Annotated in this window: 51 protein-coding genes and 4 pseudogenes (2 of these 55 only partly in view); 26 read left to right on the top strand and 29 right to left on the bottom strand. The window is 70.5% G+C overall.

The features are described from left to right. The 3 genes from AB0D12_RS02560 to AB0D12_RS02550 form a co-directional block, all read left to right on the top strand. Positions 1 to 314: the 3' end of an NAD(P)/FAD-dependent oxidoreductase gene (locus tag AB0D12_RS02560; RefSeq protein WP_362676261.1), read on the top strand. Its footprint begins 1,051 nt before the window's first position; only the last 314 of its 1,365 coding nucleotides appear in the window; its start codon lies off the left edge, out of view; the stop codon is at positions 312 to 314. Positions 315 to 410: 96 nt separating this feature from the next. After that, positions 411 to 1,895: a cytochrome ubiquinol oxidase subunit I gene (locus tag AB0D12_RS02555; RefSeq protein ID WP_362676259.1), complete on the top strand. Its 1,485-nt coding sequence runs from the start codon at positions 411 to 413 to the stop codon at positions 1,893 to 1,895. Further along, the gene (locus tag AB0D12_RS02550) at positions 1,892 to 2,935 is read left to right on the top strand and encodes a cytochrome d ubiquinol oxidase subunit II (RefSeq protein WP_362676257.1); all 1,044 of its coding nucleotides are present in this window, start codon (positions 1,892 to 1,894) and stop codon (positions 2,933 to 2,935) included. The genes AB0D12_RS02555 and AB0D12_RS02550 overlap by 4 nt, the downstream gene beginning before the upstream one ends. A gap of 53 nt (positions 2,936 to 2,988) precedes the next feature. Here AB0D12_RS02550 and AB0D12_RS02545 read toward each other — a convergent pair. Beyond that, positions 2,989 to 3,162: pseudogene (locus AB0D12_RS02545) on the bottom strand (GMC oxidoreductase); the annotation flags it as partial. Positions 3,163 to 3,387: 225 nt separating this feature from the next. Here AB0D12_RS02545 and AB0D12_RS02540 point away from each other — a divergent pair. Next, on the top strand, positions 3,388 to 4,350 hold the full coding sequence (locus AB0D12_RS02540) for a 2-hydroxyacid dehydrogenase (protein ID WP_362676255.1): 963 nt from the start codon (positions 3,388 to 3,390) through the stop codon (positions 4,348 to 4,350). 2 nt (positions 4,351 to 4,352) lie between these two features. On the opposite strand, the pseudogene AB0D12_RS02535 reads toward AB0D12_RS02540, so the two are convergent. Beyond that, positions 4,353 to 4,472: pseudogene (locus AB0D12_RS02535) on the bottom strand (cyclase family protein); the annotation flags it as partial. 781 nt (positions 4,473 to 5,253) lie between these two features. Here AB0D12_RS02535 and AB0D12_RS02530 point away from each other — a divergent pair. Then, complete coding sequence (locus AB0D12_RS02530) at positions 5,254 to 5,895, top strand: peptidoglycan-binding domain-containing protein (RefSeq protein ID WP_362676253.1); 642 nt, start codon at positions 5,254 to 5,256, stop codon at positions 5,893 to 5,895. Between the two features lie 265 nt (positions 5,896 to 6,160). On the opposite strand, the gene AB0D12_RS02525 is transcribed toward AB0D12_RS02530, so the two are convergent. After that, positions 6,161 to 6,790, bottom strand: a complete 630-nt coding sequence (locus AB0D12_RS02525) for a TetR/AcrR family transcriptional regulator (RefSeq protein WP_362676251.1) — start codon at positions 6,788 to 6,790, stop codon at positions 6,161 to 6,163. A 66-nt stretch (positions 6,791 to 6,856) separates the two neighbouring features. Between AB0D12_RS02525 and AB0D12_RS02520 the strand changes: the two genes are divergently transcribed. After that, positions 6,857 to 7,513, top strand: coding sequence for a class I SAM-dependent methyltransferase (locus AB0D12_RS02520; RefSeq protein WP_362676249.1), 657 nt, complete (start codon positions 6,857 to 6,859; stop codon positions 7,511 to 7,513). A gap of 1,702 nt (positions 7,514 to 9,215) precedes the next feature. On the opposite strand, the gene AB0D12_RS02515 is transcribed toward AB0D12_RS02520, so the two are convergent. Beyond that, complete coding sequence (locus AB0D12_RS02515) at positions 9,216 to 9,635, bottom strand: TOBE domain-containing protein (RefSeq protein WP_362676247.1); 420 nt, start codon at positions 9,633 to 9,635, stop codon at positions 9,216 to 9,218. A gap of 135 nt (positions 9,636 to 9,770) precedes the next feature. Here AB0D12_RS02515 and AB0D12_RS02510 point away from each other — a divergent pair, with 135 nt between their 5' ends. From AB0D12_RS02510 to AB0D12_RS02495, 4 genes are all read left to right on the top strand, one after another. Further along, the gene (locus AB0D12_RS02510; protein ID WP_362676245.1) at positions 9,771 to 10,166 is read left to right on the top strand and encodes a helix-turn-helix transcriptional regulator; all 396 of its coding nucleotides are present in this window, start codon (positions 9,771 to 9,773) and stop codon (positions 10,164 to 10,166) included. 84 nt (positions 10,167 to 10,250) lie between these two features. After that, positions 10,251 to 11,057 (top strand): molybdate ABC transporter substrate-binding protein, encoded by an 807-nt coding sequence (modA, locus tag AB0D12_RS02505; protein WP_362676243.1) that lies wholly within the window; start codon positions 10,251 to 10,253, stop codon positions 11,055 to 11,057. Between the two features lie 108 nt (positions 11,058 to 11,165). After that, positions 11,166 to 13,094: an ABC transporter permease gene (locus AB0D12_RS02500; RefSeq protein ID WP_362676241.1), complete on the top strand. Its 1,929-nt coding sequence runs from the start codon at positions 11,166 to 11,168 to the stop codon at positions 13,092 to 13,094. 512 nt (positions 13,095 to 13,606) lie between these two features. Continuing rightward, complete coding sequence (locus AB0D12_RS02495; RefSeq protein ID WP_362676239.1) at positions 13,607 to 15,595, top strand: RICIN domain-containing protein; 1,989 nt, start codon at positions 13,607 to 13,609, stop codon at positions 15,593 to 15,595. Between the two features lie 59 nt (positions 15,596 to 15,654). Here AB0D12_RS02495 and AB0D12_RS02490 read toward each other — a convergent pair whose 3' ends face one another. Further along, positions 15,655 to 16,443, bottom strand: coding sequence for a VOC family protein (locus AB0D12_RS02490; RefSeq protein WP_362676237.1), 789 nt, complete (start codon positions 16,441 to 16,443; stop codon positions 15,655 to 15,657). A 120-nt stretch (positions 16,444 to 16,563) separates the two neighbouring features. Beyond that, positions 16,564 to 16,773 carry a hypothetical protein gene (locus tag AB0D12_RS02485; RefSeq protein ID WP_362676235.1) on the bottom strand — a complete coding sequence of 70 codons (210 nt, stop codon included), beginning with the start codon at positions 16,771 to 16,773 and terminating at the stop codon, positions 16,564 to 16,566. A gap of 366 nt (positions 16,774 to 17,139) precedes the next feature. Here AB0D12_RS02485 and AB0D12_RS02480 point away from each other — a divergent pair, with 366 nt between their 5' ends. After that, a complete protein-coding gene (locus tag AB0D12_RS02480; RefSeq protein ID WP_362676233.1) occupies positions 17,140 to 18,393 on the top strand; it encodes an MFS transporter in 1,254 nt (417 codons plus the stop codon). 7 nt (positions 18,394 to 18,400) lie between these two features. Here the strand turns inward: AB0D12_RS02480 and AB0D12_RS02475 are convergent, their stop codons facing one another. Next, entirely contained in the window at positions 18,401 to 18,688 is a 288-nt protein-coding gene (locus tag AB0D12_RS02475) for a hypothetical protein (protein ID WP_362676231.1), read from the bottom strand. 6 nt (positions 18,689 to 18,694) lie between these two features. On the opposite strand from AB0D12_RS02475, the gene AB0D12_RS02470 reads away from it, so the two are divergent. Then, positions 18,695 to 18,949, top strand: coding sequence for a hypothetical protein (locus AB0D12_RS02470; protein ID WP_362676229.1), 255 nt, complete (start codon positions 18,695 to 18,697; stop codon positions 18,947 to 18,949). Here the strand turns inward: AB0D12_RS02470 and AB0D12_RS02465 are convergent. The 3 genes from AB0D12_RS02465 to AB0D12_RS02455 form a co-directional block, all read right to left on the bottom strand. After that, positions 18,900 to 20,525: a carboxyl transferase domain-containing protein gene (locus AB0D12_RS02465; protein WP_362676227.1), complete on the bottom strand. Its 1,626-nt coding sequence runs from the start codon at positions 20,523 to 20,525 to the stop codon at positions 18,900 to 18,902. The genes AB0D12_RS02470 and AB0D12_RS02465 overlap by 50 nt on opposite strands. Further along, a complete protein-coding gene (locus AB0D12_RS02460; RefSeq protein ID WP_362676225.1) occupies positions 20,518 to 21,927 on the bottom strand; it encodes an acyl-CoA synthetase in 1,410 nt (469 codons plus the stop codon). Before AB0D12_RS02460 ends, AB0D12_RS02465 begins: the two co-directional genes overlap by 8 nt. A 165-nt stretch (positions 21,928 to 22,092) precedes the next feature. Further along, complete coding sequence (locus AB0D12_RS02455) at positions 22,093 to 22,716, bottom strand: LysE family transporter (RefSeq protein WP_362676223.1); 624 nt, start codon at positions 22,714 to 22,716, stop codon at positions 22,093 to 22,095. A 70-nt stretch (positions 22,717 to 22,786) separates the two neighbouring features. Between AB0D12_RS02455 and AB0D12_RS02450 the strand changes: the two genes are divergently transcribed. Then, positions 22,787 to 23,212, top strand: a complete 426-nt coding sequence (locus AB0D12_RS02450; RefSeq protein ID WP_362676221.1) for an Lrp/AsnC family transcriptional regulator — start codon at positions 22,787 to 22,789, stop codon at positions 23,210 to 23,212. A 177-nt stretch (positions 23,213 to 23,389) separates the two neighbouring features. Here AB0D12_RS02450 and AB0D12_RS02445 read toward each other — a convergent pair whose 3' ends face one another. Together AB0D12_RS02445 and AB0D12_RS02440 are read right to left on the bottom strand one after the other, a co-directional pair. Then, positions 23,390 to 24,433 carry a rod shape-determining protein gene (locus tag AB0D12_RS02445; protein WP_362676219.1) on the bottom strand — a complete coding sequence of 348 codons (1,044 nt, stop codon included), beginning with the start codon at positions 24,431 to 24,433 and terminating at the stop codon, positions 23,390 to 23,392. Positions 24,434 to 24,557: 124 nt separating this feature from the next. Then, positions 24,558 to 25,130, bottom strand: coding sequence for a hypothetical protein (locus AB0D12_RS02440; RefSeq protein WP_362676217.1), 573 nt, complete (start codon positions 25,128 to 25,130; stop codon positions 24,558 to 24,560). 233 nt (positions 25,131 to 25,363) lie between these two features. Here AB0D12_RS02440 and AB0D12_RS02435 point away from each other — a divergent pair, with 233 nt between their 5' ends. Further along, positions 25,364 to 25,987 (top strand): hypothetical protein, encoded by a 624-nt coding sequence (locus AB0D12_RS02435; RefSeq protein WP_362676215.1) that lies wholly within the window; start codon positions 25,364 to 25,366, stop codon positions 25,985 to 25,987. A 40-nt stretch (positions 25,988 to 26,027) separates the two neighbouring features. On the opposite strand, the gene AB0D12_RS02430 is transcribed toward AB0D12_RS02435, so the two are convergent. After that, the gene (locus AB0D12_RS02430; RefSeq protein WP_362676213.1) at positions 26,028 to 26,453 is read right to left on the bottom strand and encodes a MarR family transcriptional regulator; all 426 of its coding nucleotides are present in this window, start codon (positions 26,451 to 26,453) and stop codon (positions 26,028 to 26,030) included. A gap of 91 nt (positions 26,454 to 26,544) precedes the next feature. Between AB0D12_RS02430 and AB0D12_RS02425 the strand changes: the two genes are divergently transcribed. After that, positions 26,545 to 27,564: an NADP-dependent oxidoreductase gene (locus AB0D12_RS02425; protein ID WP_362676211.1), complete on the top strand. Its 1,020-nt coding sequence runs from the start codon at positions 26,545 to 26,547 to the stop codon at positions 27,562 to 27,564. A gap of 67 nt (positions 27,565 to 27,631) precedes the next feature. After that, positions 27,632 to 28,060 (top strand): organic hydroperoxide resistance protein, encoded by a 429-nt coding sequence (locus tag AB0D12_RS02420; protein ID WP_362676209.1) that lies wholly within the window; start codon positions 27,632 to 27,634, stop codon positions 28,058 to 28,060. Positions 28,061 to 28,141: 81 nt separating this feature from the next. Here AB0D12_RS02420 and AB0D12_RS02415 read toward each other — a convergent pair whose 3' ends face one another. Then, positions 28,142 to 30,682 (bottom strand): M14 family zinc carboxypeptidase, encoded by a 2,541-nt coding sequence (locus tag AB0D12_RS02415; RefSeq protein ID WP_362676207.1) that lies wholly within the window; start codon positions 30,680 to 30,682, stop codon positions 28,142 to 28,144. Between the two features lie 234 nt (positions 30,683 to 30,916). Here AB0D12_RS02415 and AB0D12_RS02410 point away from each other — a divergent pair, with 234 nt between their 5' ends. Continuing rightward, a complete protein-coding gene (locus AB0D12_RS02410; protein ID WP_362676205.1) occupies positions 30,917 to 31,720 on the top strand; it encodes an EI24 domain-containing protein in 804 nt (267 codons plus the stop codon). On the opposite strand, the gene AB0D12_RS02405 is transcribed toward AB0D12_RS02410, so the two are convergent. Further along, a complete protein-coding gene (locus AB0D12_RS02405; RefSeq protein WP_362676383.1) occupies positions 31,707 to 32,471 on the bottom strand; it encodes a carbon-nitrogen hydrolase family protein in 765 nt (254 codons plus the stop codon). The genes AB0D12_RS02410 and AB0D12_RS02405 overlap by 14 nt on opposite strands. Before the next feature lie 74 nt (positions 32,472 to 32,545). On the opposite strand from AB0D12_RS02405, the gene AB0D12_RS02400 reads away from it, so the two are divergent. After that, complete coding sequence (locus AB0D12_RS02400) at positions 32,546 to 33,154, top strand: LysE family transporter (RefSeq protein WP_362676203.1); 609 nt, start codon at positions 32,546 to 32,548, stop codon at positions 33,152 to 33,154. 74 nt (positions 33,155 to 33,228) lie between these two features. Here AB0D12_RS02400 and AB0D12_RS02395 read toward each other — a convergent pair whose 3' ends face one another. Then, positions 33,229 to 34,686: a hydrolase gene (locus AB0D12_RS02395; protein WP_362676201.1), complete on the bottom strand. Its 1,458-nt coding sequence runs from the start codon at positions 34,684 to 34,686 to the stop codon at positions 33,229 to 33,231. Positions 34,687 to 35,473: 787 nt separating this feature from the next. Then, positions 35,474 to 36,739, bottom strand: a complete 1,266-nt coding sequence (locus AB0D12_RS02390; protein WP_362676199.1) for a pyroglutamyl peptidase — start codon at positions 36,737 to 36,739, stop codon at positions 35,474 to 35,476. A 279-nt stretch (positions 36,740 to 37,018) separates the two neighbouring features. Here AB0D12_RS02390 and AB0D12_RS02385 point away from each other — a divergent pair, with 279 nt between their 5' ends. Then, on the top strand, positions 37,019 to 37,945 hold the full coding sequence (locus tag AB0D12_RS02385) for a hypothetical protein (RefSeq protein ID WP_362676197.1): 927 nt from the start codon (positions 37,019 to 37,021) through the stop codon (positions 37,943 to 37,945). Between the two features lie 22 nt (positions 37,946 to 37,967). Here the strand turns inward: AB0D12_RS02385 and AB0D12_RS02380 are convergent, their stop codons facing one another. Further along, a complete protein-coding gene (locus tag AB0D12_RS02380; RefSeq protein ID WP_362676195.1) occupies positions 37,968 to 38,888 on the bottom strand; it encodes an SGNH/GDSL hydrolase family protein in 921 nt (306 codons plus the stop codon). Positions 38,889 to 39,149: 261 nt separating this feature from the next. Here AB0D12_RS02380 and AB0D12_RS02375 point away from each other — a divergent pair, with 261 nt between their 5' ends. Beyond that, positions 39,150 to 39,644 (top strand): DUF3145 domain-containing protein, encoded by a 495-nt coding sequence (locus AB0D12_RS02375; RefSeq protein ID WP_327323367.1) that lies wholly within the window; start codon positions 39,150 to 39,152, stop codon positions 39,642 to 39,644. Positions 39,645 to 39,728: 84 nt separating this feature from the next. Here the strand turns inward: AB0D12_RS02375 and fabF are convergent, their stop codons facing one another. From fabF to AB0D12_RS02350, 5 genes are all read right to left on the bottom strand, one after another. Next, positions 39,729 to 40,991 carry a beta-ketoacyl-ACP synthase II gene (fabF, locus tag AB0D12_RS02370; RefSeq protein WP_327323366.1) on the bottom strand — a complete coding sequence of 421 codons (1,263 nt, stop codon included), beginning with the start codon at positions 40,989 to 40,991 and terminating at the stop codon, positions 39,729 to 39,731. 78 nt (positions 40,992 to 41,069) lie between these two features. Further along, positions 41,070 to 41,318: an acyl carrier protein gene (locus tag AB0D12_RS02365; RefSeq protein WP_078077492.1), complete on the bottom strand. Its 249-nt coding sequence runs from the start codon at positions 41,316 to 41,318 to the stop codon at positions 41,070 to 41,072. Positions 41,319 to 41,373: 55 nt separating this feature from the next. Continuing rightward, on the bottom strand, positions 41,374 to 42,375 hold the full coding sequence (locus AB0D12_RS02360) for a ketoacyl-ACP synthase III (protein ID WP_362676192.1): 1,002 nt from the start codon (positions 42,373 to 42,375) through the stop codon (positions 41,374 to 41,376). 16 nt (positions 42,376 to 42,391) lie between these two features. After that, positions 42,392 to 43,303, bottom strand: coding sequence for an ACP S-malonyltransferase (locus tag AB0D12_RS02355; RefSeq protein WP_362676190.1), 912 nt, complete (start codon positions 43,301 to 43,303; stop codon positions 42,392 to 42,394). Between the two features lie 89 nt (positions 43,304 to 43,392). Further along, positions 43,393 to 44,577, bottom strand: coding sequence for a helix-turn-helix domain-containing protein (locus AB0D12_RS02350; RefSeq protein WP_362676188.1), 1,185 nt, complete (start codon positions 44,575 to 44,577; stop codon positions 43,393 to 43,395). A 93-nt stretch (positions 44,578 to 44,670) separates the two neighbouring features. On the opposite strand from AB0D12_RS02350, the gene AB0D12_RS02345 reads away from it, so the two are divergent. Then, the gene (locus AB0D12_RS02345; RefSeq protein WP_362676186.1) at positions 44,671 to 45,351 is read left to right on the top strand and encodes a pirin family protein; all 681 of its coding nucleotides are present in this window, start codon (positions 44,671 to 44,673) and stop codon (positions 45,349 to 45,351) included. Positions 45,352 to 45,378: 27 nt separating this feature from the next. Here the strand turns inward: AB0D12_RS02345 and AB0D12_RS02340 are convergent, their stop codons facing one another. After that, the gene (locus tag AB0D12_RS02340) at positions 45,379 to 46,197 is read right to left on the bottom strand and encodes a serine hydrolase domain-containing protein (RefSeq protein ID WP_362676184.1); all 819 of its coding nucleotides are present in this window, start codon (positions 46,195 to 46,197) and stop codon (positions 45,379 to 45,381) included. 10 nt (positions 46,198 to 46,207) lie between these two features. Further along, positions 46,208 to 46,700 (bottom strand): annotated as a pseudogene (locus AB0D12_RS02335) (GNAT family N-acetyltransferase). Positions 46,701 to 46,786: 86 nt separating this feature from the next. Between AB0D12_RS02335 and AB0D12_RS02330 the strand changes: the two are divergent. Further along, positions 46,787 to 47,242 carry a MerR family transcriptional regulator gene (locus AB0D12_RS02330; protein ID WP_362676182.1) on the top strand — a complete coding sequence of 152 codons (456 nt, stop codon included), beginning with the start codon at positions 46,787 to 46,789 and terminating at the stop codon, positions 47,240 to 47,242. Positions 47,243 to 47,248: 6 nt separating this feature from the next. After that, entirely contained in the window at positions 47,249 to 48,265 is a 1,017-nt protein-coding gene (locus AB0D12_RS02325; RefSeq protein ID WP_362676180.1) for an aldo/keto reductase, read from the top strand. A 177-nt stretch (positions 48,266 to 48,442) separates the two neighbouring features. Here AB0D12_RS02325 and AB0D12_RS02320 read toward each other — a convergent pair whose 3' ends face one another. Both AB0D12_RS02320 and AB0D12_RS02315 read right to left on the bottom strand, forming a co-directional pair. Then, positions 48,443 to 49,312 carry a DUF4429 domain-containing protein gene (locus AB0D12_RS02320; protein ID WP_362676178.1) on the bottom strand — a complete coding sequence of 290 codons (870 nt, stop codon included), beginning with the start codon at positions 49,310 to 49,312 and terminating at the stop codon, positions 48,443 to 48,445. Positions 49,313 to 49,387: 75 nt separating this feature from the next. Continuing rightward, positions 49,388 to 50,599 carry an alpha/beta hydrolase gene (locus tag AB0D12_RS02315; RefSeq protein WP_362676176.1) on the bottom strand — a complete coding sequence of 404 codons (1,212 nt, stop codon included), beginning with the start codon at positions 50,597 to 50,599 and terminating at the stop codon, positions 49,388 to 49,390. 227 nt (positions 50,600 to 50,826) lie between these two features. On the opposite strand from AB0D12_RS02315, the pseudogene AB0D12_RS02310 reads away from it, so the two are divergent. From AB0D12_RS02310 to AB0D12_RS02300, 3 genes and pseudogenes are all read left to right on the top strand, one after another. Then, positions 50,827 to 51,441: pseudogene (locus tag AB0D12_RS02310) on the top strand (MFS transporter); the annotation flags it as partial. 161 nt (positions 51,442 to 51,602) lie between these two features. Then, positions 51,603 to 51,974, top strand: coding sequence for a peptidase inhibitor family I36 protein (locus AB0D12_RS02305; RefSeq protein WP_362676381.1), 372 nt, complete (start codon positions 51,603 to 51,605; stop codon positions 51,972 to 51,974). Between the two features lie 48 nt (positions 51,975 to 52,022). After that, positions 52,023 to 52,331, top strand: coding sequence for a small hydrophobic protein (locus AB0D12_RS02300; protein WP_362676379.1), 309 nt, complete (start codon positions 52,023 to 52,025; stop codon positions 52,329 to 52,331). 87 nt (positions 52,332 to 52,418) lie between these two features. On the opposite strand, the gene AB0D12_RS02295 is transcribed toward AB0D12_RS02300, so the two are convergent. Then, on the bottom strand, positions 52,419 to 53,312 hold the full coding sequence (locus tag AB0D12_RS02295) for a potassium channel family protein (RefSeq protein ID WP_362676174.1): 894 nt from the start codon (positions 53,310 to 53,312) through the stop codon (positions 52,419 to 52,421). Between the two features lie 72 nt (positions 53,313 to 53,384). Further along, positions 53,385 to 55,193: the 3' portion of a pyruvate dehydrogenase (acetyl-transferring), homodimeric type gene (aceE, locus tag AB0D12_RS02290; RefSeq protein WP_362676172.1), read on the bottom strand. The gene runs 924 nt beyond the window's last position; the window shows 1,809 of its 2,733 coding nt (coding positions 925-2,733); its start codon lies beyond the right edge, outside the window — the gene reads right to left on this strand; its stop codon occupies positions 53,385 to 53,387.

Raw genomic sequence — 55,193 nt, 5'->3', positions numbered from 1 at the left:
AGCAGAAGCCCTTCAGGTACCTGGACCTCGGCAGCGCCGCCTACATCTCCCGCGGCCGGGCCGTCGTCAAGGCCGGCCCGCTGCACCTGTCGGGCGCGATCGGCTGGCTCGCCTGGCTCTTCATCCACCTGGCCTTCCTCACCGGATTCCGGAGCAGGCTGGGAGCGGTGCTCAGCTGGTCCGTCGCCTTCGCCACCAGCTCGCGACGCGAGCGCGCCTTCACCTCGTCCGACGCCGACGCCGACGCCGACGCCGACGCCGACGCGCCGGCCGGCCGTGCGCCCGGGCAGAAGGCGCCCCCGCCGCCTCCCTGACCGTGGCGCCCGGCCGACACGTCCCGGCCGCCACCCCTTACGCACCCTGTCGTTCCTCACCCCCCGCGCCCCGCGGGGCAGACCATCGAGGCGCACATGCTCAGCACAGCGGCCCTTCTGGCGGACACCCCGCCCCAACTCCTGCCGGCTCGGGAGCTGATGGCCTTCACCTTGGCCTCGCACATCCTGCTGGTCCCGTTCGGTGTGGCGCTGCCGTTCATCACGGTGCTGATGCACCACCGGGCGCTGCGCCGCAACGACGCCGTCGCCCTTCAGCTCGCGCGGCGCTGGTCGGCGGTGATGGCCGTGCAGTTCGCCATCGGCGTCGTCACCGGCACTGTGCTGTCCTTCGAGCTCGGACTGCTGTGGCCCGGCATGATGGGCCGCTGGGGCGACGTCTTCGGCCTCGGGTTCGGCGTTGAGGCATGGGCGTTCTTCCTGGAGGCCGTCCTGATCGCGATCTACCTCTACGGCTGGCGTCGACTCAAGCCCTGGACGCACTTCTGGCTGGCCGTACCGCTGCCGCTGGCCGCCCTGATGGGGGCGTTCGGCATCATCGCGGCCAACTCCTGGATGAACACCCCGCAGGGGTTCCGCCTCGACGCCCAGGACAATCCCGTCGACGTCAACGTGCGGCAGGCGGTCTTCACACCGATGTTCGGCCCGGAGTACTGGCACTTCGTGGTCGCGATGTTCCTGACCGCCGGTTACGTGGTCGCCGGCGTGTACGCGGTCGGCTGGCTGCGCGGGCGCCGCGACCGATACCACCGGCTCGGCTTCACGCTGCCGTTCACCGTTGCCGCAATCCTCACGCCGGTCCAGTTCATGCTCGGCGACTCCGCTGCCCGGGCCGTCTTCCACAAGCAGCCGATCAAGTTCGCCGCCACGGAGATCGTCTGGAAGACAGACACCCACGTGCCCGAGTACATGTTCGGACGGTTGAACAGCGATGGGACGATCTCGGGCGGACTCAGGATCCCCCAGCTGGACTCGATCCTCGCCGGCTTCAAGCCCAGCACCCAGGTGACCGGGCTGACGTCGGTGCCGGCCGCCGACCGCCCCACCACCGTCCAGGCCACCATCGCCCACTGGGCCTTCGACATCATGGTCACCATCGGCAGCCTGCTGATCCTGCTCGCGCTCTGGTACGCGTGGTCCTGGCTGCGACACCGGGACCTCCCTCGCAGCCGCTGGTTCTTCCGCTGCGCCGCAATCGCAGGAGCCGCCTGCCTGGTCACCGTGGAGTGCGGCTGGATCACCACGGAGGTCGGCCGCCAGCCCTGGATCGTCTACAACCACATGAGGGTCTCGGAGGCGGTGACCGCCACCCGCGCCGGATCGCTGTGGGCGATGCTCGGCATCGTCATGGCCGTGTACGTGGCCGTTTTCGGCGCGTTCCTCGCGATCGTCCTGAAGATGCGAACTCGGTGGCGCATCGCCGACGAGGGCTCGGCCGCCGCGCGCGCCGCACTGGCCCCTGAGACCGACACCCCCTACGGGCCCAGAAGCGAGCCCGAACCCACAGCCACCGGGGCCCCGCCTGGTGGCGGCTCCGGCCGCACCCCGGGCGGTGCGTCATGATGGCCGATCTCATCGCCTGGGTCATGGTGCTCGCGATCGCCGCCTACGCCTGCGCCGGGGGCACCGACTACGGCGCCGGCTTCTGGGACCTCCTGGCCGGAGGGGCGGAGCGGGGCCAGCGGCCCCGCTGGCTCATCGACCACGCCATGGCACCGGTCTGGGAGGCCAACAACGTCTGGTTGATCTTCGTCTTCGTTGTCATGTGGACCGGCTTTCCGACGATGTTCCAGGCCGTCTTCGAGGCAATGTGGCTGCCGCTCGCCCTCGCGGCCGTCGGCCTGGTGCTCCGCGGCGCCGGGTTCGCCCTGCGCAAGCCCTCCCGCCGAGTGGTCCAACGACGGCTCTACGGCGCGGCGTTCGCCATCTCGTCGCTGCTCACGCCGTTCTTCCTCGGGGCAGTGCTCGGCGGTATTGCTGCCGGTCGGGTCGTGGTCGGGACGACTGCCTCCGCGGACGCCTGGGCCAACGCGACCTCAGTCCTGACAGGTCTGCTGGCCATTGCCGCCACCGCGTTTCTCGGGGCGGTGTTCCTCTGCTCCGACGCCCGACGGTTCGGCGCGGAAGACCTCGTCGACTACTTCCGTCTGCGGGCGTTCCTCGCTTTCGCCGCAATCGTCATCCTCGCGCTCATCGCCCTGCCTGTCACCCACGACGATGCCCGGCACGTCTGGGAGGGCCTCACCGGAGGCCTGGGACTGCTGCTGATCGTCCTGGCAGGAGTCTGCGGTCTGGCCACGGTGCTGCTTCTGGTATGTCGGTCCTACGGCTGGACCCGCTACACCTCGGTGGCGAGCGTCGCCCTGACCGTCGGCGCCTGGGGCTTCGCACAGCGGCCCTACGTGCTGCCCACCTCGCTGACGGTGGCCCAGGCGGCCGGCGCCGCTCACACCCTGCGCTGGCTGGCGCTCGTCACGGTCATCGCGATCGTGCTGGTCGGCCCGGCGCTGGTGCTGCTCTACCGGCTCGACACAATGGGTGAGCTGGAGCCGCTCACCGACACCGACACCGGGGCCGCCAGAACACCCGGGGACAACCTGTAGCGGCGCTCCGCCGGTTCGCGCAACGGACGTGCGACATCCCCGTCGGCGCAGCCGTCGGCGATGCGATCGCCGACCCGCAGGGCGTTGGCGATGGCGGTCAGTGACGGGTTCACCGCGCCGATGCCGGGGAAGAAGCTGGTGTCCACGACGTAGAGGTTGTCGAGGTCGTGGGCCTTGCAATCGATGTCGAGGGCCGAACTCATCGGGTCGTCGCCGAACCGTATGGTGTCGGCGTCGTCCGCCTCCCAAAGGGCACCATGAGCCGCTGCGAGAGCAGTCCACCCACGGTGGACTTCCCCGATCCTCCAGCCGGCAGTACGTGACCTGAACGAGCCCCGGCAGGCTCCAGACCCGTGTGTGACGACGGACCTGAACACCCTCTCGGTCGTACTTTAGGTGAAGTCAGACGACGAGATCAGGGGAACCCGCTGGTCAAACGCTAGATTCGGCCCATGAGCCCCATGGAGCGTCCCGCCGATGCGAGCGCCGCCCGGTTCCTGCTCCCGTACCCCGCTTCGCGGGTCGGCGGCCTGCCCGAGGGTCTGCCCGTCGCGGTGTGGGACGGTACCGGCGGTCCGCCCGGCGTCGAGAGCCTGGCGGCGGTGGAGTTCTTCGTCATCCCCTACGCCTTTGCGGATGCTGCCGTAGCGGTGCTCCCGCGCCTGCCGCGACTGCGAGTCGTCCAGTCCCTGTCCGCCGGTGTCGACGACGTCGTGAAGTACGTCCCCAGCGGTGCCGTGCTCTGCAACGCCAGGAAAGTTCACGACGCCAGCACCGCCGAGCTGGGCGTGTCACTCGCCCTCGCGTCGCTCCGCGGCATCCCCGACTTCGTCCGCGCCCAGGACGCCGAGGAGTGGCGGACCGGCTTCCGCCCGGCGCTGGCCGACCGTACCGTCCTGCTCGTGGGCTACGGCTCCATCGCCGCTGCCGTCGAGGACCGGCTCACCCCCTTCGAGTGCGGGGTCCTGCGAGTCGCCCGGACCGCCCGCACCACTGCACGCGGGGCCGTCCACGCCCTCATCGATCTGCCCGAGCTCCTGCCCCGCGCCGACATCGTGATGCTCACCGTCCCGCTCACCCAGGACACCCGTGGCCTGGTCGACGCGGGCTTCCTCGCCCTGATGCAGGACGGCGCCCTGCTGGTGAACGTCTCCAGGGGCGCGGTGGTGGACACCGACGCGCTGCTCGCCGAGCTCAGGACGGGCCGGCTCAGCGCGGCCCTCGACGTCACCGACCCCGAGCCGCTCCCGGCCGGGCATCCGCTCTGGCACGCGCCCAACACGCTGATCAGCCCTCATGTCGGAGGCAACAGCTCGGCTTTTCTGCCCCGGGCGCTGCGGCTGATCCGCACCCAGCTGCTGCGCTACCTGGCCGGGGAGCCGCTGGAGAACATCGTGCTGCCCCGCAAGCCCTGACCTTGATGCCTCGCGGGCTCCGGATTGTCCGGACCGGGCAACGTCCCCACCGGCGCGGCCGGCGTGACCGTCCGGCCGGTCCGCACCTCGCGGGTTGCTGCCGGCACCCGGGCAGGAGTGAGTGCGTCCGTCAGCGCCCGTGCTCCGCGTCGAGCGCCTTGAGTCGGCGCTCGGCGGGCTGCAGCAGGCGTCAACACCTCGAGGAATCGACGAGATGTGGGCCACATCCCGGAAGGCAGGTTGAGACATGGCCGCACGGGCTGCGTATCGCCTCACAACGAAACAGCGAAGCCCGACCCGTGCCGCCCGGCTCTCCATCACAGGCCCACCCCTGCGACCACCATCCGACGTTTTGATGCGTATCCGCCCATGAAAGACATCGCTGGCCTGTCCGTGACAAGACATTCCAGGGACGTTGGTTGAGGAGGACTGCCGGTGGGATTCAACGAGACCGAACCTCAGCGAGCTCACAGTCCAGGTCCTGATCTCCCGCAGGAGATACGGGACTCCTTCCAGGCCGTGCTGGACGCCTTGGACGCCGCACGCGCCGACCTCTACGCGGTCGACGAGCAGGAGGGCTGGCCCGAGTCCCCACCGCCGACCTGGCAACAACCCAGCGAACCGACCGGGGACGCAGGCTTCACTCATCCGCCCCCGTCCTTGCCCCCGGCTCCACCCCCACCCCGACGGACACAGCCGGTGGGGCCTGGGCCCGAGTGCCTGGATCCGGATCCTCCGCACGCCGTCGAGCCGTACGTGGTGGAGCCGCCGCGGACCGGTGGCGAACGGCCGGTCGACGCTCCGAAGGATGTCGTGGTGGAGCCGCTGTGGTTGCGCGCCACGAATCTGGAGCCTGTTCCGCCCCCGTCATTAGGAACGCCACCGCCGGTGGGAAGGCCGCCGATGGAGAGTGGCGCAGGCTCGACGTACGCTGCACCGCCGCTGACCTTCCCCCTCGCGCAGGAGGGCGCGCGCGGCCGGACCGGCCCGCGCTCGTACGCCAACTGGTCGGCTAACCCCGGGCGCCCGGCCCCGCCCTCGGACCAACTCCTCGCCCCGTCCTCGGAGGTGCCACCGCCACCGCCACCCGTCCGCGCGCATGCGAGGAACAGAGGCCGAGGATGGCGGCGCTTCACCGACCGGCGGGACACTCGTGTCGCCGGGGTCTTCGGACTGGGCGCCCTGAGCGGACTGATCCTCGCCTCTTCGCTGCTGGTCCGCGACAACCCCGCACCGCCGGTCCCGTCCGCGCCCTCCGAGCAGCTGGCCCGGCCGCCGCTGCCCGACAACCCCGCTCCCACGCTCCCCGAGATCCCGGGCACGGGCCTGCTGCGCCAGGGCGACAGCGGTCATGGGGTGTACGAGCTGCAGGTCCGTCTGCTCCAGGTCCCGAACATGTACGACGGCGGCGCGATCGATGGTCGCTACGACAAGGAGGTCCGAGCGGCCGTGGCCAGATTCCAGCAGTGGTACGGCGTCCGCGGTGACGAGACGGGCGTCTACGGCGACAACACGCGCCTCGCCCTCATGCTGCGAACCAAGTAGTGAAGGACGTCGCTCAGGCGGCGGCGGTGGGGAGTTGGGCGCCGGTGCCGGTGACTTCGGCTGTGAAAGCCCACAGCGTGCGGGCGGTTGCGAACAGCCGGCTCGCGCCACGAGCGCCGCCGCGAGCACTCTGGGGGTCGCACCGCATGCCGTGGCCTTCGCCGGTGTTGAGACCAGCGGTCAGTGGGGTCCGACTCCACCGCTTCTGCCCGCGGTGCGCCGGCGTCCTCCGGTGTCCGTGAGGTTCGGGCGGCGTCGAGTGTGGTCAGCGCATGCGGCGGAGGAAGGCATCGACAAGTCGGTCGGTGAAGTCCTGGTCGATCGGCTCGTTCGTTACCAGGACGCGGTAGTAGAGGGGGCCCACGAGCTGGTCGGTCTCGGCCGCCATGTCGAGGTCGGCGGGCAGTTGGCCCCGTCGTGCGGCCCGTTCCAGTGGCAGGCGGTCGCGGCGGCGCTGCTCGTCGAGGTACCTGGCCCGGAAGTCCTCGGCGAATGCCGGATCGTGCTGTGTCTGTGCGATCAGGGCCTTGAAGACGGCTCCGGCGTCGGACTGGCTGAGGAAATGGCCCAGTTGGCGCAGATAGGCGCGTAGATCGAGGGCGATGTCGCCGTGATCGGGCGGGGTCAGCTCCTCGGCCAGGTCCTGCAGGAAGGCGTCCACGAGGACGTCGGTCTTGGAGTTCCACCAGCGGTAGATGGTCTGTTTGGCGACTCCGGCTCTCGCCGCGATGCCCTCCATCGTGACGCCCGCGAAGCCCTTCTCGGCGAGCAGGTCGTCGGCCGCCTCCAGGACCGCCTGCCGGGCCTTTTCGCTGCGCCCGTGGCGGTTGCCGTGGTGACGCCGCCCTGTTCGGCCCGTGGCGCTTTCCTCAGCGGCTCCTGTTGCAGGTCCCATGTCGCCTCCCTTGCCTCAGGGTAGTCACCCTGGATTCAACGCAACGTTGCGTCTACTCTAGCTCGTATGACAGTCACTCACACGCTCGCCGACCCCCGGGTCGAAGCCGCCCTCAGCCGGATGTTCGCGCATGCCGCCCACGACGAAGCCACCGCAGCCCGCGTCAGGGCGGAGCGGCCCGGCGACTTCGGAACACCGCAGGAGCACGCCGATGCCGCGGCGGAGATCTACATGCCGATTTCCGCCGCGGGCGGGCAGTTGCTCTACAACCTCATTCGGGCTGTTCGACCGGCCACCGTCATCGAGTTCGGCACATCCTTCGGGATCTCCACGCTGCACCTGGCCGCCGCCGTACGGGACAACGGCACCGGACGCGTCATCACCACGGAACTGAACAAGCACAAGATCGCCGCAGCCCGCCGCACCTTCAACGAGACCGGCCTGGACGACGTGATCACCGTGCTGGAGGGAGACGCCCGTGAGACCCTCAGCGGGATCGACGGCTCCGCGGACTTCGTCCTGCTCGACGGCTGGAAGGACCTGTGCCTACCCGTACTGCGCCTGCTCGAACCGCGCATGGAGCCCGGCACCCTCGTCGTGGCCGACGACGTCGACCTGAGCAGTCTGCAGCCCTATCTCGACTACGTACGCGCCCCTGCGAACGGCTATCAGAGTGTGACCTTCCCCGTCGAGGACGGCATGGAGATCAGCTGCCGACTCTGACGGCGAACGAGGGCGTTACGGGCCACAGACAGGGGGATTGGCTCGGCGATGGCATCGGTCACCTTCCGGTGATCGTGCCACCGACCGCCCCGCTTCGGCGTCGCTCAGGCAGCAACGGCTCCGTCCGTTCCCCATGTACATCGGTCAATGGCACACCCGTGGTGCTCGGCGCGGGACTGCTCGTGGGCGAGGTGCTGGCACTGCCGGTAGGACTTGCGGAAGGGGGCGCCGTCGGCGAGGCCGAGTGGCCGGGGCGGCCACTGGAGGGGCGGGGCGTCGGCCGGGCTTTCACGGGTGGACTGGTGGGGGCTGCGGGAGTGCGGGAAGCCGGTGATTGAGTGGCCGTCGCGCGAGGGCGCCGAGTCGCACCACCGTTGCGGTCCCGGACGCTTCCTCTGGCCGGGTGCGTGGCCGGACGCTCCGGTGGACGTGAGGCCCTGGGTGATTCGGTGACGGGGACATAGGGCTCGTCGGGGGATGCCTGTTCCGGGCTCGGCGCTGCTTGTGGGGTGCCGGCGGACTGCTGGGGCAGCAGCGATGCAGCGGCCAGGCCGCCGAGCATGGCCAAGGTGGCTGCGGCAAGAGTCCGACCGCCGTACTTCTTCAGTCGCGGCGGACAGCGGCGCCGGGCTGCGGGCGCATCGGCTGAGGGAGTGGGGGACCAGGCAACGTCGGGGGACTCGAAGGTGCCCGGTCCCTCGATGACGAGGGCATCCAGCACCGCCAGGTCGGCTGCCCGAGCACCGCCGCTACGATCGCTCGGCGGTGCCATGTCGGAGTCGTATGCCCCGCACTCCGGGCACGTCACGGCGCCGTTGAGGGCACGGCGGCAGGGGGAGCAATAGTCCATGGGTTCGACCGCTCAGTGCGTGAGTCGCTGGAAGGAACCGTGGTCGGCCGACCAGGCTGGGCGGCAGCCGGCGGCCGGAAGGCGCCGCTCGGTGTCTTTCGGAAGGATCCTTGGCATGTGCGAACCTCACTTACTCGCCGGTCTGGGCGGGGCACCGGTTACCGAGGTCAACGGGCCGGAGCGAGGCAGTGTTCAATCAGCGGCTGAAACGTGGGGCACGCAACTCCCTTGGAGGTAGCGGCTGGTCACACCAGCGCCACCCGCTTCGGCGTCCGAGCCGACAGCCACGGCTCACCCCGAGTCAACGGCGTTTACCCCGTAGCGCTGAACGTCCTCTTCGGTGCGGTGATTCTCTTCGCCCCTGTGATGTACTCGCCCTCCTGCTCGTCGGGTGTGGTGAGCCACCCGCCCCTGAGGGCACCTCGAACAGGGTGCCGCTCCGGCGATCCGGCGGGTCTCGAAGGAAGGGTGTTTCAGCCGGCGGGGGCGAAGCGACGCTCTGCGCCCGGCGGAGGCCTGGACAGCCAATTCCCTGACCCGGGCAGTGGCTTGGGCGACGCTGTCCACCGTGATAGTTGCCTCGACCTGCCGAGGGGGAGCCGGCGGACGCCGACAGAGCGTCAGGCGCTGAGACCCGCAGCTCGACGAACGCCGCGACCCGGCACATCGGCTCGAGTCACCGCGATGGACGGCAGCGCCTCGACGAGGCGGCCGGCCTGCCGGTGGGGCCGTTCGACCGTGCCGTTCGACCGTGCCGTTCGGCCGGTGCGGGGCGCTCTGCATCAGCGCGATCACCAGCGTCCGGGTGGGAGCCTGCGCTGTCCCCGCGGAGCCGGCGCTCCAGAGTCGACCTCAGACGCTCGCGAGGGAGATCTCGGTCGACTTGATCAGGGCGATGACGGAGGACCCGGCGGCGAGACCCAGGTCGGTGACCGCGTCCTTGGTGATCGCGGCCGTCAGCTCGCCGCCGGCGACGGTCACCTTGACGCCTGCCATGGCGCCGCCGGTGGTGACCTCGGTGATGGTGCCGGGGATCCGGTTGCGGATGCTCAGGCCCTCGATCGCGCCGGTGGCCAGAGCGACCTCGGTGGACTTGATCAGGGTGCGTACGGAGGAGCCCGCGGCGAGGCCCAGCTCCTTGACGGCCTCCAGCGTGATCGCGGCTGTGATCTCCTGGCCGCCGTAGAGCCGGACCTTGACGGTCGCCATCACCTCGCCGGGCGTGACGGAGACGACCGTGCCGGGGATCTGATTGCGGATGCTCAGGCTCATGAATCCACCGTAGCCACGGGACCGGGCAGCGGTCGGGCGCCGCGCTTGGGGTTTCCTCCAGCCGCTCTGGCATTTGCTACGGAGTGGAACATGATGGCTTGTAAATGCTGGCTGATGCTGCCTACCGTGTCGCATATGCAGTCCTACACAATCGGCCAGGCGGCGCGTCTGCTGGGCGTCAGCCCCGACACCGCGCGCCGCTGGGCCGATGCCGGGCGGGTCGCGACCCACCGCGACGAAGGCGGCCGACGGCTCATCGACGGCCGTGACCTGGCCGCCTTCTCCATCGAGGTCGCCCAGAGCGGCACCGGTGAGGAGGACGCCTCGTACACCTCGGCCCGTAACGCATTCCCCGGCATCGTCACCGCGGTCAAGCTCGGCGATGTCGCCGCACAGGTCGAGATCCAGGCCGGCCCGCACCGACTCGTCTCCCTGCTGACCCGGGAAGCCGTCGAGGAGCTGGGGCTGGAAGTCGGAATGCAGGCCACCGCCCGCGTGAAGTCGACCAGCGTGCACATCGACCGCGCCTGAACCACCCTCCGTATCCAGCCCTTGCAGCGGCGTCGCCCGTCCCCGACGCGGCCTGTTCCCACCGCTTCACCAAGGAGACCCGCCATGTCGTACGCCTTCAACGGGCGCCGTACCGCCGCCGCCGTACTCACCGCGGCCCTGCTCGTGCCGCTCGCCGCCTGCGGCAGCGACGACAGCAAGAAGGACAGCGCGGGCGGTTCGAAGAACAGCGCGAGCTCCGCTCCCCAGGCTGACCTGACCGTGCTGGCCGCCTCTTCGCTGACCAACGTCTTCAAGACGGCCGGCGCCGCGTACGAGAAGTCGCACCCGGGCACCAAGGTGAAGTTCTCCTTCGCCGGGTCCCAGGAACTGGCCGCACAGGTCAAGCAGGGCGCCCCGGCCGACGCGCTGGTCACTGCCGACACCAAGACCATGGACGGTCTGAAGTCCGACACGGGCACGCCGACGGTCATCGCCAAGAACCGTCTGGTCATCGCCACCGTCGAGGGCAACCCGAAGAAGGTCGACGAGCTGAAGGACCTCGCCGACACCAAGCTGAAGGTCGTACTCGCCGCGCCCGAGGTCCCGGTCGGCCGCTACAGCAAGAAGATCCTGGACGCGCAGAAGATCGTCGTGAAGCCGGTCTCGCAGGAGCCCAACGTCCGCGCCGTGCTCAGCAAGGTCGAGCTCGGTGAAGCCGATGCCGGTCTCGTCTACAAGACGGACGCCGCCACGGCCACCGACAAGGTCGACGCCGTCGAGATCCCCGACGCGCAGAACGCCGTCGCCCAGTACCCGGCCGCGACCCTGAAGACGTCCAAGAACAGTGAGGCCGCCGCCGCGTTCGTGGCGTGGCTTTCCACGCCCGAGGCGCAGAAGATCCTCCAGGACGCGGGCTTCCAGCAGCCGTAACCGCCGTGCGCGGGCTGCCCGGTACGGGAGACCGGGCAGCCCACGACCGTCACTCGAGCCCAGGAACCCCCGATACCCCAGGAACCCCCGATACCCCAGGAACACCCGATGAGACGCCTCCGCACCCGCGGCAACCGCCCCCCTGTCGCGCTCGCCGTGCCCGCGCTCCTCGCGATCGCGTTCCTGTTGATGCCGCTGATCGGCATCCTCGCCCGTACGTCATGGGGCGACCTCGGCAGTCATCTGACCAGTCCCGGCGTCACCGAGGCCCTGCGGCTGTCGCTGCTCGTCTCCTTCTGGGCGCTCGGCTTTTCGCTGCTGCTCGGGGTGCCGCTGGCCTGGCTGCTGGCCCGCGTCGAATTTCCCGGCAAGGTACTCGTACGCTCCCTCGTACTTCTGCCCATGGTGCTGCCGCCCACCGTCGGAGGCGTCGCGCTCCTCCTCGGGTTCGGCCGCCGTGGCCTGCTCGGCCCCTGGCTGGAAAACACCTTCGGCATCACCCTGCCCTTCCACACCTCGGGCGCCGTCGTCGCCGCGACGTTCGTGGCGATGCCGTTCCTCGTCATCAGCCTCGAAGGCGCACTGGCAGGGCTGCGGCCGCGCTACGAGGAGACCGCGGCCTCCCTCGGAGCCTCGCCGGTACGGGTGTTCTTCACCGTCACCCTGCCCATGGTGGCCCCCGGACTCATCGCCGGAGCCGCCCTCACCTGGGCGCGGGCGCTCGGCGAGTTCGGCGCGACCATCACCTTCGCCGGCAATCTGCCCGGCACGACGCAGACCCTGCCGCTCCAGGTGTACTTGCTCCTCCAGGACCAGCCGGAAGCGGCGACCTCCGTCTCCCTGCTGCTGCTCGCCATCGCCATGATGGTGCTCATCGCCCTGCGCGGCCGCTGGACCGGAACGCCGAGCGACCGTTCACGCAAGCCCGCACCTCCGGCGGACGACGCAGAACCGCCACCGGCGGTGACCCCCGAAGACCTCAAGTCACCTACCTCGCAGGAGCATTGGTCGCTGCACGCCGAGGTCACCGGCTTCAACCGGCTCACCCTGGACGCCGAACCGGGCACCACCATCGCCGTCGTCGGACCCAACGGCGCGGGCAAGACCACCCTGCTGCGCGCGCTCCTCGGCCTCACGCCCCGCGCGCACGCAGCCCTGCGCCTCGGCGACGCCGACGTCACCGAACTGCCCCCGCACCGCCGCGGGGTGGCCTGGGTCCCGCAGGACGGCGCGCTCTTCCCACACCTCACAGCCCTCGCCAACACCGCGTACGGGCTGCGCGCCCATGGCGTCCCGCGCACCGAGGCCCGCCGCGCCGCCCAGCAGTGGCTCGACCGGCTCGGTGTCGGAAACCTCGCACACCGCAAACCTGCCCAGGTCTCCGGCGGCCAGGCCCAACGCGTCGCCCTGGCACGGGCCTTGGCCGCCCGGCCCCGCCTGCTGCTCCTGGACGAACCCCTGGCCGCACTCGATCAGACCACCCGCGCCCAGGTGCGCCACACCTTGCGCACCCACCTCGACGGCTTCGGCGGCGTCTGCCTGATCGTCACCCACGACCCCGTGGAAGCTGTGTCGCTGGCCGACCGGGTTCTTGTACTCGACGAGGGCCGCGCCCTGCAGGACGCGCCGCCCACCGAGGTCACCCGGCATCCCCGCTCCCCGTGGGTCGCCCGGATGCTCGGCCGCAACGCCTGGCCCGGGATCGCGACGGCGGACGGTCTCGCGCTCTCCGGCGGCGGGCTGCTCGTCGCCGCGGATCCGCTGCCCGCGGGCACCGAGGCCCTCGCGATCATCGCTCCGGAAGCGGTGTCCGTACACCGCGACAGGCCTGGCGGCAGCCCGCGCAACGTCTGGCCGGGCACCGTCGGAGAAATCACCGCCACCGGCAGTCGGCTGCGCATCCTGGTCACCTCGGATCAGGCACCGGACCTCGTCGCCGAGATCACTCCGCAGGCCGCCGCCGAACTGGGCCTCGCCGACGGGACTTCCGTATGGACCAGCGTCAAGGCGACGGAGGTCGTCACCGTGACGCTGTGATTGCGCAGTCGCAGCCCGGCCCGGTCGCAGTCCGAGCCCGGGCCGCAGCCCCAGTTGTGGCTGTTTCCGACGAGCTGGAACGAGCCGTGTTGCCACGTCAGTGGGAGTACCTCGTCGCGGTCTGTACTCCACACTCGACAGCCAAAAGCGCTCAATTCTGATCAAGGGCGGGCGCGGAACCGGATGCACTTGCGCACCCCGGCCACGCGCTGTGCGCCGCCGTGAAGTGTGGTCCTTTCTTGTTCTGGTGCACCGGGAATGGATGCTGTCCGGAACTCTTGTTCCATGCAGGTGGGTTGTGTAAGGGTGTGCTTCCTCACGTCCTAACATGACGATTCTGCTCAACCGTTCTAATTACCCGGCGGTAAGTCACTGCGAAAACATCGGTGTGGCCCCTCTGGAAGGTATGTACCAATCAGCTGTGCCCTTTCAACTGCCCTGAAAGCACAGGCGGTTGACCGGGACTGAGAGCCTGCAACCCCCCATGCAATGCCCTGGATGGAAAGACTTCTATGCAGAATCCCCGTACCCCGGGTCCCGTCCCTCCCTCCCATACCGGCCTCAGCTCCGGGGACTCCGACGAAGGGCTCGCGGCCGCGCTGCGGACCAGCGGCGGGAAGGACGAGGCGCGGCCCGTAGCAGTGCTGCTGGCGCGGCACTGGCAATCGGTGTTCGACTACGCCTCGATCTGCACCCCGTCGGCGAAAGCCGCCTCGATGCTGGCCACGGCGGCGTTCAGCAAGGTGCTGGAGAATCTCCGGAAGGCAAGGTCGACCGCGGCTCTTCGTCCGCTTCTATTGTTGACTGCGCGTCAAATAGCCAAGGGGTGGGCGAACGACCAGTACGTCCTCGCGCTGCCCGAACTCCAGTATCCGGACGGCGGTCGCACCCTCAGAGTCGACATGTTCACCCTGCCGGAGAATCGGGAGTTGGTCTCCCGCGCTTTCCACGCAATGCCGGGTCCCCTCCAATGCCTGCTCTGGCATGGGGAGGTCGAGGCGGAGGGCATATCCGTACCGGCAGGTTTGTTGGCCATTGACCCGCGCGGTGCGGCGGTCCAACTCGAACAGGCGCGTGAGCTCTTCCGCGCGGGCTGTCTGCGGGCTCATGTGGAACTCGCGCCGGACAAGGACTGCCGCCACTACAGCCGTCTCCTCGATGTGTCACTGCGCCGTGGCGGCACTCTGATCCCGGACATCCAGAAGCATCTGGCGGAGTGTCAGTACTGCCGTTACGCCGCCGAACAGCTCAACCACCTGGACGGCCGGCTGGCCGTGCTGCTGGCCGAGGGCCTGCTCGGCCAGGCTGCCCGCGGCTACCTGGAATCGCGACCGGCCCGCAACAGCGCCCGGGCGCAGAGCAGAGAAAGTACGGTCCGCAGTACGGGCCGGCACTCGAAGGCCGGGCGCCCGCGCGCACTGCCCCGTATGACCTTCCCCGGCCGGCACCTGATGCTGGCCCGGCCGAAGGTCGTCCTCACCGGTCTCGGGCTGCTGGTGGCCGGCGCGCTCGTCGTGACCGCCGTCTCGGCGTTCTGGTCGAACGACAGCGACTACGCGGGACCGTCCGTCCCGAGCGGTGCGGTCACCACCGACGCGCCTCCCGCAGCCGGATCCCAGGTGCCGTCCGGCCACGCACCGCAGCCGTCGACCACATCCGCCGGACTCCCGGCGGGCCCGCTGAACACCAGACTGCGCAATGCCGACGCCGGTCTCTGTCTCGACATCCGTGGCCGCAGGGCTGCGCCGGGTGCCGAGGCGATGATGGCGGTGTGCTCGACCACCGTGACGCAGACGTGGGTGTACGAGGACGACGGGCTGCTGCGTAGCTCCGCCGCCCCGGACCTGTGCCTGAACTCCCACGAGATGGATGGTGTGGCCGTGCTGAGCGTCTGCACGGCGGCGTCGGCGGCGAACGCCGCGGACGTACGCTACGACCTGACCATCCAGGGCAATGTGATCCCCCGGTGGAACGACGGACTGGCACTCGTCCCGATCTCGCCGGATCCGGCAACGACCGTGGTGGTCAAGGTCCGTGACGGATCAGCGGCGCAGCGATGGGTGACTGACAACGTTGCCGCCGGCACCCCCAAGGTCCGGCCGAGTGCCGATGTGGGCTCACCGTTCACCAAGGACGTCAACACCTCACCGCAGACCGGCGAGGACTGCGCCTCCCCGAGCTGCCCGCCGCCCCCGCTGCCCGCGGGCCGGACGGAGCCGGATTCGGTGCCGTCGGACCCGTACGCCGCGCAGCCCCAGTCCAGCCTGCGGCGTGTCAGCAATGGTTCGGCCGATGAGAAGCGGCACGACCGGCCCGTGCGAACGGCTCTTGGGCTGCGCCCCGCCAAGGTGCTGGAGCCGGCTCCGGCCGGCCTGCGCCTCCCGGACAGGGCCGACACCGCGCGGCCGCGCCACGGTCGGGCGGAGGCCGGTCGGGCGGAAACCAGTCGGGCGGAGGCGGGTCGGGCGGAAACCAGTCGGGCAGTGGCCGGTCGGGCGTAGTCCGGTCACGCCGCCGGATGACGACCGTTTGTCCGCGGGCCGCCTGTGCCTTCCCGCGGTCAAGTCATCTCAGGCATCTCGCCCTTCGTGGTCTGCAGGTCGATCACCGAGAAGACCGCGCCCTGCTGGTCCGCGACCGTCGCGAAGCGGCCGAAGGGGCTGTCCATCGGGCCGAAGTGCACCTGCCCGCCGAGCTTGTTGACCGTGGCGATCGCGGCGTCGCAGTCCGCCACGGCGAAGTACACATTGACGTGCGGCGGGACATCGGGCGGGAAGTCGTCGGTCATCTTCATCCGGCCCGCCACCGGCCGGCCGCCGATGTTCCAGAGGTGGAAGTCGACGACCTCGTGCTTCATCTTCTGCACCTCGAAGGGGAAGGCCGCGGTGAAGAAGGCGTCCGCCTTGGCGGCGTCCCGTGTGGTGACCTCGGCCCACGCGAACGAGCCGGGTTCGCCCGTCTTCTCGAAGCCCTCGTGGGCACCCGGCTGCCAGACGCTGAAGGACACGCCGCTGGGGTCCTGGGCGGTCGCCATGGTGCCGAACTCGCCGACCTGCATGGGCTCCATCAGCAGCGTTCCGCCGTTCTCACGGATCTTCGCGGCCGTCGCGGCCGCGTCCGGAGAGGCGAAGTAGAGGTTCCAGGCCGCCGGGCTTTCCATGCCGGGCATCTGCGGTACGACGGCGGCCACCAGCTTGCCGTCCGAGCGCGCCTGCGTGTAGTTGCCGAACTCTTCCGAGAGTTCGTCGTAGGTCCAGCCCATCAGCTCGCTGTAGAAGCTCTTTGCGGCTTCCAGGTCGGGGAACATCGCGTCGGCCCAACAGGGTGTGCCTTCCGGTTGCGCGGCCATGGTCCAAGCCTCCAGCTCGAGGAAATTTCCCGTTCTTTCACGCTATTCGCCGATGAGTGTCGGCGCGCGTCGAGCCGGCTCCCGGCCAGGGGCGCACTTCCGGGGTACGGGCCGCGGCCGTCACTTCCCCGCGTGACGGTGAAGCCGGAGCCACTCGCGTGCGGTGTGCCGGCGCTCCTGGCGCGCATGGTGCCGGACGGCCGGCTTGGTGCGGCCGCCGAAGGGGAATGCGGCGATGCGTTCGTCCTGATAGCCGTTGACCAGATGGATCGCGAGCGCGGCCGCGATGATCATCGCGAGGATCGCCAGCACGGTGACGAGGTTGTCCATGACCTCACTTCCCACCCTGCCCCGGACCGGCGCGAACCGGCCGGGCGTTGTTGAAGCGCCGATGTGGGTGAACCGCCGAAAACCGCACCGGCACGACGGCCGGTGTGCGAAATGTCCTCGGTGTCACCAGCGTACGCCCGGCCCTGCGCATCACCGCCGGTACAGCGGCGGCCGGCGCCTGGACCACCGTCCCCACCCGCACCGCTGCCCGGACGGACAACCGGACAGGTAAGGGGCCGACGGGTGAGGGGCCGACAGGTAAGGGGCCCGCTCCCGGCGCGTCCATATACTGCCCGTCATGCCGACGACCAGCCTCACCGGACGCACTGCCCTCCACACGCGCCGGGCCCGCCACCGCCACGCCATATGACGGAGACCGCCCGACCTCCGCGCCGTCGGATACTCGCCGACCTCACTCCCCTCCGCAGCTCCGTCCACTACCGGCGGCTCTGGTTCGGCAACACGATCTCCTGGGTCGGTCAGGGGATGACCGCGCTCGCGATATCCCTCCAGGTCTACGACATCACCCGCTCCACCTTCGCCGTCGGCCTCGTCGGGCTCTGCTCCCTCGTGCCGCTCCTGGCGTTCGGACTCTACGGCGGTGCGATCGCCGACACCGTGGACCGGCGCAAGCTCGGGCTCGTCTCCGCGAGCGGGTCCGCCGTGCTGTCGGCCGGGCTCGCCACCGCCGCCCTCGCAGAGTTCCACCGCGTCTGGTTCCTGTACGCCGTCGTTGCGCTCCAGGCCGTGTGCGCGGCCGTCAACTCCCCGGCCCGCAGCGCGATGATCCCCCGGCTGCTGCCGCCCGAGCAGCTGCCCGCAGCCAATGCGCTCTCCTCGATGACCATGACCTCCGGGACACTCCTCGGGCCGATGCTCGGCGGGCTCATCGTCGGATTCGCCGGCTATCAGACCGCGTATCTCATCGATGCCGTCGCCTTCTCCGCGTCCCTGTACGCGATGTGGCGACTGCCCTCGATGCGCCCGGACCGTCTCGCAGGCGCCAAGAAGGCGTCCGTCCTGGACGGGCTGCGTTTCCTCGCCACCCGGCCCAACCTCCGGATGACGTTCTTCTCCGACTTCTGCGCCATGATCCTGGCCCATCCGCGGGCGCTCTTCCCGGCCGTCGCCGTGGTCTGGTACGGCGGCGACGCACGCACCACCGGTCTGCTGGCCGCCGCGCCCGCTCTCGGGGCGCTGCTCGGCGGGGTGTTCTCCGGATGGCAGGGGCGGATCCGGCGGCACGGGCTGGCGATTCTGCTCGCCGTCGGCGCCTGGGGTACGGCGATCGCCGTCTTCGGGCTCACCCGCAACCTCTGGCTCGGACTGTTCTTCCTCGCCCTCGCCGGGTTCGCGGACACCGTCTCGATGGTCTTCCGCAACACGATGATGCAGACGGCCGCCCCGGACGAGATGCGTGGCCGGCTGCAGGGTGTCTTCATCGTCGTCGTCGCGGGTGGCCCGCGGCTCGGCGACTTCCTGGCCGGCAGCGTCGCCGATCTGACTTCGCCGGCCGCGACCGTGACGGGGGGCGGGATCGCCTGTGTGCTGGCGATCGCCCTGCTCGCGCTGCGCTGGCGCGGCTTCGCCCGGTACGACGCCCGCACCCCGACGCCCTGACCTGCGGTCAGGCCTGCTTGACCGGGACCGTCTCCATGCCCGCCGGAGTGAGCGTCATATTGATGCCGAGCACGGACTCGACCGGCTCGACGACCGGGATCTCGTGCAGCGGGTCGACGGCGGAGTACCCGGTGAACGCCGGTGCGCCGGTGCCGCGCCACATCTCCTCGGCCTTCACCTCGACGTCGGTGAGGACGAACTCGTCCAGCGGCGTGGGCCCGGCTGTGAGTGTGGGCACGTACTGGAGCACCGACAGGTCTATCTCGCGCTGGTCAGGGGCGCGGCGGGCAGTCACCCGGCGGTGGCCGACATCGTGGGGGCGACCCGCGAGCGGGTCGCCCAGCGGGTCGCCGACGGTCAGCGGCGCCTGGGCATGCCCGACTCGCCGCGCCTCGGGCTCGCGGCGCGGGCGTGGATGGCCTTCGTCGAGGAGGCGGTGACGGGGTGGCCGGTGGACGAGCCGGGTGCGCGCGAGGAGCTCGCGGCGTTCCTGGAGTCGAGCTTTGTCAGCCTGCTGGGGATGCTGGACCGTCCGTCGGCGCTGCGTTCGGGTTGACGGGGTCCGGGGCGACGATCCCGCGTACGACGCCCAGCTCCACCAGGTCCTGGGGCCGCAGCCGCAACTGGTCCGCGGTCCGGGGCACTTGCTCGGGCCCGCGCTTGAGGATCGCGGCGGCGAGCTCCGGGGCGATGACGGAGAAGTAACTGTCAGGTGTGGCCCAGGTGTTGCCGGGAGCGGCGAGCGCGAGCGCCCCGCCCGAGCCGCCCTCACCGATGAGAAGGCTGGTCAGCGGAGTACGGGCGGCGGCGATGGCCGAGAACAGCTCGGCGATCGCCGCGCCCGCACCGGCCCGCTCGGCCTCGGCGTCATTGGCCGCGCCCGGGGTGTCGATCAGCGTGAGCACGGGAATCCCTGACCGGTCGGCGAGCCGTACGACACGGGCGGCGGTCCGGTACCCGGCGGGCCGGGTCGGGGTGCCGCACTGGGCGACGTACGCGATGGGCCGCCCGTCCCGCAGCCCTACACCGCAGAGCAGCCCGTGGTCGGTGCCGCCGCAGCGGTCACCGTGGAGGGGGCGGCGGTGCGTGAAGTACTGATCGAGATACGCCTCGGCACGGGGCCGTCCGGGCGCGCGGGCCTGCTGAACGGCGTCCCATCCGGTGAGGGGGAGGGGAGACCCGCCGAGCGCGTACGGAGGTGGAGCGGGCTCGACAGGGGGCGGGTAGGCGACCGCCGGGGCGGCTTGGGGCCCAGCGGCACCGGGCGTGTCACCGGGCGTGTCACCGGGCGTGTCGCCGGGCCCGCTCTCGGGGGCGCTCGCGGCTTGGCCGGCGTGTTCGCCCTCGGCGGTGAGCCCCGCCCCGGCGCCGCTGCCCGTTCCCGGGGTGCCCGCTCCCGTCGCGGCGCCCGGGACCCCGGGCCCGCCCGCAGCGTGGCCCTCGGCCTCCGCTCCGGCGAGCCCCGCGCCCAGCGCTCCCGCCCAGTACGCAAGCACCTCCCGCAGATCCTCACCGCGCACGATCGCGTCGATCTGACCCGAGGCCAGTTGGCCCTCCGCCGTGTACGCCGCCGGATCCGCCTCCGGCGGGCGTACGCGGGAGCCGGCGAAGCCCACCTGTGCGGTCGGCAGGGCCAGGATCACGTCCGCGCCCGCGCCCAGTGTGGCCCAGCCGCCGCCCGTCGTCGGGTCGCGGAGGACCGCGATGTGCGGGACTCCCGCGTCGCGCAGCAGCACCGACGCATGAGCCACGCGCTGGAGTTGGGAGAGGGCGACCATGCCCTCCTGCATACGGCTGCCGCCGGTCGCGATCAGCGAGATCAGCGGTCGCCTCCGTTCGCGCGCCGCGCCGTACGCGGCCTCCAAGCGGTCCCCGGCGCGAATACTCAACGAGCCGCCCAGGAAGCCGAATTCGAAGGAGACCACCACACACCGGCGGCCGCCGAGCGTGGCCTCGCCGTACACGACGGACTCCTTCGAGCCCGTACGCTCCGCGGCCCTCGCGCGGGCCGCGTCGTACCCCTCCCAGGCGATCGGGCCGTCCGGCACGCAAGGCCGGCCGACCGGCTCGGCCTCCACGAAGTCGTCGCAGACCAGCGCGATCGCCTCGCGGGCCGTCACCCGCTCACCCATGGAGCGCCCGCTTCATGATCTTGCCCATGTCGTTGCGGGGCAGCGCATCGAGGAAGCGGACCTCGCGCGGGCGCTTGTGCGGCGCGAGCTGCGCGGCCACATGTGCGGACAGCTCCTCCGGCGCGGGCGGCACCAACGGGTCCGCCGGCACGATCCAGGCGACGATCCGCTCACCCAGGTCCGCGTCCGGCTCCCCGGTCACCGCCGCCTCGCGTACCCCCGGATGTTCAAGCAGCGCGTTCTCGATCTCGCCCGCGCCGATCTTGTAGCCGCCGCTCTTGATCAGGTCGGTGGCCTTGCGGCCGACGATCCGTACATAGCCGTCCGGGTCGCGGCTCGCCATGTCGCCGGTACGGAACCAGTCGCCGTCGAAGGCCGCCTCGGTCGCGTCGGGCCGGTTCAGATACTCCGTGAAGAGGTTCGGTCCGCGCACCTGGATCTCGCCGATGCCGTCGCTCTCGTCGACCAGCCGCAGCTCGACGCCGCGCAGCGGGACCCCGACCGTCCCCGGACGCGCCTCGCCGTCGGCGCGTACGGAGGTGTTCATCAGTGTCTCGGTCATCCCGTACCGCTCGATCACCCGCCGTCCCGTCGCCGCCGCGATCCGCTCGTGGTCGTGCAGAGGCAGCGCCGCTGAACCCGACACCAACAGCCGCGCACCCGCCAGCGCCTTCGCCAACCGGGGGTCCGTATCGAGCACTTCGGCCAGTCGGTGGTACATCGTCGGTACACCGAAGAGCATCGTCCCGCCGTTCGCGAGCTCGCGTGCCACGCCCTCCGCCGTGAACCTCCCCAGGTGCCGCACCTCCCCGCCGCGCCGCAGCGGGCCGAGGATGCCCAGGATCAGTCCGTGGACGTGAAAGAGCGGAAGGCCGTGCACGAGGACGTCGTCGGCGGTCCACTGCCAGGCGTCCTCCAGCGCATCCAGAGTCGTGGCGATCGCGCGGCGCGGCAGTACGGCGCCCTTGGGCGGGCCCGTCGTCCCCGAGGTGTAGACGATCAGGGCGGGCGCCTCGGGGTCCTGCTCCGCGGGCAGCGGGCCGGCAGTACCCGCGACCTCGATGTCGATCCGCTCCAACGCGCCGAGCGCCGAAGGCAGTTCGTCGTCCGGCCCGGCCAGCACCACCGACGGCGCGCTGTCCGCGACGATATGCGCCAGCTCGCGCTCACCCGTTTTCGGGTTCAGTGGCACGGCAGGCACACCGGCCAGCAGCGCAGCCACCACACCCACCGCCGTCTCCAGCGTGGGCGTGGCCCAGACGGCGACCCGCCGCGCGGCGGTGATCCGGCCGGCCAGCGAACCCGCCGCACCGGCCAGCTCGCCGTACGTCAGCGCACGTTCGCCGAAACGGAGGGCTCGCCGGTCCGTACCGGCCGCCAGCACCGGGAAGAGGTCACTCACTCGTCGTCCTCCATCTGTCGCCATCTGTCGCCATGGGTCGTTTCACGTGACTGTTCGTCCGCGCTCCCGCACCGCATCATTCTCCCCGCTACTCGGACGTAACAAGGTGAGGGGGTAGCGGTGTTGGCGCTGCGTACCGGACTCGTCAGCCCGGGGGACGACCGGTTACGGCAGGGGCAGCGCCACCTTGACCGCGTACACCGCGACGAGGCCGTATCCGATCCGGAAAGTCCAGGCGCGGGCCGTGTCCGAGATCCGCGCCCCCGCGAGGCCGCTCGCCGCCACCAGCAGCTGCTGCCACACCATCGAGGCGACGAACACCCCGCCCACGAAGACCAGCCCGGCCCCGCCGTCGCTGAGATCCGCGCCCTGAGCGGTGGTCAGGGCGGCGAAGTACAACGCGGTGGTGGGGTTGATCAGAGTGAGCGCGGCGAACCGGGTGAACGTCCGCACCGGCCCGGCGCCGCCCGTGCTCTCTCCCGGCGCGGCGGGCCCGGTGGCCCGTGAGGCGAGCAGCCCCCGCACCGCGATCACCGCCAGCACTGCGGCCGACACCAGCCTGACCCGGGCCTCCACGCCGGAGAGCGCGGAGGCGACCAGCGGGCCGAGCGCGGTCGCCACGGCTGCGTAGGCGAAGTCGACGACCGCCACTGCGGCGGCCGCGGCCACCGCACCCCGGCGGTCGCGCATACCCTCCTGGATGAGCAGCACACCCATCGCCCCCACGGGCATCGCCACCCCCAGGCCGGCTGCCGCGCCCGCCATCGCCGTCGTCCACATCTCGCTCATGCCGCACACCCTCACGCCCTGCCTGTGGTCCGCGCGGCCGAATTCCGGTCCGTACTGCGACAATCGCGGTATGGACCGACTGGACAGCGAAATCCTCGGCATCCTGCAGGAGGATGCGCGGATCTCCTACCGTGATCTGGGGGTACGGGTCGGGCTGAGCGCCAACGCCGCCGCCGACCGGGTACGTCGCATGCGCCGCGAGGGCGTGATCCGGGGCTTCACGACGCTGGTCGACCCGGCCGCCGACACCCGCGCGGGCCTGATCGTCTTCATCGATGTCACGCTCCGCCTCGACACCACCAACGAGGACTTCGAGAAGGCCGTGCTCAAGCTTCCGGGTATCACCGAAGTCGTCCATGTGACGGGCGGGCACGACTATCTCCTGCGAGCCCGAGCCGCCGATCCGCCCGCCTTGGACGGCCTGCTGCGCCGGCTCAAGCGCGAGGCGGGGGTCGCCCAGTCCAGTACCCGGATCGCACTGAGGTCCGCCCGCTAGCGCGGCAGCCCGCTGATCCGGCCGCGCTCGGGGTCGGTGACCCCGAGCGCGCCGTACAGCCGGGCGCCGGTTCCGTACCGCTCGAGCCACGGCTCGAGCCACCGAGCACCCCGGCGCTCACGTCACCGATCAGGCCACGGCTCACATCACCGCTCGAGCCACCTCTCACGCCCGCCGTCAGCCGGCTTCGCCCAGCGGATCGAGGACCGTCGGCCGGATCTTGCCCTCCATCATCGCGCCGAGGCCCAGCACGGCGCAGATGTCGGGCCGTTCGGCGATACCCACCGGCATCCCGGTCGCATCGCGCAGCATCTGGTCCAGGCCCGGCAGCAGCGCGCTGCCGCCGACCATCATGATTCCGCGGTCCGCGAGATCGGCGACCAGGTCCGGGGGGCAGTCGCGCAGCACCTTGCCGATGCCGTCGAGCACAGAGGTGAGCGGAGTGTGGATGGCGTCCCGTACGGCGGCGGTGTCGACCTTCACCGAGCGGGCGAGGCCGGTGGCCACGTCCCGGCCGTGGATCTCCGTCGACGCGGGCCCGTGGGTGTTCAGGCCGTTGCCGTGCAGGGCCAGTTGGAGGGGCCGGACCGACTGGCTGGGCAGCATCAGTTCGTGCTGGTGGCGCAGGTGCTGGATCACCGCGTGGTCGATGGCGTTACCGCCCACCGGGATCCGCTCGGCGGTCACGATCGCGCCCAGCGAGAGCACCGCGACCTGCGTGGTCGCCGCCCCGCACACCATGATCATGGTCGCGGTGGGCTCCTCCACGGGCAGCCCGCAGCCGACGGCCGCGGCGATCAGGGTGTCGACCAGCTCGACGTGGCGGGCACCGAGGCCCACCAGGGTCTCGACGGCGGCGCGCTGCGCGAGCGGGTCGCTGTCGTGCGGGGTGCAGGCGGCGGCGCGCAGCCGCGGCTTGCGGCGCAGCTGGCGGCTGAGCTTCTCCCCGAGGAGATGACGGAGCATCCGCTGGGCCATGTCGATGTCGACGACGGTGCCGCCGGAGACAGGGCGGGCGACGCGGATGTAGTCGGGCGTACGGCCCGTCATCTTTTCGGCGAGTGCGCCGACGGCGATCAGCGCTCCGGTGCGGGTGTTCACGGCGGCGACGCTCGGCTCGTCGACGACGAGCCCGGCCCCCTTCACGAACACCCGAGTCCTCGCTGCCCCCAGGTCGACGGCGACATGGCAACGGCGCAACTGTTCAAGGCTGACGGTCACAGCGGATCCTCCCGAGTGCGGTACTTGTTCGCATCGTGCGATCGCCGCGAGCGGTGCGCGCGCTGGGTGAGCCGGTCGGGGGTACGGAACTGACGCCCCGCCAGATCCGTTCGGCCGATCGGCCTCAGCCCACCGTCAGCCGCTGCAACAAGCCCCAGGTGAACTCCGCGACGCATGCCTCGCCGCCGGGCAGGGTGAACGCCAGCCGCGATCTGGTCGGCGCCGACCCCTCCATCGGCCTCGCCGGGGGGAAGGCTCTGGCCACCTCGTCCACCGTGCACGACCAGGGCCTCAGATCCTCCGCCGTACGCAGCTCGGGCGCCGCCGCCCCCGGCGCGCGTACCAGCCACTCGTTCCACACCGCTCCGTCGTCCGTGGCCAGCACCTCGAAGCGCAGATCGGGCCAGAGCGGTACGGGCCACAGCAGCGCGTCGCACTCCAGGTCGCCGATCCGCCGACGTGCGATCCGTTCCGGCGCACCGAGCACCGAGCGGTAGCGTGCGAGCGCGCCGCGCTTTCTCGGGGAGCGGACCATCGCCTGCCAGCGGCGGTTGGCCTCACGCATCTCGGCGAGCGAGGCGCCCAGTTCGCGGCGGGCGTCCTCGACGAGCCCCGGTTGGTGGTCGGCCATTCGGCGGAACAGTACGAGCTGGAAGTCGCGCGGCCCGAATGGTGCGGCAGTGGTCATGCCCGACATCCTGCCCCGTCGGCAACAGCGAGCCACAGTCGTCCCCAGCCGAGCTGCCGCGCCGCGGAAGTGGGGATTCCACACAGGATCCTCACATGGCCATCCACCTCTGGTGCCACCGCGCCGCATAATCTGCGGGCGCCATGGATTACTGCAACCAGTGTCGACGGCACCTCAACGGGGCCCTGGCCTGCGCCGGATGCGGTACGCCCGTCGAGGAGCTCAGGCGTCACCATCCCAGCATGCCCGCGGCGGAAAACCACGTCTACGAACTGGACGAGGTGTCCGAGCCCGTGGGTCATCGGCGTGCGCGCCGGCAGGCTCCACCGCGCCGCAAAGCCGCAGGCGCACGCCGAGCGCGCAAGCGGCGTGGCCGCAAGGTGCTGCTCGGTACGGTCGGCCTGGTGCTGGCGGCAGGTGCGCTGAGTCTGGCGGAGCTGGCCATCGAGGACCCGGGCGACGACGGTGCCGCCACCGCCGTGAAGGAAGACACGAGCGCCGAGACGGAGCCCGCACCGGAGCCCACGGACGCCGATGTGACCCCCGAGGGTCCGGATCCGGTGACGGAAACGGCCGCGTCCGCGTCCACTGCGGTACGTCCCACGGGAACAGGGCCCGGCACGGGTACCGGCAGCGGTGACGGCAGCGGCGGTGGCGGGAGGCCGGCCGCGAGCAGCCGGGCAGGCGGCCAGGCGTCGCCCTCGTCCTCCGCCGATCAGCCCTCCAGCAGCGCGCAGCCCTCGTCCTCCGGGCAGCCGAGCGCCTCGCCCTCGGCCGGCGAATCCACACAGCCTCCTGCGGCCGACCCGCCGCCGGAGCCGACCCCGACGCAGACCTGCAACCGCTTCCTCTGGTGGTGCCTGTAAGAGCCCTGTTCCAGCTAGCTGGCCAGGGCGCGGCGGGAGTTTACTCGCCCAGCATCCGCTTGAGCAGGTCCCGCAGGACCGTCCGCTCCTCGTCGGAGAGGTCCGCCAGCGGCTCGCGCGCGAAGTTCAGCGATTCCCGCAGTCTGCGCGCGGTGTCCCTGCCGTCCTCGGTCGGGGCGGCGAGCTTGACCCTGCGGTCGTTCGGATCGGGGCGTCGCTCCACCAGTCCACGGGCCTCGAGCCGGTCGATGATGCCCGTGACGTTCGACGGCTCGCACTTCAGCTTCTGCGCGATACGGCGCATCGGCGTCGGCTCCACGGCCAGCAGCCCCAGCACCCGGGCCTGGGCACCGGTGAGTGAGTGCGTGGCCGCGGCCTGCTCGTACTCCGTGTAGTAACGGGCCACGACGCTGCCGATGAGCTCGACGACCTCGACGGTCAGGGGATCAGTTCGTGGAGTGGCCATGGGCACCAGGATACCCAGTTACTTGACAACATGAAATATCCAGGAGCATGGTTCTTTCAGAAGATGAAGCTTTTTCTAGGAGGAACGCAGCATGTCCGCACTTCCCGCATCCGGCCGTGAATGGCACCTTGTCGCCCGCCCGCACGGCTGGCCCAAGGCGGAGGACTTCGCTCTGCGTGAGGCTCGGGTGACCGCGCCGGGCGAGGGGCAGATCCTCGTACGCAATCTGCACTTCTCGGTCGACCCGTACATGCGCGGCCGGATGAACGACGTGAAGTCCTACGTCCCGCCGTTCAAGCTCGACCAGCCGATGGACGGCGGCGCCGTCGGCGAGGTCATCGCCTCGAACGCCGAGGGCTTCGCGGTCGGCGACCATGTCCTGCACGGCCTCGGCTGGCGCGAGTACGCCACGGTGAACGCCAAGCACGCCACCAAGGTCGATGCCTCGCTCGCCCCGCTCTCCGCCTACCTCGGCGTCCTCGGTATGACGGGCCTCACCGCCTACGCCGGACTCTTCGAGGTCGCCTCCTTCAAGGAGGGCGACGCGGTCTTCGTCTCCGGCGCGGCCGGCGCCGTCGGCAGCCAGGTCGGCCAGATGGCCAAGCTCAAGGGCGCTTCCCGCGTCATCGGCTCGGCGGGCTCGGACGAGAAGGTCAAGCTCCTCGTCGAGGAGTACGGCTTCGACGCCGCCTTCAACTACAAGAACGGCCCCGTCGGCGAGCAGTTGAAGGAAGCCGCCCCCGACGGCATCGACGTCTACTTCGACAACGTCGGCGGCGACCACCTCGAGGCCGCGATCTCCTCGCTCAACGTGCACGGCCGGGCGACCATCTGCGGCATGATCGCGCAGTACAACAACACCGAGGCGACCCCCGGCCCGCGCAACATGCCGATGATCATCGGCAAGCGACTGCGCCTGCAGGGCGTCCTCGTGGGCGACCACGCCGCCCTCCAGCCGCAGTTCGTGCAGGAGGTCGCCGGCTGGATCGCCTCCGGGGAACTCAAGTACAACGAGACGGCTGTCGAGGGCATCGAGAACGGCTTCGACGCCTTCCTCGGCCTCCTCCGTGGTGAGAACACCGGCAAGATGATCGTTTCGCTCACCCGATAGGCTCATCGCCAGACCGCCGCGATCCGTGGGCGCGAGTCGCGGCGACACCTCAGGAGGAACCTTCCGCATGTCCATCCAGAACATAGACGTCCTCTACACCGCCGTTGCCACCGCGGAGAACGGCCGTGACGGCCGTGTCGCCTCCCACGACGGCAACCTCGACGTGGTCGTCAACCCGCCCAAGGAGCTGGGCGGCAGCGGCGCCGGCACCAACCCGGAGCAGCTGTTCGCGGCCGGCTACAGCGCCTGCTTCCAGGGCGCGCTCGGTGTCGTCGCCCGCCAGGAGAAGGCCGACATCTCGGGCTCCACCGTGATCGCCTCGGTCGGCATCGGCAAGAACGAGGCCGGCGGCTTCGGCCTGGAGGTCGCGATCACCGCCTCCATCCCGAACGTCGACGAGGCCACCGCCCGGGCCCTGGTGGAGAAGGCGCACCAGGTGTGCCCGTACTCCAACGCCACCCGCGGCAACATCAAGGTCGAGCTCGCCGTCGCCTGACAACGGCACAGCTGAAGACCGAGGCCCCACTCCCGCGCGGGAGTGGGGCCTCGGCCGTATCACCAGGTCACTTCGCCGCCGCTACAGCAGCAGCGCCCGGCCGATCTGCGCGAAGACACCCTTGGGATGGTCGCGGAACAGCGGCTCGGTGCCGAACAGCACGACCGGGGCGCCCGCCTTGGCCCTGCCGCTGACGATCGACGCCTTGCCGGCCGCGTCCTTCGGTCCACCCGTACCGTCTTCCAACGACCGCCAGTGGCCCGCGACGAGCGGGTTCCCGGAGCCGTACGACTGCTCGACGCGTACACCCGGGCCGAGGTCGGTGAACCAGCGCGGTGAGTACACGAAGCTGTGTGCGGGCGCGCCGCCGGTGACCGGGCTGCCGGCCGCATTGGCCACCCGGACCACGCCGTTCGCGTCCCCGTTGCCCGCCATCGGCTTGGCCGTGAGCAGCCCCGCCTCGGTGTTGAAGGCCGCGCCGTCCGCACCGAGAGCGACCACGGCGCCGCCGCCCGCGAGGAAGGCGTTCAGCGCGCCGCGGGCGGCCGGATTCAGCTTCCCGTACTGCAGACCGCTGGACACATACAGGACATCCGCCGTCGACAAGTCATAGCCCGCGTTCAGCACGGCCGTCGAGACCGACTGGGTCTCGAAGCCCATCTCGCGCAGCGCGAACAGCTCACCGGGGGTCACGGCCGCGGCCACCCTGGTCCGGTGCAGCTGGGCTTTGCCCTTCTCCTTGGTGGCCGAGAAGGCGACCCCGTGACGGTCGGCGAGTACGGCCGCCGCACGACGGGCCGAGCCGGGCACGATCGCCGAACCGTCCGCCGCGCGCCGCACCGTCACGCCCCGCGCGAGAAGCGAGTTGAGAGCGGCGAGCTCCTTCGGGTCGTCGAGCCGCAGCCGCAGATCCCCGAACGGAGCGACATATCCGGTCGGCGCCGCGGCATGGACCGTATGCCCCACCACATCCAGCCCGCCGGCGGCGACCTTGTCCACACTCGCGCCCCACAGCAGCCCCAGGCTCCAGCCCGAGATGTCGTACATCGTGGAGACGTCCGCGCTGATGTCCCGGCCCGCGGCCAGGATCACATTGGCGATGCCGCGCTTGGGCTGGCGCATGTCGACGACATACGAACCCGCCGGATAACCGCGGCCCGCCAGCCGGAACGGCAGGATCGCCCGCTCCACCCGTACGTCATTGGCGACCAGATGGTCCACCAGCCGGGCCGCCGCGGTCGCCGACCTCTGCCCGCGTCCCGCCGGAATCACATACGCCCGCGGGAAGGTCGTGGTGTATACGTCCTCGGGCCCGATGCCCGGCACCCCGGGCACGGTCTTCTCCGACACCGGCCGCTGCGCCTCGCCCGCCGCGCCCCGCCGGAACGTCTCGATCTGGTCGGCGATCACCGAAGCCCGGTGTGTACGTGTGTAGTCGAGGGTCGCGCGCATGGCCGCCCCCGCGATGTCCTTGTTGATCCCGGCCCGGCGGCGCAGCTCGGCGACCGGGAGGGTGTCGTACTCCTCGTTGTTGACCGCCATCGGGAACTCGATGGTGTGCGCGGCGATCGCGCCCTGGAAGGGCATGTACTGCGGGGTGAAAATCGGCGGCCAGTCGTCCCAGCCCTCCTTCTGGTCCCGGAAGGGGATGACGGCGGGCTCGACGCCGTCCTTCGCCGGGGTGTAGCCGAGCCCGTTGACGGCCTTCTCCATGCCCAGCGCGTTCGCATAGGCGTTCTTCAGGAAGAGGTCGTACTCGTAGTTCTCGCCGTGCGGCGGAGTCGTCGGCTCGATCAGCGTGCCGTTGACGTACCCGTGCAGATCGAGCATGACGGCCGGCTGCTTGTCGATGGCGATCTGCCGGATGGCGCGTGCCTCGGGCTGGGAGCCGGTGATGAAGTCCCGGTTGAGGTCGAAGCCGTTGGCGTTGACGCGGGTCCCGGCGATCCGGCCGTCCGGGTTGGCCGTCACATTGAGGTAGATCCGGTTCTTGGCGAGCAGCTCGGCGGTCGTGCCGCCCTTGGCCTTCGCCAGGTCCTCGATGAGCTTCAGGGCGGCGTCCGTGCCCTCCCACTCATTGCCGTGGATGTTGTTGTTGATGAAGACGGGCGTTTTGTACGAGGACTTGACCCGCTTGTCCTTGGCGGCGGCCGAGGGCGAGTTCTCGATCAGCTCCCGCATCCGCTCCTGCTCACGGGCCTGGTGGGAGCTCTCGGGCGCGGTGACGGTGACGAGATACAGCTGGTGCCCGCCGGCCGACCGCCCGGAGACCTCGACGCTCACCCGGTCGCCGAGCTTCTGCAGGGCGTTCAGCCGAGGGGCGAGCGAGTGGTACGGCGCGAGGCCCAGCTTGATCGACTTGTCGGCCGGGTTCGCGGGCGGTGTGTCGAGGACGGTTCTGCGGGGATATCCACCGCTCTTCGCGAGCTCGGGGGCCGCGGTCCCCAGCGCCCTGGCGGCGGCCGAGAGCGGAGCCTTCGCGACTGCGGTGTCGCGCCCGCCCCCTTCGCGTACGGGATGCGGGCCGTCGCGACCGGGTGCGGCGGTCGCCGCGCCGGGCGCGAGAAGCACCGCCCCGGCGAGGACGGCGGTGGCGATCAGGACGGGACGTGACAGGCCCATGCGTACGTGCCTCCGGAGTGTGGGGATCGATCGGCACAACGATCAGTACGCAGCGGTCTACCGGTTCAACTGCCGAACAACAAGGGGGGCTTGAATATGACATCCGGCTCGGCGTGCGGCCCGACCTGTGGTTCGCAGGCGCGGAAAGGGACTCATGGGAACTCGTGAGAACGCATGAGACCCCTCCGCCGTCCTCCCCGGAATGCCGGTTCCGGCCCCCGATAAGGTGGGCGTATGCGTGATTTCGGGGTGGGCTTCGGCTACTTGATCAAAGGCCAGCGCTGGGTCGGCGGGCACGGCCGGTGGTTCGGCTTCGGGCTGCTGCCCGGCCTGGTGACGCTGGTGCTGTACACGGCCGCCCTCGTCTCTCTCGCCTACGGTGCGGACGATCTGACCGCCTGGGTGACGCCGTTCGCCGACGACTGGACCTCGCCCTGGCAGGGCTTGTTCCGTGGCTTCCTCACCGCGCTGGTCTTCGTCTTCGGGTTGTTCCTCGCGGTGATCACCTTCACCGCGGTGGCGTTGCTGGTCGGCCAGCCCTTCTACGAGTCCCTGTCCGAGCAGGTCGACCGCAGCGAGGGCGGCGCCGTCCCCGAGTCCGGGCTGCCGCTCTGGCGGGAGCTGTGGATCTCCGCGCGCGATTCGCTGCGGGTTGTGGCGCGGGTGGTGCTGTACGGCGTGCTGCTCTTCGCACTCGGCTTCATCCCGGTCGTCGGCCAGACCGTCGTCCCGGCGATCGGCTTCTGCGTCTCGGGCTTCTTCCTCGCGGAGGAGCTCACGGCGGTGGCGCTCCAGCGGCGCGGCGTCGAGCTGAAGGAGCGCCTGGCGCTGCTGCGAGGCCGCCGGATGCTCACTCTCGGCTTCGGCGTGCCGCTGGCCCTGGCCTTCATCGTGCCGTTCGTGGCGGTGTTCCTGATGCCGGGCGCGGTGGCGGGCGCGACGCTGATGGTGCGTGATCTGGAGGCGCCGTCGGAGCCGTCGGAGCCGACGTTGACGGCGAACCCGGCCCCGGCGCCGTACAGCTTCAGCAAGGACTAGAAACGACCGGAAACGACCGGAACGACTGGAGGGGAAGGTCCGCGACCGCGAGCTCGAGTGCCGTGGTGCCCGCCGTGGCGAGCACCGCACCGTCCGGGCCCCAGACGGTGCTGCGGCCGCAGCAGTCGCCGGCGCCGCTGGGCCCCACGGGGTTGGCGAGGACCACATACAGGCCGTTGTCCCTGGCACGGACCGGATAGACCGCCTCGAAGGAGTCGTTCTCCGCATCGAGGGCCGAACTTGCCACATACACCTGGCAATTGTCGGCACGTGCCCGCTCGGCGAGCTCCGGGAAGCGATTGTCGTAGCAGATCGCCAGCGCGAACCGGATGCCGTCGAGCGTGAACCGGCCGTCCGCCGTGCCTGCCGTGAAGACATCGAGCTCGACCCCGTGCAGATGCCGCTTGTCGTAGCGGGTGAGCAGCTCGCCGTCCGGGCCTATGACGAGCGAGGCGATGGTGGGCCGCGCGCCGTCGGTGCGTGCCGCGCAGTTGACCACCGCGGCCGTGCGGGTCGTGCGGCAGGCGTCCCTGACGAGCTCGAGACGCGGGTCGTCCTCGGCCACCCACAGACCCGGGTCCTTGGCGATCGGCTCCAGCTCGTACCCCGTCAGAGCCAGCTCGGGGAAGACGACGAGCCGGGCGCCCTGCGCGGACGCCGCGTGGACCAGGCCGTGCATCGACTGGACATTGGCATCGATATCGCCCGGTACGGACGTGAATTGCGCTGCAGCGACGATCACGCGGTCCATCATCTCTGTCTCACCATCCGGGAGGAAGGCCGAATTCGATTGATCAGGCTTACGGCGCTGGCGAGCATCGGCGCATGACCGAACTGATCGCCGTCGCCGTCATCACCGTCCTCGCCGTCATCAGCCCGGGCGCCGACTTCGCGATGGTCGTCCGCAACAGCTATCTCTACGGCCGTACGACAGGGCTGCTGGCAGCCGCCGGTGTTGCCGCGGGCGTCCTCGTCCACGTCACGTACACGATGCTCGGCGTCGGCCTGCTGATCGCCTCGTCGACCGCGCTGTTCACCGCGATCAAGCTGGTCGGTGCGGCGTACCTCGTCTATATCGGCGTCCGCACCTTCCTCGCCCGCGCCGACCTCGCCGTCGATCCGGAGTCGAAGCCGGATCTGACCCGGCTGGGCGCGCTGCGCACAGGCTTCCTCACCAATGCGCTCAACCCGAAGACAACGCTCTTCGTGGTCTCCACATTCACCCAGGTCGTGGGCCCGGGAACGCCGGTGTGGCAGCAGGCGGGCTACGGGCTGTTCATGTCCCTCGCCCATCTCGGCTGGTTCGGTCTTGTCGCGCTGTTCTTCTCCAACTCCCGTCTGCGCACGGGCATGCTCAGGTGGCAGAAGGTCCTCAACCGTTCGATCGGTTCGGTGATGGTCGGCTTGGGCGTCACGCTCGGACTCGCCCGCTGACCGCCGCGGCCATGTCGACCGCGGCGACCGTGCCGAACTCCATCAGCGCCTCCGGGCGGAAGCGCTCGCGCCGGTCAGCTCACATTGAGCGCCGTGTCGTCGATGACGAACGACGTCTGCAGCTGTGAGCCTTCCGTGCCGGTGAACTTGAGGGTGACGGTCTGCCCGGCGTACGCGCCGAGGCTGAAACTGCGCTGGGCGTAGCCGCTCGCGGCATTGAGGTTGGAGTACGTCGCGAGAGTGGACAGCACCGTGCCGCCGCTGTTCAGGACCTGGACCTTGAGGGTGTCGTAGGCCGTGCTCGTGGTGGTCTCGGCCGTGTCGATGTGCAGATGGAAGCTGAACGTGGCGGACAGGCAGCCGGACGGGACGGTCACCGACTGGGAGAGGGTGTCGGTGTGGGCGGAGCCGTAGCCACTCAGCCAGGCCTTGTACGAGCCGGTACGGGCGGCCTCACCGCTGTCGGTGGTGATGACACCGGCGCTGGCCGACCAGGACGTACTGCCGGACTCGAAGCCGGGGTTGGCGATCAGCTGGGCGGCGGTGCAGGTGCCGCCTCCGCCACCTCCGCCACCTCCGCCGGTGCCGCCGGAGAGCCAATCGGTGGCGTTGAGGGCGAGCGCGGCGTTGGTGCCCGCGGTGTCGTTCCAGCCGTCGTAGAGGGTGTTGCCGGACTGGCCGGTGCCGTCGTCGATGGGTGAGCTGTCGCCCCAGACCGCGACCCGGCCGCTGCCGAAGCTGCTGGTGGCGAAGAAGGCGCCGGTGTTGCCGGAGTAACCGGTCCGGTAGACCAGGCCCTTGACGGCGGAGTTGTCGGCCGGCTTGAGCGTGACGGTCGTACCGCTGCGGATGATGCTGCCGGTGACCTTGCCGAAGGAGCCGTTGAGCACGGAGTTGGTGGAGTCGGTGATGGCCCTCGGGTTGTCGGTGGAGACCGACAGTGTGTCGACGGAGAAGCCGAACGGGTCGGTGCTGTCGACGCTGTTGTTGCTCATCAGGTCGTTGATGACCTCGACGGCGTCGTAGCCGTCGTTGTTGCGGTCGGCACCGGTGTGGTCGGAGACCAGGAAGAGCCCGCCGCCGTTCTGTACGAACTTCATGACCGCGGTCTTCTCGGCGGCGCTGAGCAGGACGTTCGGCTCGGGCAGTACGAAGGTGTCGAAGTTCTGCAGGTCCAGCGCGGCGCTGGTGCCGTAGGTGATGGTGTTGCCCGAAGGCAGCGTCTTCAGGGAGTAGTTGCCGGTCTTCTGCAGCGCGACACCCCAGGCGGAGAGGGCGCCGGTCCAGTCGGTCTCGGCGGAGGGGGTCGCATCCTGCGCCAGCGGGTCGGGCTGGCTGGTGCCGATGATCCAGTCGGCGTTGCCGGCGGTCTCGGCCTTGCTGTTGTCGAAGAGGACCCGGTGCGGGGTGGCGGCGGCCGCCGTGGGGGCGGTGGCTGCCTGGCCCGCGGTTCCGGCGATCAGGGCGGCGAACAGGGCCAGGGCGCTGGTGAATCCACGTCTGTAACTTCTGGGGCTTCTGGATCCGAGCATCCGGCATACCTCCATGAGGGGTGGGGGAGAGGCGGTGCGGGCGCCGATTCTGCGCGCGTAGAACAGCGACTGGCGGAAAGCTGGGCAACGCGCGCTTGAACGGTACAAGGCAGGCTTGAGCCCGGCAATGGTTCGTGCGGGACGGTGAGGCCGTCGGCGGCGGCCACCTCAACGGCGGGTGGGGAGACTGCCGTTGGCACCCCCGGCCGGTCAGCCTTACCCGCCGCGGCGCGAGGCTGCCGCCCGCGGGGCGGCTCCCGTCGGGTGAGGCGCAGCCGCGGGTGCCGCGGCGGGCGCGCCGTCTCGCGGGTGGGCGCGCAACCTGTCGCCGTCGGGGTCCGTCCGGGGCCCCGCCCCCGCCGGGGTGCGGCGTGCTGGGGTGCGGGGTTGCTGCCCGGCGGGCGCGGCGTCTTCGCGGGCGGCGCGAGGCGTGCCGCCTGCGTCGGGTCTGGGGCCTGTTTCCGCTTGTTGGTTGAGCGCGCCGGGGGGTGGGTCGGCCCCCGCCCCGCCGGGGTGCTGGGTTGCTGCCCGGCGGGGGCGGCGTCTTCGGGGTGCGGCGCGAAGCCGTCTGCGTCGGGTCTGGGGCCTTTTTCCGTCTGTTGGTTGAGCGCGCCGGGGGCAGCTCGGGGCTGCGCCGCACCTTGTCTCGGCGGGGGCGGCGTCTTCGGGGGGCGGTGCGCAGGCCCTTTGGGGCTGGGGCCCGCCCCCGCCTGTGAGTTGAGCGCGGCGCGAGGCCGCCGCCCCCCGGCGCCTTGGGTCCGGCGCCGAAGGTGGCGCCCCGGGCCCGTCAGCCCGTCGTTTCCGCCGTCACGCGGATGATCGACCGGACCTGCTCAATGATGTCCAGCCTGTTCTGCACGAACTCAGGGTCCGTGATCTCCGTCGTGTTGCCCGACCCGAACTGCAGCACCGGCGTGTGCACATGGCCGCCCGGGATGGTGAGCCCCAGCCGGTCCCGCAGCAGTGTCGCGCGGTACGCGATCTCGTTCGAGAGGTAGTTGCCGCCGCCGCCGGCGCGCGCCGTAGAGCCCGGCGTCGGGCCGTCGGGGCGTACCACCGGCGCCGTCTCGCCCGCCGGGATCTCCGTCACCGACGTATTGTCGAGCACAGGGAAGCGCCCGGTGTTCGCCGCCACGATCGCCGCGTACGGAAGCGTGGTCGTCGTCCACTGCGGCTGCGACATCGGGTCGCCGACCGGCACCGTCTCCAGGCGCGAGAGGTTCTCGTTGTCCGGGAACCCGCCCCGCCACGCGCCGTTGGTGCGCTCGATGTCGAAGCGGCCCACCCGACCCTGGCTCACCGTGGTGAACAGATCCGCCTTCGGGAGCTGTGGGCGCAGCGTCCGCTCGACCGTGCCGTCCGCGAAGTCCTGCCAGCGGACCGGGAAGACGGCCGTCTCGATCCGGGCGAACCCGTCGGCCGTACGGATCCACGTCCCGTCCAGCGCCAGCGCAGTCGCGCCGGACGGATTGCTGATGCGGATGTCGCTGTCCAGCGTGAACGGATCGAAGCCCGTCATCACAATGCGCTTGAAACCCTTGCCCGCCGGGAGTTTCATCGAGTCCTGGCCGCGCGAGGAGCGCTCCAGACCGTCCAGCAGCTTCGCCCGCTGCGCGTCCGGGAGCCCGAACTCCGGCTGCCACTGCCGCAGTTCACGCGTCATCCCGAGCCGCGCCCAGTACAGCGGCCGGTCGTCGTCGCGGCTCAGATCGCCGCGCGCGGGGCCGCGTCCCTGCGCCCGGTCCACGGCGCGGTCCCACAGCCGGGATCCCTGCCGCTCTACGGCCAGCTCGGCCTGCCGGTAGGACCTCGCACCCGCCAGCGCACCTATGAACTCCGGTGCCACGACGTTGAATCCGCTGCGCCGCAGAATCTCCTGCGGGACGGCCTGCTCGAGCCGCGCTTCCTCGACGGAGCCCGGCTGTGCGGGACCTGGCTGTGCCGGAGCCCGCTGTGCGGGAGCCTGCTGGGCGGCGGCGAGCGGTGAGCCGGCGAGGGTGAGGGCGACGACGGCGACGCCAACTACGTGCAGGCGGACGCGTATTCGGGACACGAGAATCCTTCCGTCGGGTGGCGGAAGTATCGCTTCATGGCCGCGGCCGTGGCTAGCGCGTCACTCCGGCCACACAGGCCGCAGCAGAACCGGCCGAGGCCGTCGAGACCGCCTTGCCGTCGACATCGCCCACCATCTGGCCGGCCGCCTTCGCGCCACGCTGGACGCCCAGGCGTAGCAGGCCGTACGGCGCGGGTGGCGGGCCCCCTTGACACCGCTCCCGGGGGCTGTATGGCAAACTCCCCGCCGAAGCAGTCGGGTTCGGGGGAGGCACCACAGATGTATCCAGGTCAGCAGGGCCAGCCGGGACAGTCGGGCCCGTACCAGGGACAGCCGTATCCGCCCCAGCAGGGCGGTTACCCCCAGCAGGGCGGCTACCCGCAACAGCCGCCCCAGCCCTATCCGCCGCAGCAGCAGGGCTATCCCCAGCAGCCGTATGCACCCCAACAGCCCTACCAGCCGCACCCGCAGCAGCCCCAACACCCCCAGCCGCCCCAGCAGCGGCTCGCCGATGCCCGTATGCGCATCGACCCGAACCTCAACCCGGGTCAGCGCGACCTGGTCATCCGCATCCAGAACTCCACCAAGGTCTTCGCCTTCGCCCTCGTCCCCGGCATCCTGCTCACCTTCGGCGGAATCCACTACGGCATCTCCGAGGCCCCGCTCGGCTTCGCAGCCGCCCTGGCCGGACTCGCCGCGCTCGCCGGCGCGGTGTTCATGTACCTCAAGCTGATCGGCCTTCGGGGTGAACTGCGCCGGATCATGCCGGACGCCTGGCGTTCCCCGGTCGCCCACCTCGCGAGCGTCCGCAAGGCGGCGACCCTGGCCGCGTGGATCAACGGCCTGCTCGTACTGCTCTCTCTCGGCGGCGCCGGAACGCTGCTGGTCGCGGGCGCCGGCTGGGGCGCGTACGGCAACTCCTTCGGTTTCGCGGGCCTGATGCTCGCCACCGCACTGCCGCTCGGCCTCGGTCTCGCCACCGCGAGCACCATCCCGCAGCTGCTGCGCTGCGTCCCCGCGGGCGCCAAGGTGGGCCGGTCGCTGTACTCGATCATCATGGTGCTCTGCGCGATCGGCGCGTTCCGCGCGGGCACGGGGGGCGCGTTCGTCCCGGCGGCCGTGGCCGGCGCGATCGCGCTGGTCTGCTTCGGAGCTGTGACCCTGCTGAGTCGCTGCGCCAAACGGATGGCAGGCGAGGCGCTCTAGGGCTGCGGCTCCGGCCCCCGGTTCAGGCCCGCGGCGGCTGCGCGGCGGTCACATTGCGGTACGCGATCTCCGCGAGCCGCTCCTGTCCGTTCCTGCTGGGGTGGAACCAGTCCCAGCGGCTCAACTGCTCGCCGCTGAACCGGTACTCGAAGACCGCTCCGCCGTCGTAGCGGCAGCGCAGATCCTTGGCGCAGACGTCCCGCAGCACCCCGTTGTACGCCACGACCCGCTCATGCACCATCGTCCGCCGCTGCTGGGCCTTCGGGCTCACATCGTCCGAGTTGCCGAGCATCGAGGCGCAGATTCCCAGCTTCCAGATCTGCCGGCCCAGCGGATTGCCGCGCCCGGTCGACCACAGCTGCATCAGGTCCGGCACGCTCGACACGTACACCTGCGCCTTCGGAGCCGTACGCCGTAGCTGTCCCATCGACGCCTTGAACGACGCCCGGAACCCGTCCACCGACGTCATCTTCTCCGCCGAGTCCCGGCAGGCGTCATTGGCGCCGACCATCACCGTCACCAATTCGGGCTTCTTCGCCGCCGCCAGCGCCATCTGTTCGGGCAGGTCACCGACATCGGCCCCGGAGCGCGCGTAGTTCCAGCTGCGCTCCGCGACGGCTGTCGGCTCGCCGATCAGCCGAAGCGCCAGACTGCGCACCTTGGTGTCCGTGCCGGTCGCCCAGGACACCTCCGGGCAGTCCGAGAAGACCACACAGGCGTCGAAACCACGGGTGATGGAGTCACCGACGGCGGCGATCGAATCGGGGCTGCGGTCCCAGACCGGGGTAGGGCGGGGGGACGGCCGCCGTTTGGAGGGCGCGCCGTTTCCTCTGGCATCCGACGAGGAGTCACATCCGGCCAGCGCGCCGGTCGCGAGGAGTAAAGCTGCCGTCAGGACTGCCGCGGCGCCGCGCGAGCGGCGTGTCCGGCTGGTCTCCCGCATCCCCGGTTTCCCTCCGTATCACCGGCCCATGGCGTCTTGTCGAGTGAAAGCTTGGTGCGTACGGGCCCCTGGACCGACACTACGTCACCCCTCGGCCGCCTACTCACGGTAGCTTTTCCCCCGTCGACCCAGAGGCATCGTGCCCGTCGGCTCCGGTAAATTACATCACGTCACATACTGTCCCTTTTGTGGAGTTTGAGTCTCGATGCTGTTTACTGAGGCCGCTGGGAAGGCGATCCTCGTCCCACACTGGAGGTCCCGGTGACGACACGCGGCGTTCTGTACGTTCATTCCGCACCGCGCGCGCTGTGCCCGCACGTCGAATGGGCGGTCGCGGGTGTTCTTGGCGTGCGGGTTCAGCTCGACTGGATCCGGCAGCCGGCGTCGCCCGGTACCTGGAGATCCGAGTTCTCCTGGCGTGCCGAGGTGGGCACGGCCTCCAAACTCGCCTCCGCGCTGCGCGGCTGGCATCTGGTGCGCTTCGAAGTGACCGCGGAGCCCTGCCCCACGGCGGAGGGCGAGCGCTACAGCGCCACGCCCGACCTCGGCATCTTTCACGCCGTCACCGGGATCCACGGTGACATCCTGATCCCCGAGGACCGGCTGCGCGCCGCGCTGGCCCGTTCGGCGCAGGGTGAGACGGATCTCGAGGCGGAGATCGCCAAGCTGCTCGGCAAGCCGTGGGACGACGAGCTGGAGCCGTTCCGGTACGCGGGCGAGGGCGCGCCGGTCCGCTGGCTGCACCAGGTCGTCTGACGGACGTACGGGAAAGGGCCCCCACCACGCGGTGGGGGCCCTTTCCCGTACGTACGAAAGGTTACGTACGAAAAGTGCGGGGACTCAGACGGTCCGGAAGGCGAGGACCACGTTGTGGCCCCCGAAGCCGAACGAGTTGTTGATCGCGGCGATGGTGCCCTCGGGGAGCTTGCGGGGCTCGCCGCGCACGATGTCCGCGTCCACGGCCTCGTCGAGATCGTCGATGTTGATGGTCGGCGGAGCCGTGCGGTGGTACAGCGCGAGGACCGTGGCGACGGTCTCGATGCCGCCCGCGCCGCCCAGCAGATGGCCGGTCATCGACTTCGTGGCGGAGACCGCGACATGGTCGAGCTCGTCGCCCAGGACCTTGCGCAGGGCCTTGATCTCGGCGATGTCGCCCTGCGGCGTCGACGTGGCGTGCGCGTTGAGGTGCACGACCTCGGACGGCTTGAGGTCGGTCGCGTCCAGCAGGTTCTGCATCGCCGTGGCGATACCGCGGCCGGTCGGCTCGGGCTGGGCGATGTGGTGGCTGTCCGCGGACAGGCCCTGGCCCAGCACCTCGCAGTAGACCTTCGCGCCACGCTTGGCGGCGTGCTCGGCCGACTCCAGGATGACGACACCCGCGCCCTCGCCGAGGACAAAGCCGTCACGGCCCTTGTCGTACGGGCGAGAAGCCTTCTCGGGCTCGTCGTTGTTCTTGGACATCGCCATCATGTTGGCGAACGCCGCGATGGGCAGCGGGTGGATCGCCGCCTCCGTGCCGCCGGCGACGACCACGTCGGCGCGGCCGGTACGGATCATCTCGACGGCGTAGCCGATCGCCTCGGCGCCCGACGCACACGCGGACACCGGGGTGTGCACGCCCGCCTGGGCGTTCACCTCCAGGCCGACGTTGGCGGAGGGGCCGTTCGGCATGAGCATGGGGACGGTGTGCGGGGAGACGCGGCGTACGCCCTTCTCCTTGAGCACGTCGTACTGGTCGAGCAGAGTCGTTACGCCTCCGATGCCGGAGGCGATGACCGTACCCAGCCGCTCGGGCTGGACCTTGTCGTCCTCACCGGCCGGAGCGGTGTAGCCGGCGTCGGCCCAGGCTTCGCGGGCCGCGATCAGCGCGAACTGCGCCGAGCGGTCCAGCTTGCGGGCCAGCGGGCGCGGCAGAACCTCGCCCGGGTCGACCGCGGCGAGCGCGGCGATACGGACCGGGAGGTCGGCGAAGCGTTCGCCCTCGAGGGCTTTGATACCGGAACGCCCGGCAAGCAGACCTTCCCAGGTCGATGCGCTGTCGCCACCCAACGGTGTGGTTGCGCCGATACCGGTGACGACCACGGTGCGATTGGTCGAGCTCACAGGAATTCTTTCTCCACGTGTAGAGGGTGCTGAATTGTCACGGCGCCACCGCCGGGTGGCGACAAACGCGGTTCAGGCTCAGGCCTGGTGCTTGGCGATGTAGTCCGCGGCGTCGCCGACGGTCTTCAGGTTCTTGACGTCGTCGTCCGGGATCTTGACGTCGAAGCGCTCTTCGGCGGCGACGACGACCTCGACCATGGACAGCGAGTCGACGTCCAGGTCGTCGGTGAAGGACTTGTCCAGCTGGACGTCCTCGACCGGGATACCGGCGATCTCGTTCACGATCTCCGCGAGACCGGTGACGATCTCTTCCTGAGTGGCGGCCATGTGGCGCTCCTTCGGTTTGTTTCAGAGGGTGTGGCGTCCGGAAGATCCGGTGTGCCTAGGGGAGGGTAACGACCGTCGCGGCGTAGACGAGACCCGCCCCGAAGCCGATGACGAGCGCGGTGTCACCGCTCTTCGCCGCCCCGGTCGCCAGAAGCCGCTCCATGGCGAGCGGAATCGAGGCGGCCGAGGTGTTGCCGGTGGTCTCCACGTCACGGGCGACCGTGACGTGCTCCGGCAGCTTCAGAGTCTTCACCATCGAGTCGATGATCCGCATATTGGCCTGGTGCGGAATGAAGACGTCCAGGTCGTCGGCGCTGATCCCGGCCGCGTCCAGGGCCTGTTGCGCGACCTTTGCCATCTCGAAGACGGCCCAGCGGAAGACCGCCTGACCCTCCTGCGTGATGGCGGGGAACTTCTCGACGGTGCCGTTGCGGTAGTCGTCCCACGGCACGGTCTGCTTGATGGTCTCGGACTTGTCGCCCTCGGAGCCCCAGACGGTCGGGCCGATCTTCGGCTCCTTGGACGGGCCGACGACGACCGCGCCCGCACCGTCGCCGAACAGGAAGGCCGTCGCGCGGTCCTCCAGGTCGGTGAGGTCGCTGAGCCGCTCGACGCCGATGACAAGTACATACTCTGCCGAGCCCTCGACGACCATGCCCTTGGCGAGGGTCAGGCCGTAGCCGAAACCCGCACAGCCCGCGGAGATGTCGAACGCGGCCGGCTTGATCGCGCCGATCTTGTCCGCGATCTCGGTGGCGACGGCCGGGGTCTGCTTGAAGTGCGAGACGGTGGAGACGATCACGCCGCCGATCTGCTGCGGGGTGATTCCGGCGTCGGCGATCGCCTTGCCGGAGGCCTCGACGGACATCGCGGCCACGGTCTCCTCGGGGGAGGCCCAGTGGCGGGTGGCGATGCCCGAGCGCGAGCGGATCCACTCGTCGGAGGAGTCGATCGTCTCGAGGATCACCTCGTTGGGCACGACCCGGGTCGGACGGTAGCCGCCGACACCCATGATGCGTGCGTACGGGGCGCCCTTGCTGGGCTTGATCTTCGACATGCTCTACGGCTCCTTGTCAGGCAGAGTGCTCGGTGAGCAGCGTGCGGGCCGCGTCGAGGTCGTCGGGGGTCTTCAGCGCGAGTGTCTGCACACCCGGCAGCGCGCGCTTGGCGAGGCCCGTGAGCGTGCCGCCGGGGCAGACCTCGATCAGGGCCGTGACGCCCCGCTCCTTGAAGGTCTCCATGCACAGGTCCCAGCGGACCGGGTTGGCGACCTGGCCGACCAGCCGGGCGATGACGTCGTCGCCGCCGGCAACCGTCTGCCCGTCCTTGTTCGAGACGTACGGAACGGCAGGGTCGGCGACCGTGAGGCGGGCCGCGGCCTCCTGGAGGGTCGCGACCGCGGGAGCCATGTGGTGCGTGTGGAACGCTCCGGCCACCTTCAGCGCGATGACGCGGGCCTTCTCCGGCTTGTCCTCGGCCAGCGCGGCGAGCTGCTCGGCGGTGCCGGCGGCGACGATCTGGCCGGCGCCGTTCACATTCGCCGGGGTCAGGCCGAGCTTCTCGAGGTGAGCGACGACCTGCTCGGGGTCGCCGCCGAGGACGGCCGACATGCCGGTCTCGGTGACCGCGGCGGCCTCCGCCATCGCCAGGCCTCGCGTGCGGACGAAACCGAGCGCGGCGGCGTCGTCGAGGACACCGGCGAACACGGCGGCGGTGATCTCACCGACGCTGTGACCCGCGACGGCACCGGGCGACATCTCACCCAGCGCGGCGGCCGACAGCAGCCCGGCGGCGACGAGGAGCGGCTGTGCCACGGCGGTGTCGCGGATTTCGTCCGCGTCGGCCTTCGTGCCGTAGTGGGCAAGGTCGAGCCCGATGGCGTCGGACCAGGCCGCGATGCGGTCGGCAGCGCCGGGGAGGTCGAGCCAGGGAGTCAGGAAGCCGGGCGTCTGAGCGCCTTGGCCGGGAGCGACGAGTACGAGCACCCTCACACTCTCTCTTGTGGACGGCCCCAACCGCCCGTGGGGACAGGGACGAAGAACCGTCAGGGGAATTGTTGGTGTTCGACAAAAGTCTAGGACTGCGAATCTGCGTCGGCCAGACGCCCCAGGATCAGCGCGATCCGCAGAGTGAACGCGGAGCGTACATCGGAGGGTGACCATCCGGTGACGTCGGTCACACGTCGCAGCCGGTAGCGCACGGTGTTGGGGTGGACGAAGAGCATCCGTGCCGCGCCCTCGAGACTGCTCGCCTGTTCCAGATAGACGCTCAGAGTTTCCAGCAGCGCCGACCCCGCTTCTTCCAGCGGTCTGTAGATCTCCTCCACCAACTGCTCGCGCGCGGCAGGGTCCGAGGCGATCGCGCGCTCCGGCAGCAGATCGTCCGCGAGAACCGGTCGCGGCGCGTCCTGCCAGGCGCAGCAGGCCTTGAGCCCGGCGGCCGCGGCCTGCGCGGACCTGGTCGCGGCGAGCAGGTCGGGGACGACGGGCCCCGCGACCACGGGTCCGGCCGCATAAGGCCCGATCAGTGCCTTGGCGACCTGCAGCGGATTGTCGCTGCCGCCCGCGATGACGACGAGCCGGTCGCCGAGCACTCCGGTGAGCACCTGCAGCTTGGCGTGCCGGGCGGCGCGGCGGATCGCCTCGACGGTGAGCTCACTGTCCCCGTCGGGTGCGGTGCCGAGGATGACGCAGACATGTTCGGGGGAGTTCCAGCCGAGCGCGGCGGCGCGGGAAACCGCGCCCTCGTCGGCCTCGCCGGACAGTACGGCGTTCACCACAAGGGATTCGAGGCGGGCGTCCCAGGCACCGCGGGCCTCGGCGGCCTGCGCGTACACCTGGGCGGTCGCGAAGGCGATCTCGCGTGCGTAGACGAGCAGCGCCTCGCGCAGGACCGATTCGTCGCCGGGCGCGGCGACCTCCTCGATCGCGGCCTCCATGACCTCGATGGTGGTGCGCACCATCTCGACGGTCTGGCGCAGCGTGATGGCCCGGGTCAGCTCGCGCGGAGCCGTACCGAAGACATCCGTCGAGATCGCCTGCGGGGTCTCCGGATGCCGGAACCACTCGGTGAACGCGGCGATACCGGCCTGGGCGACCAGGCCGATCCAGGACCGGTTCTCCGGGGGCATCGCCCGGTACCAGGGCAGCGTCTCGTCCATACGTGCGATGGCGTTCGCGGCGAGCCGGCCGGAGGACTGCTCCAGTCGGCGAAGGGTCGCGGAATGCGGGTGGGCGGGGTTCGCTGCAGGTTCGGGCACGGGGACAAGAGTGCCTTATCGGGACGGGTGAGCGGAGGGGCGGGGGCTCCGGTCCGTCCCTCCCGGGCCGCGCCGCAGGGCTACGGTGGACCCGTGATTGACGTACGGCGCTCCGCCGACCGCTTCCGCGGCGGCGATCCCGCCTCGGGCATCGAGTCCCTGCACGCTTTCTCCTTCGGGCGCTTCTACGACCCGGACAACCTGCGCTTCGGCGCGATACTCGCCTGCAACGAGGAGCGGCTCGAGCCCGGCGCGGGCTTCGACGAGCATCCGCACAGCCACACCGAGATCGTCACCTGGGTCGTCGAGGGCGAGCTCACACACCGCGACTCGGCGGGCCACGCGACGGTGGTGCGGCCCGGGGACGTCCAGCGGCTCAGCTCGGCGGGCGGGGTGCGGCATGTGGAGCGCAACGACGGGGACGCGCCGCTGGTCTTTGTACAGATGTGGCTCGCGCCGCTGTCGCCGGGCGGCGACCCGTCGTACGAGACAGTGCACGGCATCGCGGACTCGACGCCGTACGCGCTCCCGCAGGCGGGCGCGATGCTGCACGTACGGCGCCTCACCGTGGGCGAGCGCACGGCGGTACCGGACGCGGCCGCGCTGTACGTCCATGTGGTGCGGGGCGAAGTCCGCCTGGGGGACGAGGAGTTGGGCCCGGGTGACGCGGCGCGCATCACGGATGCGGACGGCCTGGTGCTGACTGCGGCGGGGACCGCCGAGGTCCTGTTCTGGGAGCTGAATGAGGCGAATTCAAGCCCCGCCGGTGTGTGAGGCAGGGTCCGGGGCGGGCGCCCCGGTTCACCCTCGGCGCAGTTCGGCCAGCACCGCGTCCGTGAACGGCGGCCACGCCTCGACCGCCCACGGTCCGAAGGCCCGGTCGGTGAGCGCCACGCACGCGGCCCGCGCGTCCGGGTCGATCCACAGGAACGTGCCGGACTGACCGAAGTGGCCGAAGGTACGCGGCGAGGACGAACTGCCTGTCCAGTGCGGGGACTTGGCGTCCCGGATCTCGAAGCCGAGACCCCAGTCGTTGGGCTTCTGGTGGCCGTAGCCGGGCACGATGCCGGACAGACCGGGATGGACGACCGTCATCGCCTCCAGGACCGTGCGGGCGTCCAGCAGCCGCGGGGCCTGCACTTCCGCGGCGAACTTCACCAGATCGTCGACCGTCGAGACGCCGTCCCTGGCCGGAGAACCGTCCAGCGTGGTCGCCGCCATGCCCAGCGGCTCCAGCACCGCCTGGCTCAGATACTCCGCGAACGGGATCTCCGTCGCCTTGGCGATATGGTCGCCGAGCACCTCGAAGCCCGCGTTGGAGTACAGCCTGCGGGTACCGGGCGGGGCCGTCACACGGTGCTCGTCGAAGGCGAGTCCCGAGGTGTGCGCGAGCAGATGACGCACCGTGGAGCCCTCGGGGCCGGCCGGCTCGTCGAGCTCGATCGCCCCCTCCTCGTACGCCACGAGCGCCGCGTACGCCGCGAGCGGCTTGGTGACGGAGGCCAGCGGGAAGCGGTGCGAGGCCGGGCCGTACGAACCGGCGACGGTTCCGTCCGCTCGTACGACGGCGGCCGCCGCGGTCGGTACCGGCCAGTTCTCGATCATCGCCAGGCTCTGCATGCGTACGAGCCTAAAGGGTGAGGCGCATCGCGGGATCAGGGGTACGGACGAAGCCGAGCGAGGCGTACAGCGGCTCGCCGTCGGAGGAGGCGCGCAGGTCGATCCTGGACACGGCGCGCTCGCGGAACCAGCCGAGCAGCGCCTCCATGCAGGCGCGGGAGTAGCCGCGGCGCCGCAGATCCGGGTCGGTCGCGACGCTGCTGTGCTTTCCCGGGGGACACCCCCGGACCCCCGTCATAGCCGCTCGTGCCGCGCGGATTGCCGGGTCCGCCGAGCCGGTACTCGATGGTGCCGACCGCGCAGGCCGCGAGGCCTCCGGGGCGCTCGACGACGAAGGCGGTCAGATCGGCGTCGGAGTCGGCGAGCTTCTTGCGGAGGGTTTCGACGGCGGCGGGCTGCCGGCTGACGTCGGGACTGGGGCCTTGATGCGAGTCCTGCATGACCTTGCGGAGGCGGACCAGCTCTTCGGCGTCTGCGGGCGTGGCGCGGCGTGCGAGGCTCATGCGCAGGAGGCCAATCGGCACTGCGCGGAAACTGCCGTCAGATTCTGCTTGCTTCGAGTGCACTCGAAGGTTCTAGCGTTGAGGGCATGACGGTGATCGAGAGCACGTCTGCAAGGACGGACATCTGCGTATCCGCTCCCCGTGCGCATCCCCGCCCCGACGGGCAGGACAGCTACACGATCAGCGAGGTCGTTGCCTTCACCGGGCTCACCGCACACACCCTGCGCTGGTACGAGCGGATCGGGCTGATGTCGAATGTCGACCGGTCGCACACCGGACAGCGGCGCTTCACCAACCGTGACCTGGACTGGCTCGCCTTCGTCGGCAAGCTGCGGCTGACCGGGATGCCGGTCGCGGACATGGTCCGCTACGCCGAGCTGGTGCGGGAGGGCGAGCACACCTTCGAGGCACGGCAGGAGCTGCTGGAGCGGACGCGGCGCGATGTGCGGTCGCGCATCGCGGAGCTCCAGGACACGCTCGCCGTGCTTGACCACAAGATCGAGTTTTACGCGGGCGCCCACCGGGCGTCGGAGAGGGTCTGAACCCTGATGAGCAACAGCAAGATCGCACAGGTGCGGCTCGGGACCGAGGGGCCACTGGTCGGTATGCAGGGCCTCGGCTGCATGGGCATGAGCGAGTTCTACGGAGACACCGACGAGGCGGCGGCCAGGGACACCCTGGAGGCGGCGCTCGAGGCGGGCGTCACGCTCTTCGACACCGCGGACGTGTACGGGCGGGGCGCCAACGAGGAGTTTCTCGCACCGTTCTTCGGGGCGCACCGTGACGAGATAACCCTGGCCACCAAGTTCGCCATCGAGCGGACGGACGACCCGCACTACCGGGGCATCCGCAATGACCGGGCGTACATCCGGCAGGCCGTCGAGGCGAGTCTCACGCGGCTGAAGACCGATGTCATCGACCTGTACTACATGCACCGCCGCGACCCGGCCGTGCCGCTCGCCGAGTCCGTCGGCGCGATGGCCGAACTGGTCGAGGAGGGCAAGGTCAAGCACTTGGGGCTGAGCGAGGTCACGGGCGCGGAGCTGCGCGAGGCGCACGCCGTGCACCCGATCGCCGCCCTGCAGTCGGAGTGGTCCCTCTTCAGCCGGGACGTGGAACGCAGCGCGGTGGCCGCGGCGGCGGAGCTGGGTGTTGCCTTCGTGCCGTACTCGCCGCTCGGACGCGGCTTTCTGACCGGGGCGTTCGCGGACGCGGGCAAGGAGCTGTCGGCGGGCGACTTCCGCCAGTACCAGCCGCGCTTCACCGGAGACAACGCCAAGACCAACGCGGCGCTCCTGGAGCCGGTCCACAAGATCGCGGCGGCGCACGGCGCGACGGCCGCGCAGGTCGCTCTCGCCTGGGTGCAGCAGCGGGCCGAGGTGCACTCGCTCGCCGTGGTCCCGATCCCGGGCACCCGCAAGAGCAGCCGGCTGCTGGAGAATGTCGGCGCGACCCGGCTGAAGCTGACCGCCGAGGAGCTGGTGTTGCTCGAGCCGATCACCGGGCTGGTGGCGGGGGACCGCTACCCGGACATGTCCTCGACGTCGGCGGCGCGCGAGGTCTGAGCAGGCCGGAGCGCGAAGACCACGAAGCCCGCCGGAGCAGTGCTGCCACTGCCCGGCGGGCGTTCGTTCCCTTCGTCCACGGAGATTTCGGAGGCGTGCGCGTACCGCCCCACCGACGGTCTCCCGCACCACCGGCCCTGCCGCTGCGTGATCACCCGCTACGCGCCCCGGGCGCACTCACAGCCGCGCGAGCAGCTCCGCCTTCTTCGTGCTGAACTCCTCGTCGGTCACCAGTCCGGCCTGGTGCAGCTCCCCGAGGTGCCGTATCCGCTCCGCGATGTCGGCCGGGTCACGCCGGCCCGCCTGCAGCGCCATCGCCGGCGCCGAGTCGCTGTTCCGTACGGATTCGAGCACCGCGGCCGCGAACGGCAGCGACTCGTGCACCGGCCCGTACCTGATCCCGAAGAGCACCGCGGCCGGGTCCTGGTCCACCTGCGCGTGCCCGGCTCCGTCGTCGCCGGGCTCCTCGCCGCGCCGCAGCAGCCGCAGATACCCGTCGAAGGCCTCGGGCGAGCGCCATTCGACCCCGCTCAGCTCCGCCACCGGGAAACTCTGGTCGCCGGCCCGCCACTTGGCGGACGACGCGCCCGTCCGCGACCAGCGGAAGGAGACCTGCGAGCCGTCGAAGGAGGCCTTTCCGTCGTACGCCTTGAAGTGCAGTGGGGCCTCGGGCGCGGCCACGGCGTACCGTTCGGCGGGCAGGCCCGCGTCGGCCGGCAGCAGCGCGCGCAGCTCGTCGGCGTAGTACTCGGCGAGCGTCTCGAGCTCCGCGGGCAGCACCAGGCGGTACGGGTCGCTGCCTTCCTTCAACTGCCCGGCCGCGGCCTCCATCAGCGGATCCGCGCCGGGTCTGGGCACGGCGTGCAGCACCGCCGTGCCGCGCTTGCCCGGCGAGAGGGTCACCGACGCCAACGCCTCGTGGGGGATACGGCGTTCGCGAAGCGTCTGGAACAGCTTCGGCGTACGGCTCCCCCGTTCGAAGCGGATGAGCACGGAGTCGGTCTCGAACTCCCAAGTGGCTTGAATTCCGGCCAGAACGTCACCCATACGCCTCATCGTATGCGGCGTGCGCCCCCACGTCGCCCCTCGACGCTCACCCCGGTCCACCGAGTTCTACGCGCGTCAGGCCGCTTCCTCGCCGTAAATACCGCTGCGGCAGGTGTCGTTGTTGCTCGCGCAGGTCACGCTGTGGAACGAACCGACGCCTATCTCGGCGAAGTTGCTGACGCTCTCGGTTCCCGGCTCGAAATAGCCGCCGTGTCCGATCGCGCCGGCCGCCGACAGCACTCGCGCCCCGAACGCCGGCGTCACCGGGTCCTCGCCGTGGCCCAGCCCGCCGACCTCCAGGTGCGGTACGCCCTGGATCCAGTCGTCGCTGTCCCGCATGGCCCACACCCGGGCCCGCGAGCGAAGACCCGCCACGTTCTCGGCCCGCATTCCGGGGCTGCCGGCCACCGCTATGTCGCCCACCCGCTCGGGCAGCCGACGCGCGGCGACACCGCACACCACGGAGCCGTAGCTGTGGCAGAACAGCGCGACCTTGGCGTCGCCGGGCAGCGCGGAGGTGAGCGCGGTGAGCCGCACGGCGCCGATCTGGGCGAGCCGGCCGATGGCCGAGTCCATGCCGACACCGACGGGCGCGGTGTAGTCGGCCCAGGCGATGACGGCGGTACGGGTACGGGGCGAGGCGGCCCGCTCGGCGGCGTACAGCGACTGCGCCATGCCGACGGGCGCGGTGTACTTGCGGGTGGACCGCTGGAAGGTGAGCAGATTGGTGTCGACGCCGGGGACGATCACGGAGACACGCTGGGCGCGGTCGAGGTCGCCGAGGACCTCGGCGACCTTGCCGGGGCCTGACGGATCGAAGGCGAGGATCTGCCGGTCGGCGCTCATGAGCGCTTCGAAGCGGTTCATACGGCGGACCGCGTCGTGGTGGCCGTCCGCGGTGAGGTTCGGGTCGTTCACCCGCTTGCGTTCCAACTTGAGCGAACGCGCGAGGGCCTTCCGGTTGGCGTGGTAGCGCAGGGTCACCGGGGCGCCGTTGAGATTGCCGATCACGAGCGGGTACTGGTCGGCGAGCCGGGTCCGCTGGAGTGGTCCGAGCGAGGCGAAGAAAGCGGCCAGCCGCTGCGGCGGCGCGTCGGTGCCGGGCAGCTCACGCGCTCCGATCCGGGCCTTTCCCCAGCCGGCCAGCTCGGCCTTGAGGGCGTCACGGGGGCCGCTCTGATGTCGTACCGCGGTCCAGCCGCTGGTCGCCAGCATCATGAACACGACCGCGAGGGCGAGCAGAGTGCGCCATGCGGTCAAGGTGGGGGAGGAGTCGAAGGAAGTCACTGCGGGACACCCTAGGAGACGCGCGAGGGGCCTCGCGAAGACCGTGAGGGAGATCACGCGTTCCGCGCGGAAAGAGGGGAAGGCCATCACATTCCGTGCGCCTGGGGCGTACGCTCCGGTGCGCTTTCGCGGTCCGCCTTTACGTGCTGCTTACGCTACTTACGCCAGTTCTCGGCGAGCGCGGGCCCGAGGTGGTCCAGATACGCCTCCGTGAGCCCTCGGATCGCATGATGATCGTCGGCTCGCCGCTGGCGGGCGCTCTGATCACCAGGTCGGGCCCGGGTATCCCGCTGGCCGGCGGCATGGTGCTCACGGCGGTCGCCATGTTCGGTATGTCGACCCTGTCGACCGACACCGGCAGCCTGCCGATGTCGGTCTGGTTCGCCCTGCTCGGCCTCGGTCTCGCGCCGGTCATGGTCGGCGCGACCGAAGTCATCGTCGGCAACGCCCCGATGGAGCTCTCCGGTGTCGCGGGCGGTCTGCAGCAGGCCGCCATGCAGATCGGCGGCAGCCTCGGTACGGCTGTGCTCGGCGCGGTCATGGCCTCCAAGGTCGACAACGACCTGGCAGGCAACTGGGCCGACGCCAAACTCCCACCGCTCACCCCGGCCCAGTTGGACCAGGCATCGGAAGCCGTTCAGGTGGGTGTGCCGCCGGTGGCGCCCGGGACCCCGCCCGCCATCGCCGAGAAGATCGTCGGCGTCGCGCACGACACCTTTATCTCCGGCATGGGCCTGGCCTGCCTGGTCGCCGCAGGTGTGGCGGTCGTCGCGGTCTTCGTCGCGCTGCTGACCAAGCGCGGCGCGAACGCCGAGGCGGGTGCGGGCGCGGCCCACATCTGACGGCGAGCGCGCGTCAACCGCGTGCGTACGACAGCCCCGCCGGGCCCGCCCGGCGGGGCTGTCGCCTATCCGGGTGATCTGCTCGGGCCCCTCTTCCCCCACGGGCCGAGCGCAGGTCAGGGTGCGGTCAAGTGATCCGTACAACACGGGGGTTGACCGATATGCGCAAGATCGTCACGGCCGGATTCCTGGCCGCAGCAGTACTGGCGCCGCAGACGGCAGCGGCCACTGTCGCCGCCACGCCGCCACGCCTCGGGGAGTGTGCGGCGGGCCAGCTCTGCCTCTGGGAGAAGGGGAACTTCAAGGGCGTACGACAGGTCCATGAGCTCTCGGGCACCGATATCGAGAGCTGTGTCCCGCTGCCGCCCGGCACCTCGGCAGAGGCGCTGGCCAACCGGACCGGGCGGCCCGTCACCACGTACCAGTCGGCCGAGTGCGAGGAGACGGGCGAGTTCGAGACCTATCCGGGCGGCGGCACCTGGTTGCCCCAATCTCCGTATCGGATCAGGGCCTTCAAGGTCTGGGAGCGCTGAACCGGGGTACCCGCAGTCCGGGCCCCGATTCGACAACCTCAGGGAGTGATGATGGCGGGCTTCGGACACACCACGCGCAAGCACCCTCGCTCACGCGGCCGGACGTGGTCGCGGAGCGGGCCGGACCGCGCGGTACTCGGAATCATCGGGCTGATCTGCGCGATCGCGGGATTCTTCGTGCTGGGGATCATCCTCGGCCCGATCGCGATCGTCTGCGGCTGGCTCGGCATGGGACGCAGCTGGAACGGCGCACAGCCGGTTCCGGCACTGGTCGGCGTCGTGCTCGGTGCCATTGACACCGTGCTGGCGATCGTCTGGCTGGCAGGAGCGTCAGCCATGGGCAACGGCATGTTCTGACGGCTGCCCCGGGGCAGCCGGACGGCCCCGGCCTCGGGACGACCTGCACCCGGGCGGCCGGAAAAACCGGAACGCCGAAGTGACCGCTCAGATCGCCGACTTGCCGGGCGCGGCACCAACGCCCTCCTGCACCGGCAGCACGCCGGGAACGGGCTCTGCCGCGCCCGGCAGCACGTCGGGACTGGGTTCCGCTGCGCCGGGCAGCACGCCGGGAACGGGCTCCCCCGCGACCGGCAGCACGTCGGGAACAGGCTCCGCCGCGCGCGACAGTCGCCCGATCTCCGCCCGCAGCTGCCTGACCTCCGCGGTCAGCGCTTCGAGCAGCGCCGTCTGCCGGCGCTCCTCCGCGTCGTCCCGCTCGAAGCGGGAGATGAACCACGCCGCGATATTGGCGGTGACGACACCGAGCAGGGCGATCCCCGCGAGCATCAGTCCGACCGCGAGCACCCGCCCCAGACCCGTCGTCGGCGCGTGATCGCCGTACCCGACCGTCGTCATCGTCGTAAACGACCACCACACCGCGTCGCCCAGCGTCTTGATGTTCCCGTTCGGCGCGTCCCGCTCCACATGGAGCACGGCCAGCGAGCCGAACATCATCAGCCCCACCACCGCGCCACCGACATACGTCGTCAGCGTGATCTGCGGCGCCATCCTGGCCCGCCGGCCCACCAGCAGCAGCGTGGAGACGACCCGTAGCAGCCGCAGTGGCTGCACCAGCGGCAGCAGCACCGCGATCAGATCCAGCGGATGGCTGCGTACGAACAGCATCTTGCCGGGCGCCAGCGTCAGGCGTACGAGATAGTCGACGGCGAAGGAGCCCCACACCACCCACTCGGTGACCATGCAGACCGTGTGCACCCAGCTCTTCGCGTCGGGCGTCACGATCGGTATGGCATAGGCGACGGCGAACGCCAGGGCCAGCGCCAGCAGAGGGGTCTGCATGCGCTCTTCCCACCGGACCTGCGCTGTTCGCTGCTTCATGCCAGGCATCGTAGGCAAGCCGAAGGGCGGCGGAGCCCCAAGGGTCCCGCCGCCCTTCACCCAGCCATGTGCTTACGCGTCGCCGCCGGCCGCGCCCGGGTCCGCCGCCGCCACATCCAGCAGCTGGTAACGGTCCACGGCCTGCTTCAGCACCGAGCGGTCGACCTTGCCGTCCCGCGCGAGCTCGGTGAGCACCGCGAGCACGATCGACTGCGCGTCGATGTGGAAGAACCGACGGGCCGCACCACGCGTGTCCGCGAAGCCGAAGCCGTCCGCGCCCAGCGACTGGTACGTGCCGGGCACCCAGCGCGAGATCTGGTCAGGGACCGAGCGCATCCAGTCCGAGACCGCCACGAACGGGCCCTCGGAGCCCTGCAGCTTCTGCGTGACGTACGGGACGCGCTGCTCCTCCTCCGGGTGGAGCAGATTGTGACGCTCCGCGTCGACGGCCTCACGGCGCAGCTCGTTCCAGGACGTCGCCGACCAGACGTCGGCCTTGACGTTCCACTCCTCGGCGAGGATCCGCTGAGCCTCGACCGCCCACGGCACGGCCACACCGGATGCCATGATCTGCGCGGGGATCGCACCGGCCTCGCCCGCCTTGAAGCGGTGGATGCCCTTGAGGATGCCGTCGACGTCGACATCGGCGGGCTCCGCCGGGTGCTGGATCGGCTCGTTGTAGACGGTGAGGTAGTAGAAGACGTCCTCGCTGTCCGGGCCGTACATCCGGCGCAGACCGTCCTTGACGATGTGCGCGATCTCGTAGCCGAAGGCCGGGTCGTACGCGACACAGCCCGGGTTGGTGGAGGCGAGCAGCTGGGAGTGGCCGTCGGCGTGCTGCAGACCCTCACCGGTCAGAGTCGTACGTCCCGCGGTCGCACCCAGCACAAAGCCGCGCGCGAGCTGGTCGGCCATCTGCCAGAACTGGTCGCCGGTCCGCTGGAAACCGAACATCGAGTAGAAGACATAGACCGGGATCAGCGGCTCGCCGTGCGTGGCGTACGCCGAACCGGCGGCGATAAGCGATGCAGTGCAGCCGGCCTCGGAGATGCCGTCGTGCAGCATCTGGCCGGTCGGCGACTCCTTGTAGGCGAGCAGCAGCTCGCGGTCCACCGCTTCGTACTGCTGGCCCAGCGGGTTGTAGATCTTGGCGCTCGGGAAGAACGCGTCCATGCCGAATGTGCGGTACTCGTCGGGGGCGATCAGCACGAAACGCTTGCCGATCTCCTTGTCCCGCATCAGGTCCTTCAGAATGCGGACGAACGCCATGGTCGTGGCGATCGACTGCTGTCCCGAGCCCTTCTTGGCGGCGGCGTAGGTCTTGTCCTCCGGGAGGGCCAGCGGCTTGGCGCGCACCACACGGGTCGGCACATAGCCGCCGCACGCCTTGCGGTGGTCGTGCATGTACTGGATCTCTTCGGAGTTCCGGCCCGGGTGGTAGTACGGCGGTGCGCCGCTCTCCAGCTGCTTGTCCGTGATCGGGAGGTGCAGCCGGTCGCGGAAGCGCTTGAGGTCGTCGACCGTCAGCTTCTTCATCTGGTGGGTCGCGTTGCGGCCCTCGAAGTTCGGACCCAGCGTCCAGCCCTTGATCGTCTGCGCGAGGATCACCGTCGGCTGGCCCTTGTGCTCCTTGGCCGCCGTGTACGCCGCGTAGACCTTCTTGTGGTCGTGACCGCCGCGTCCCAGGTGCAGGATCCGCTCGTCGGTCATGCCCTCGACCATCTTGCGCAGCCGCTGGTCGCTGCCGAAGAAGTGCTCACGGATGTACGCGCCGGTCTCGGTGGCGTACGTCTGGAACTGGCCGTCCGGCGTGGTGTTCAGCTTGTTCACCAGGATGCCGTCGCGGTCCTGCGCGAGCAGCGGGTCCCAGGAGCGGTCCCA

This window comes from Streptomyces sp. NPDC048479 (genome assembly GCF_040651435.1).
In the GTDB taxonomy this organism is placed as follows: domain Bacteria; phylum Actinomycetota; class Actinomycetes; order Streptomycetales; family Streptomycetaceae; genus Streptomyces.
The sequence above is the reverse complement of the archived record's forward strand: the minus strand, read 5'-3'. Positions and strand labels throughout refer to the sequence as shown.

Excerpts from the sequence above, each read along its gene's own strand:
- AB0D12_RS02555 (WP_362676259.1), top strand. The coding sequence starts at position 411 with ATGCTCAGCACAGCGGCCCTTCTGGCGGACACCCCGCCCCAACTCCTG.
- AB0D12_RS02550 (WP_362676257.1), top strand. The coding sequence starts at position 1,892 with ATGATGGCCGATCTCATCGCCTGGGTCATGGTGCTCGCGATCGCCGCC.
- AB0D12_RS02540 (WP_362676255.1), top strand. The coding sequence starts at position 3,388 with ATGAGCCCCATGGAGCGTCCCGCCGATGCGAGCGCCGCCCGGTTCCTG.
- AB0D12_RS02530 (WP_362676253.1), top strand. The coding sequence starts at position 5,254 with ATGGAGAGTGGCGCAGGCTCGACGTACGCTGCACCGCCGCTGACCTTC.
- AB0D12_RS02525 (WP_362676251.1), bottom strand. The coding sequence starts at position 6,790 with ATGGGACCTGCAACAGGAGCCGCTGAGGAAAGCGCCACGGGCCGAACA.
- AB0D12_RS02520 (WP_362676249.1), top strand. The coding sequence starts at position 6,857 with ATGACAGTCACTCACACGCTCGCCGACCCCCGGGTCGAAGCCGCCCTC.
- AB0D12_RS02515 (WP_362676247.1), bottom strand. The coding sequence starts at position 9,635 with ATGAGCCTGAGCATCCGCAATCAGATCCCCGGCACGGTCGTCTCCGTC.
- AB0D12_RS02510 (WP_362676245.1), top strand. The coding sequence starts at position 9,771 with ATGCAGTCCTACACAATCGGCCAGGCGGCGCGTCTGCTGGGCGTCAGC.
- modA (WP_362676243.1), top strand. The coding sequence starts at position 10,251 with ATGTCGTACGCCTTCAACGGGCGCCGTACCGCCGCCGCCGTACTCACC.
- AB0D12_RS02500 (WP_362676241.1), top strand. The coding sequence starts at position 11,166 with ATGAGACGCCTCCGCACCCGCGGCAACCGCCCCCCTGTCGCGCTCGCC.
- AB0D12_RS02495 (WP_362676239.1), top strand. The coding sequence starts at position 13,607 with ATGCAGAATCCCCGTACCCCGGGTCCCGTCCCTCCCTCCCATACCGGC.
- AB0D12_RS02490 (WP_362676237.1), bottom strand. The coding sequence starts at position 16,443 with ATGGCCGCGCAACCGGAAGGCACACCCTGTTGGGCCGACGCGATGTTC.
- AB0D12_RS02485 (WP_362676235.1), bottom strand. The coding sequence starts at position 16,773 with ATGGACAACCTCGTCACCGTGCTGGCGATCCTCGCGATGATCATCGCG.
- AB0D12_RS02480 (WP_362676233.1), top strand. The coding sequence starts at position 17,140 with ATGACGGAGACCGCCCGACCTCCGCGCCGTCGGATACTCGCCGACCTC.
- AB0D12_RS02465 (WP_362676227.1), bottom strand. The coding sequence starts at position 20,525 with ATGGGTGAGCGGGTGACGGCCCGCGAGGCGATCGCGCTGGTCTGCGAC.
- AB0D12_RS02455 (WP_362676223.1), bottom strand. The coding sequence starts at position 22,716 with ATGAGCGAGATGTGGACGACGGCGATGGCGGGCGCGGCAGCCGGCCTG.
- AB0D12_RS02450 (WP_362676221.1), top strand. The coding sequence starts at position 22,787 with ATGGACCGACTGGACAGCGAAATCCTCGGCATCCTGCAGGAGGATGCG.
- AB0D12_RS02440 (WP_362676217.1), bottom strand. The coding sequence starts at position 25,130 with ATGTCGGGCATGACCACTGCCGCACCATTCGGGCCGCGCGACTTCCAG.
- AB0D12_RS02435 (WP_362676215.1), top strand. The coding sequence starts at position 25,364 with ATGCCCGCGGCGGAAAACCACGTCTACGAACTGGACGAGGTGTCCGAG.
- AB0D12_RS02430 (WP_362676213.1), bottom strand. The coding sequence starts at position 26,453 with ATGGCCACTCCACGAACTGATCCCCTGACCGTCGAGGTCGTCGAGCTC.
- AB0D12_RS02425 (WP_362676211.1), top strand. The coding sequence starts at position 26,545 with ATGTCCGCACTTCCCGCATCCGGCCGTGAATGGCACCTTGTCGCCCGC.
- AB0D12_RS02420 (WP_362676209.1), top strand. The coding sequence starts at position 27,632 with ATGTCCATCCAGAACATAGACGTCCTCTACACCGCCGTTGCCACCGCG.
- AB0D12_RS02415 (WP_362676207.1), bottom strand. The coding sequence starts at position 30,682 with ATGGGCCTGTCACGTCCCGTCCTGATCGCCACCGCCGTCCTCGCCGGG.
- AB0D12_RS02410 (WP_362676205.1), top strand. The coding sequence starts at position 30,917 with ATGCGTGATTTCGGGGTGGGCTTCGGCTACTTGATCAAAGGCCAGCGC.
- AB0D12_RS02405 (WP_362676383.1), bottom strand. The coding sequence starts at position 32,471 with ATGGACCGCGTGATCGTCGCTGCAGCGCAATTCACGTCCGTACCGGGC.
- AB0D12_RS02400 (WP_362676203.1), top strand. The coding sequence starts at position 32,546 with ATGACCGAACTGATCGCCGTCGCCGTCATCACCGTCCTCGCCGTCATC.
- AB0D12_RS02395 (WP_362676201.1), bottom strand. The coding sequence starts at position 34,686 with ATGCTCGGATCCAGAAGCCCCAGAAGTTACAGACGTGGATTCACCAGC.
- AB0D12_RS02385 (WP_362676197.1), top strand. The coding sequence starts at position 37,019 with ATGTATCCAGGTCAGCAGGGCCAGCCGGGACAGTCGGGCCCGTACCAG.
- AB0D12_RS02380 (WP_362676195.1), bottom strand. The coding sequence starts at position 38,888 with ATGCGGGAGACCAGCCGGACACGCCGCTCGCGCGGCGCCGCGGCAGTC.
- AB0D12_RS02365 (WP_078077492.1), bottom strand. The coding sequence starts at position 41,318 with ATGGCCGCCACTCAGGAAGAGATCGTCACCGGTCTCGCGGAGATCGTG.
- AB0D12_RS02360 (WP_362676192.1), bottom strand. The coding sequence starts at position 42,375 with ATGTCGAAGATCAAGCCCAGCAAGGGCGCCCCGTACGCACGCATCATG.
- AB0D12_RS02340 (WP_362676184.1), bottom strand. The coding sequence starts at position 46,197 with ATGCAGAGCCTGGCGATGATCGAGAACTGGCCGGTACCGACCGCGGCG.
- AB0D12_RS02330 (WP_362676182.1), top strand. The coding sequence starts at position 46,787 with ATGACGGTGATCGAGAGCACGTCTGCAAGGACGGACATCTGCGTATCC.
- AB0D12_RS02325 (WP_362676180.1), top strand. The coding sequence starts at position 47,249 with ATGAGCAACAGCAAGATCGCACAGGTGCGGCTCGGGACCGAGGGGCCA.
- AB0D12_RS02320 (WP_362676178.1), bottom strand. The coding sequence starts at position 49,312 with ATGGGTGACGTTCTGGCCGGAATTCAAGCCACTTGGGAGTTCGAGACC.
- AB0D12_RS02305 (WP_362676381.1), top strand. The coding sequence starts at position 51,603 with ATGCGCAAGATCGTCACGGCCGGATTCCTGGCCGCAGCAGTACTGGCG.
- AB0D12_RS02300 (WP_362676379.1), top strand. The coding sequence starts at position 52,023 with ATGATGGCGGGCTTCGGACACACCACGCGCAAGCACCCTCGCTCACGC.
- AB0D12_RS02295 (WP_362676174.1), bottom strand. The coding sequence starts at position 53,312 with ATGAAGCAGCGAACAGCGCAGGTCCGGTGGGAAGAGCGCATGCAGACC.